We start from the raw sequence: 56,009 nt of genomic DNA on the forward strand, positions 1-56,009 counted from the left end.
ACGCCGCAGCCGATGTAGCAGATCTTGTCGAAGGGGGCGTCCGCATTGACCTTGGCAACGGCGATCTCGGGCAGCACCGTGTAATTGGCAAAGGTCGAGCAGCCCATGTAGTGATGGATCTTGTCCTTGCCGATCGAAAAGCGCCACGTGCCGTCCGGCATCAGGCCCTGGCCCTGGGTGGCGCGGATCGCCGTGCAGAGATTGGTCTTGCGCGACAGGCAGGACGGGCATTGACGGCATTCCGGCGTATAGAGCGGAATGACGTGGTCGCCCTTCTTGACCGAAGTGACGCCCGGGCCAACATCGACGACGATGCCGGCACCCTCATGGCCGAGGATTGCCGGAAACAGCCCTTCCGGATCGGCGCCAGACAGCGTGAAATCGTCGGTGTGGCAAATACCTGTGGCCTTTACTTCGAGCAGTACTTCACCCGCCTTGGGACCATCGAGCTGCACGGTCATGATCTCAAGCGGTTTTCCAGCCTGAACGGCAACGGCGGCGCGGGTTTTCATCTTTTTATCCCCTTCTAACGCTCATGCCCTCATCGAATTGGCCGCCGCGCGCGCCATGTCATCCATCCACAGGAGGGCCTCGTGGTCTTTCGCCGCTTGAGGTTTGTCAGCCTTCTTGGGCGGACGACCGCGTGGCGGGTCGCCGAGGCCCCGTGCCGCTGTTAAAAATCCAGCGGCGGCCAGCGGCAGAAATGCATATTTTCGGAGTTTGCGCATGTGATGTCCTCCCGATGTTGATGTTCACCCGGGGCTCATCACCGACCTCGGGAGACCACAAGGCCGACCCAAGCGCTCAACTTGTTGTCTATGATGGGACGTTCGCTTCCGTCAGCGTGTCACGGTTCGGTGGCAGGAGGCACCATTGTTGCCCGTCCTCGTACCTGCGGGACTTTGCCGCTCCCATTCGGCAAAGCCTTGAAGCCGGAAACCAGCAAATACGATAAGCCTTTCAAATCACGTAAGCAATAATAAATAAATTGCTCGGTACGGAGCAAAGAAAGATGCGGTAGTTTTCCGGATCCACCTCAGCGAAGGCTGCGGTATTTACCGTCCTACGAGCCGCGGAATTCGTCGGCACTCATAGGTGCGATCATAGCTTCGCTTGCTGCCCACCTGCCCTACGGTTCGCGATCGTGAACCACGGCTATGCATGCAAGCGGGGCGCGCGCTGTTTTCGCAGGATGCGCAGACAAATTCTGCACCCACGCAACCAAGGCGCGTTCAGGCGGTTGCAGCTGGCCGCTGGTACTGTGCATGCGTTAGCCGCCCCACCCGTGCCTGCAGTCTGCAGGATGAGAGCTAAACGGGCGGGGAGGCAGAGTCAGCCGGCGTCCGGAAACCTCGTCCGGAAATCCGAAACCAGATCGTCCAGCGCCTGGACGTGGCGGGCCTGGCGCGGGATGTCGACATCGAAGATGCCTCGCACACGGGCCGGCCTCGGTGACAGCACGATGACACGATCTGCCAACAGAAGCGCTTCCCGAAGATTATGCGTCACCATCAGGGCAGTGGTAGGCCTCGCCGACCACACCGTCATCAGCAGACGCCGCAATTTGTCAGCCGTCCGTTCGTCGAGCGAGGCGAAAGGCTCATCCAGCAAAAGGATCGCAGGTTCTGTGGCAAAGGCACGCGCGAGGGCAGCGCGACGCGCAAGGCCGAGCGAAAGTTCTGAAGGATAAAGCGACCGCATTGAGGACAAGCCCAGGATGTCGAACAGCCCGTCCAAGTCCATGTCCCGCGTGCCTTGAGACAGCGCAAGGCGGACATTCTGCTCCACCGTTCGCCAAGGCAAAAGCACGGGCTCCTGGAATACCGCGGCGATGCGATTGGAGCCGCCCGTGGGCAACTGATAGCTGCCGTAAAACGCCTGATCGAGCCCCAGAAGAATGCGCAAGGTCGTGGTTTTGCCGCAGCCGGACGGCCCGAACAAACAGGCAAATTCCCCCTGCCGCACCTCGAATGAAAGTCCGCGCAGGGCATCGATGGTCACGCCCTCAGCCGACCGGAACGTCTTCTCGGCAATGTCGACCTTAAGCGGGGCGGCGGCGCCAGCGTGTTGCATGTCGTTCAAATGGCTGCACCAGGAGGAGTTCGATCAATAGCATAATGGCAACGAAAGCCAGCGAATAGGCAAGGATGGCGGCGACATCGAATATCTGGAAGTGAAGATAGATCTGGAAGCCCACCCCATTTGAACGGCCTAGCAACTCGACAACGAGCACGATCTTCCAGATCAGCGCAATACCGGATCGCGATGCGGCCGCAAAATAAGGCTGCAGCTGCGGCATTAGAATATGGCGGATCCTGTCGAGCAGGCTGAGGCGATAGACTTTTGCCATTTCGGCGTAACGCGGATCGAGCGCCCGCGCGCCCTCGCGCATGGTGACGACGACATTGGGTATCTTGTTGATCGCCACTGCGCTGATCGCCGCCGCCTCCGTCAGGCCGAACCAGATATAGGCGAGAACGATGACGACCAGTGCCGGGAGATTGAGAAAAAGAACAAGCCACGGATTGAAGAAAGAATCCGCTCGCCGGTGCACGCCGAGCAAGACGCCGATGACCGATCCGACGAGCATCGCAACAACATAGGCGGCGGCGACCCGGGACAGCGTCATGGCCAGATGATAGGCGAGATCGCCGCTTGCCGCCTCCTTGACCAACACACGCCAGACGTCGATCGGCGGCGGAAACGCCCGGCTCGGCGAGATTCCCGCCACGAGGTTCCAGAGCAGGCATAGTCCGAGAAGGGATGCCAAAGCGGTCGCCGCCGGCAGAAGACCACGAGAAATGGCAGTCGCTCGCCGGCCTTCAACAGCCGCTTTTTCCCGTCCGCGTCCTGCTGTCATGTCTTTAAGGCCCAGAACGTTCCTGGAGCCATCTGGCGCGCCTCACCGACAAGCTTCTCCCCACCTAGTTCGGCCAGGATACTGTATAGCTTGGCAGCATCCTTCTCCTCCTCTGCGAGCGGCCTGTTCGGAATGCCTTCGCGGTAGCGATCGCGAAGCAGCTCGAGTTCCCTGCCTTCGGCTCGCACGATCGGCGCCAGCCGCTGCCATTCTGCGTCGGACTGTGCCAGGAGCTTCTTGGCCGCACCGCTTGCCCGCAGGAAGTTCATGGCGACGTCGGGGTTTTCGTTTGCCCATTTGTCATGGAAAACATAGCCGAGCGCCGAAACCGGCCCCGATGCCCCGAGCGCCTTGGCGGCATCGTCGGCACCCACGAGGCGGCGGAAACCATTTGCCTCCAGCCGGGCACAGAAATGCCAGAAATTCAGCACAGCATCGAGTTCGCCGGAAACGGCCTTTTCCGACAGCAGGGGCGGTGCGCCGAAAACGATCTCGCTTTCTCTGGTCAGGTCCATCTTGTGATCACGCCGGGCCAGGCCCTGGATCAGGAGCCAGCTCTTGTCGAGCGACCCACCGGTCACGCCGATTTTCTTTCCGGCGAGATCGGGAATGGCACGAATGGGCGCATCCTCCTTGACCATGATGGCGCCAACCGCGGTCGAGTAAGGTGCGAGCGTCAGATCCGCGCCCTGCGAACGCTGGCGCGACACCCACAGCCAATCGGAAACGATGATGTCGAGATCGCCCGCCAACATGGCGACGTTGCTGGCGTCTTCCCCCGCGAAGTAGACGATCTCGACGTCGATCCCGTTGGCCGCGTCAAACTTGTGGTGCTTTATGGTGTCGAGTTCCCAATTCACTGTCCCGAACTTCAAGATGCCGACCCGGATCTTCGGCGCGGGCGACTTGGCCAATGCATGGAAGCTCAGGAGACTTGTCGCAGCCAGAACGGCTGTTCCGCAAAGGGCGCGCCTCGATATGTTCATGATGCCACCTCCCGGCCAGATGTCTGCAGCGGCGTCATATTTCCCGGCTCCTGCTGGGGAAGACGCATGTCCAACGGATGAACTTCTGTGACGGATGGCTTCCCGACCACTTTGCGATCGGTCAGGACGAGATCGACGAGGTTCAATTGAGCACCTTTCACTGCACGAATGCGCACGCAAACACGCCAACCACATGCTTTGCATGACGTCCGGTTGCCGGCTTTCACAAGGTGCCCGATGGAGAGCCAGCCTAAAGGATACGCGTGCCACAATGAAGCGTCAATCATTCCGCGAGGAACCGCGCCTGCCTGTGCGTTGAATGTGCGGCCCATGTTGGCCTGCCTCCGACATGTTCGCCGCGCCGCAGCAGTTCGCGAGGTAGAGGCATGGCCCTGGCTGTTCGATGATGCCGATGTGGCCTATGCACGGGCAAAGATAGCCGATGCCGAGATGCTGGAGGAATCAACCGATCGCCGGCACTTGCTGGCCGAATAACTGGCGAACCCCGCGGTTGATGGTCCAGAGCAAAATCACCGCAAACAGCGCCACATCGCGCTGAAAATTTTGATTTGATGCGCGGCGGCCTCTTTATTCAACGGGGCAAGCCGCGCCGGTTTCCACCCAGGCCTTGATAAGCTCGCCGAACTCGGCCTGCGTACCCGGCACGGGTTCACGGCCCTCGCCTGGCTTCCAGCCCCATCCGACGAGGCCGTCATGGGCCATGTGCTCGGCGATCTCGTTCAGGTCCTTGCCGCCGTTGCGCTCCGGGTCCTTCAACTGCTGACAGATTTCGCCGAGAGATTTGCCGACCCAGGCCATTTCGATCGGCGCCAGATGCCAGGCCGCATTGCCGGGTACGCTCCGCAACGTCGGCGACTGCCCGACGACGGTTGCGTTTTCGGCGCCGTGACAGGTGTTGCACATCATCCCGGGAACACCCATACCGCCTTCGCCGCGCGTGACCGGCGGCTCATGCGGCTGCATGCTCATCCTCTGCAGCGGCCGGTCCGTCGCCGGGTGGCAGTTGAGACAGCGCGGATGCTCGATGACCTTGCCCGCTTCCTCGAACAAGGCCACCGATCGCGCCTTCGCATCGGCAATCGATAAGAAGGAGGCGGCCGGCTTCAAGGATGTCCTGTCCGCGCCCGGGCCCCCTTGCTGGGCGAGTGCCATGAAGGATGCCGGCAGGGCTGCCAGGAGCGAAATGCTGCCTGCAATGCAGGCGAGAGCCAATCTGCTTTTCACCGTGATCTCCCTCAGCTCGTCGCAGCACTGACGATCGGCAGGCTCCGCACCGGGTTGCCGGTCAGGCGCCGCCAGGCATTGGCAACGGCCGGACCGACAGGCGGAACCCCCGGCTCTCCGACGCCCGTCGGAGCTGCAACGGACGTGATCACCGCAACCTCCACATCCGGCATCTCATTGATCCTGATCGAGCGATAGTCGTGGAAGTTCGACTGCACGATGGCCCCGCCCTTTCCAAGCGTCACAGCGTCAAAGAGGACGGCCCCGAGACCATAGCCGATGCCGCCCTCCATCTGTGCCTTGACGACATTGGGATTGATTGCAACACCGCAATCGACCGCACACCAGACCTTGTGCACACGCGGAGCGCCGTCGCTGGCGACCGAGATCTCGACGATCTGGCCGACATAGGTACCGAAGCTCTTGACGACGGCAACGCCACGCTGCCGCCCTTCTGCAGGCTTCGCGCCCCAATTGGCGATCTCGGCCGCCCTCCTCAAGACCCCCGCATAGCGGGGATCTTCCGTCAATAGCGCGAGGCGTCCTTCGACCGGATCCTTGCCGACCTTCTGGAGAAGCTCATCGAGGAACGTCTCGACCGCAAAGCCTGTATGGGTATGGCCGACCGATCGCCACCAGAGCGGCGGCACGGCGAGCTTCACGTTGTGCGACATCACCCGCAGGTTTGCCACGTTGTAGGGGAGATTGGACGCACCCTCGACGGAAGTCTCGTCGAGGTCGGCCTTGCCCATGATCGACTGGCCGACGATCGTCTGATCCCAGGCGACAATCTGGCCGTTCTTGTCGATCGCACCGCGCATCCGGTGGAGATACATCGGCCGGTAATAACCGCCGCGGATATCATCCTCGCGCGTCCACATATGCTTGACTGGGCGAGATTGATCGGTTGCCGCAAAGACGGCGGCCGCCTCCTGCATATAGGGCGAGCCGAACTGGGCCCGGCGCCCGAAACTGCCCCCCGTGATCTGGGTATTGATCCTGACCTTGGAGGGATCGAGACCGACGGCCTTTGCGGCCACCGTCTTGTCCATGCCGGGAAATTGCGCCCCGGTATAGACGTCGAGGCTTCCATCCGGTGCCTTCATGAACACCGCGTCAAGCGGCTCCATCGGCGCGTGGGCAAGGAACGGGAAGACGACCTCCGCTTCCAGCGTCTCAAGGCCTTCGCCCGCAAAGGCCCTGTCGACGTCGCCCTTGCTGGCGGCGCTCAAGCCATTCTCTTTGGCCATATTGGCGTAATCGGCGGCAAGCTCCTCGCTTGAACGCGTCTCGGCCCCGGAAAGGTCCCAGTCGACCTTCAGCAGCGAGCGCCCTTTGAGGGCTGCATAGGTGTGTTCGGCATAAACGGCCACGCCCTGAGCCATCTGTTTCACGTCGATGACGCCCGTCACCTTGCGCGCTTGGCTGTCGTCAAAGGACCTGACGGTCGCACCGAAGTGATCGGGATGGGCAACGACGGCGACCAGAAGGTTGTCAGGAATGACGTCGAGCGTAAAGATCGCCGCGCCGTTGGTCTTGGAAACAGTGTCGAGCTTCGGCAGTTCCTGGCCGATCAGCACGAATTTCTCCGGATCCTTGAGGCTCACCTCCGCCGGCGGCGCTATCGCGGCAGCCTTCGAGGCAAACGCCCCGAAGCCGCTCTCCTTGCCCGTTGCCGAATGGCGGATGCGGCCCTTTTCGACGATGATTTCGCCTGCCGGAACCTTCCATTCATCCGCCGCCGCTGCAACCAGCATGGCGCGCGCGGTGGCGCCTGCCTTGCGGAACTGCTCGTAGGAATTGGCGATCGACGACGAGCCGCCGGTACCCTGCACTCCGAAAGCAAGGTTTGCGTATACCTTGTCATCGGCGGGTGAATGCACCGCGCGCATCTGCCCCCAATCAGCGTCGAGTTCTTCAGCGACCAACGTCGCAAGGCCGGTAAACGGCCCCTGGCCGAATTCGATATGCTTGGAGAGGACCGTCACCGTATCGTCGTTGCCGATCTTCACGAAGGTGTTGAGCATCGCAAGCGCATCATCGCCGCCGGCCTGAACACCCGTTACGGCCGCAAGGGCAGGCATTCTCGGCGTCAGGGCAAAACCGATAACGAGGCCGCTGCCGGCAAGAAACGCCCGGCGGGTCGTGGAAATATGCTGGAGAGTCATGACTCAACCCTCCATCGCTGCGGCGGCATTGTGGATTGCCTGACGGATCCGGTGGTAGGTGGCGCATCGACAGATATTGCCGGCCATGGCACCGTCGATATCCTCGTCGGTCGGCTTGGGAACGTTCTGCAGAAGTGAGACAGCCGACATGATCTGGCCGGATTGACAGTATCCGCATTGCGGGACATCGATGGCAACCCAGGCCGCCCTCACGACCTCAGCCTCCTTGCCCTCCACACCTTCGATGGTGACAATTTCCGAGCCCTCGGCAGCCGAGATCGGCGTAATGCAGGAACGGCGCGTAAAGCCGTCCATGTGAACGGTACAGGCCCCGCATTGGGCCACGCCGCAGCCGTATTTCGTTCCGGTGAGTTTCTCGAAATCGCGGAGGAACCATAGCAGCGGCATATCCGGATCACCGTCGAAAGTCTTCGTCTGTCCGTTGAGCGTGAAAGTAACCATGGCCAAGCCTCCCGGTTTGCTGGATCCCGAAGGGCTCCAGCGAAAATCGCAGCATCTTCACGGTGCCCAAATTACGGCAGAGTCTGCCTGTTGGCCATGGACGCACCGGTAACACCTCCGTTACCCGGAGGCGGCTCCGTTTAAGAAAACCGGGCATCAGGCAGCCAGTGCCCGAGCTTTCAACCAAAGAAACAAGGGAAATTTGCTCCAGCGCCTCATGTGGTCCCGCCCTTCTGTCAGGTCCGCAATCGGCTCTCGAAGAGAGGTAATCGCAAAGCCTGTTGATTCCAGACCACTGACATAAGCCTCTAGCGGCTGCGCCCAACCAGCAAAATGCATCGTCAGCCCGCTGCTCTCGATTTTTGTTTCGAAACGTCGCCGATCAAAGTACGTCGTGCGAGACCCCGAAGGCCCATTAGGCGCGGTCTCGGCGAGGAGCTCCAAGTCCGCCAGCGGGTGAACGATCGAAATGAAAAGCGTCCCCTCCTTTCGCAACACGCGCCTGATTTCCTTAAGCGCCCCAGGAACATCGACGATATCCATCAGCACATTATAAGCCACGACAAGATCGAAGCTCTCGTTCTCGAACGGCAGTTCGCTGGCCGGTGCGATGGCATAATCATGAGCAGATTGGGCCTGCTCTGCAGCCTTTAGCAGTTCCGCAACAGGATCGATTGCTGTCACCTTGTAGCCGCATGTTTTTAGGATCCGGGAGACGCGTCCCTCCCCACATCCGACGTCGAGTGCTTGGCCGGTCCCTGTGCCAAGATAGTCAACGAGCGCGTCGCGATAAGCCCAAAAGGCATCGTGGTTTGGTGCACGCGCCCACGCTATCCATTGCGCTGCGGCTTCCGTCCAATGTTCGCTATCGCTCCTTGCAACCATCAAGCAAACCTCCCAGCAAAAACTGCCTTGTAAACCGGCGAGCTGGCCGGTTTCTATCCCTTGCGTCCTGTTCAGTGCCGGCGCCGGCGGTGCCGCTGCGGGTGCTCCCAAGAACTGCCGATACAGCGGCCTCAAGAAAGGAGCCGACTATACACAGGAGATTCATGGATTGGGCCCACGCGATTTGAACCGAGGCCACCTGCAGAACACCGAGCCCCGCCTTTCCACGCAAAATTGAAATGCTCTCCAACCATTTGACGATAATGCTGAATCACCCGCTCGCCGTCAGTTCTTCTACTCGCTTGAGGTTGAGAACCGCCTTGATCGGCAGGTGGTCGGAGGCGACGCGGGCAAGCGGTGTATCATGCGCCTCGACATTGGTCAGCACACCCTTGCGGTTCGACATGATGCGATCGAGCGCCAAGATCGGCAGGCGCGCCGGAAAGCTTGCGACGGCCGGGGGCTGGGCCTCAAAAGCGGATTGAAGCGTGTTGAGGGAGGAACGGTCGCCGAGCCGCCATTCGTTGAGGTCGCCAAGCAGAATGGTCGTCGCTTCGCTTCGATCGGCCATCAGTTCGACCAGCATCTGCGCCTGGCGTGCCCGCGAGTGGCGCAGAAGCCCGAAATGGGCCGCAATGATGCGGAGCTCTCCGCCATTTTCCAGTTCGAGTTCCGCAACAAGCGCCCCGCGCGGTTCAAGGCCGGGCAATTTAATCTGGTGCACGTCGCGCACCAGCCCTTTCTTGAAGAGCACGACATTGCCGTGCCAGCCGTGTGCCTTCGACATGCCCGAAACCGGAACCGGAACAAGCCCCGTCTCGCGCTCCAGGCGCGTCAGGTCGAGAATCCCGGTTCGCTCCCCGAAGCGCGTATCGGCCTCCTGCAGGGCGATCACGTCAGCGCCGATTTCGTGGATAACCCGGCTCGTCCGCTCGGGATCGCAGCGCCTGTCGCCGCCGACGCATTTATGGACGTTGTATGACGCAATCAGCGTGCCTTCGGCCCGCGGCTTTGCCGCAGCCAGCACGGCCTCCAGCCGTTTTTTCCGGTTGCGGATCGAGGCGAGAATGCTGGCGGGAAGGCTGTCTTTCCTGGCATGCATCGAAGTCAACACGCGCTCCGTTGATCGAAAACGGCTCCGGTTCGGAGTATAGGCCCAGGAGTAAAACTTGCCATGCTTCTATCCGAGAAAATCAAAGATAAGGCGAACCAAGCCACAGGATCTTTTCAACAAGCCGGACCGCGAAAGGCCGCGACCGCAGGCTCTCCAATGTCACCGGCGCTGCAGATTTCAGCATCTCGTCGATATGCTCGTCGATCTCCGCCGCAAACCCCTCGTTCAGCACTTCGAGATCCACCTCGAAATTCAGCCTGAGCGAACGCGGATCAAGATTGGACGAACCGACATAGGCCCAGACGCCATCGACCGTCAGCAGCTTCGAGTGGCTGAAGCTGCCGGTCGAACGCCAGATGCGGCAGTAATTCTTGAGAATTTGGTCGAACTGTGCCGTCATCGCCCGGTCGACGAGGACAAGATTGTTGACGGCCGGGACGATGATATCGACCTCGACGCCACGCCGTGCGGCTGTCGTCAGCGCGCTAATCAGCTCGCGATCGGGCAGGAAATAGGGGGACATGACGCGGATCGATTGCCGCGCAACGGAAAAGGCACCCATCAGCATCTTGTGATTAGTCTCGACGCTGCGGTCCGGTCCGGAGGCGACGACGCGCATGAGGACCGGATCGCCGGGCTGACGTTCAGGCACTTCGATCCGCCACGCCTCTGCGTTCAAAACCTCGCCTGTCGTGAAGCGCCAATCCTCAGCTGCGACATCAAAGAGATCGGCAACGACCGAACCCGTTACGGAGAAATGGGTATCGCGCGCAAAATCATCGCCCGTCATTGCCTGGCTGAAGCCCTGGCGTATATTCATGCCGCCCGTCAGTGCCACACGCCCGTCAACGATGATGATTTTCCGGTGCGTGCGCAGATTTGCATAAGGCAACCGCAGGCCCATGATGACATTGCCGTTGAAGACTGAAACCGTCACCCCGCCGTCGGCGAGATATCCAAGGATACTGGGCACCGAGTATCGAGCACCGACGGCATCGATCAGCACGCGCACCTCGACGCCGCGTTGTGCCGCCGCAATCAGTGCATCGGCAATGCGCAGGCCGATCTTGTCGCGATCGAAAATATAAGTTTCAAGCAGAACGCTCCGCTCAGCCCCGTCGATTGCAGCCTTTATGGCTGCGTAGGCATCATCGCCCGTTTCCAGCATGTCGATCGAATTACCGGTCGTCAACGGATAGCGGGCGACGCGATCGCCGAGCGTTTGCAAAGCTGCAAAGCGCCGCCCATAATTGCTGATGATCGTCTCCGGCTCCGCATCGAAACTTTCAAGCTCATCAAGGTCGGCTGCCGGCAGCAAGGCATCGCGGCGCAGGCTCAGGGATTTGCGGCGGATGCGGTTGATCCCGGCGATCGCGTAAAGTACCGCGCCGATAATCGGAGACAGGATGATGACGCCGACCCAGCCAATTGCGGCGCGTACCTCTTCCTTCGTCATGGCCGCATGGATTGCCGCGGCGGTCCCCATGCCAAGGGATATGACGAAAAGGATATGCGGCCAATAGGTCGATATGAGATAAAACATTGCAGGAAGATATAGCTGGAAAACGGCGACGTTCAATTCGCCACCGCTTCCTCAAAATGCGAAAATTTCCGCGCTGCTATTTTACCAGCCGAGGATCGATCGCAAACACCAAAGAACGGGCTGCAAGCTTGCCATCACCCGGCTGAGCCGGGTTGCGGCCTATGCGATTAAAGATTGCCGCACCGTCGAAAGCCGGCACGGCGAGCGGGGTGTCAGCCAGGTTCGCACGAAGCTCAAGCGTGCTGGTACCGAAGGTCCAGTCGATTGCCAGCGCGCCATCGACGCTTTCCAATGCAGTGCTTGCGACGCGTTCGGGCTTCTTCAACAACGGCACGACATAGCTGTGCCGCAGGCCGATGAGCTCGCGCACATAGGTCTTCCAGCGTATGCCTTCGTCACTGTCGAACCGCTGCCGTTGAAGCTTTGAATGTGCGAAGGTCGAGACTGCGTTCGGATCCGGCAAATCGTCCGGCGTCTTGCCTTCCTTCAGACCACCGAAACCTTCCGCTTCCGCCGCCCGCCCTTTGCGGACAATCTCGCCAAGCTCGCCGGCGTAGTCGCTGAAGAAGTGGAACGGCTGCGTCTCGCCATATTCGTCCCCCATGAAGAGGAACGGCACCTGCGGCGAGAGAATCAAGATCGCGGCGAGCATCTCGACCATGTCGGGATCTGCAAGGCTGACCAAGCGCTCGCCGAAGGCACGGTTGCCAACTTGGTCGTGGTTCTGGAGAAAGTTGATGAAGGCCTGCGGCGGGAGATAAACCCGCTCATCCTTTGGCAATTCAGGCGGATTGCCACGGTCTGGAAACACAAAGCCGTGCTGCATCGCGAGCTTCGTCTTTTCCCAGAGATCGGATGCAAAGGGCCGATAGTGGCCGTCGGTTTCGCCGGTCGCGATGATGTGAGCGACGTGATGGAAGTCATCGTTCCATTCCGCTGTAAAGGTCTTGACCCTTCCGCCGCCGTCCCGCTCGAGCAGGCTCACGAGATTGCGCTGATCCTCGACGACGAGATGCACCGCGCGATCGGCAAAGGCGTCGCCAACTTCCTTCGACAGCTGCTCGAGGATGTGCTGCTTCGACGTATCGCAAATCTGCTCCACCGCATCGAGCCGCAGGCCATCGAGCCGGAATTCACCGATCCAATAGAGCGCATTTTCGATGAAGTAGCGGCGTACCGGCTCCTGTCCGAAATCGATCGCCGCGCCCCACGGCGTATTGCGATCGAAGCGGAAGAACTCGGGTGCATACCCGTGCAGGTAGTTTCCATCCGGGCCGAAATGGTTATAGACAACATCGAGCAGCACCATGAGGCCGTGGCCATGTGCTGCGTCGATGAATGCCTTGAAGTCGTCCGGCGTTCCGTATGCTGAATGCGGCGCATAGTGCAGGACGCCGTCATAGCCCCATCCGCGCGTGCCTGAAAATTGCGCGACGGGCATGACTTCGATTGCCGTAAAGCCCATCTCGGCGAGATGGCCGAGTTTTTCGGCGGCCGCGTTGAAGGTGCCCTCCCCTGTGAAGGCGCCTATATGGATTTCGCTGATCACCGCCTCTTCCCAGGGCCTTCCCTTCCAGGCGTCATTCGCCCATTGATAGGAAGGCTCCACGATCAGCGACGGACCGTGCACATCGCCGGCCTGCGCCCGAGAAGCAGGGTCGGGCACGGCACTGCCATCTCCAAGAACGAAGGCATAGGCGTCGCCCACCTTTGCCTCTGCAACCGTCAGCTCAAACCAGCCGCCGGCGGACCGGTTCATAAGCCTGTCTTTGCCGCAAGAACGGAGTGTCATCACCTTTTGCCCCGGCGCCCAGATGCGAAAGTCGACGCAATTCGCCCCGATCTTCGGACCCCAGCTCTTTTGGCCTTGCGCGGCAGAGCCTGCTTTCGAAACCTGATGCATAAATTGCCCCTGACTGACTTGAGTTTTTAAACTCCTCTTCAAAGTCATGAAGGGCGCCACTTGTTCCCAGGCTGGAACAAACACCGCGTGGATCGGTTGCAGATGAAAACGAAAGAAGGAAGCCTCCATGACCATTGTGCCCAAATTCGGTCCGGCCTTCACACTTGAGAATGCACAGGCCAAGGGCCTAGATCAATTGAAACGGCAGGCCGAACACTGCACGCGTTGCGACCTTTACAAGAACGCCACCCAGCTCGTCTTCGGCGAAGGCCTGCCCACGGCCGAGATCGTGCTGGTTGGCGAGCAGCCCGGAGACAGGGAGGATCTGGCGGGCAAGCCTTTTGTCGGCCCCGCTGGACGCTTGCTCGATCAGTGTCTGAAGGAGGCGGGCCTCGACCGCTCCCGCTGCTACGTCACCAATGCCGTCAAGCACTTCAAATTCGAGTTGCGCGGCAAGCGCCGTATGCATTCCAAGCCAAATGCCGGAGAGATCCAGCGCTGCGCGTGGTGGCTCGGTGGCGAACTCGATCTCCTCCAGCCGAAACTCGTCGTTGCGCTGGGTGCCACAGCACTTTATTCGCTGCTCGGCACTAAAGTGAAGGTCACCGCCGAGCGGGGCCATGTTCTTCAGCCGGCAAACCACCCTCCGGTTCTGGTGACCATTCATCCTTCTTACCTTCTGCGCATCCGCGACGAGGAAGATGCCCGCGCAAACCGCGAGCAATTCGTGCAGGATCTGGCGAAGGCCGTAGCATTTCAGGTCGGTTGACCCGTATCTTATGCTGCAGCGCAAATAATATTTTGCATCGTGTCAAAATTCTTCTTGAATATCCCCGATTCCTCTGGAACCATCCGTCCAGTCTAAGCGTTTGACTGCGGGATGATGTGACTGGAGATCAGCGATGACAGAAACTCGGGAAGAGTGGATCAAAAAACGTGCATACGCCCTCTGGGAAGAAGAGGGACATCCTACCGGACGAGATTCCATACATTGGGAGCAGGCAAAGAAAGAGCGTGAAAAGCTCGAAAGTTCTGCTGCCTCGAAGGACGGCAAGGAAGTCAAGACCCGGGGCAAACGCACCGCACCCCCCGGAACGAAAAGCACCGCACCCCCCGCAACGAAAAGCAACGGCGCTGCAAAGCCGGCTGCTCCCAAGCGTGCCGTCAGCCGCAAGTCTGTCTGAACGCATTCGATATTTAAGTTACAAGATGCGGACGCTGCGCCAGCTGCGCCCGCAGCTGTTGTCATATGATTGAATTACTTGCGCTTTAGGGTGTTTGCAACGCGTGGAACGTTCTGAGTGGGGCCGAATGACCCTAAAGCGGTGTCCGCTTCAAAAAAGGCTGCAGGACGGCCAGCGATGGCGGAACCAATTTTTTCGTCGGCTGTTACTGGCGAAATGGGAGGCTTGCCATGAATAGGGGATACTTCGACACCATTCTCGTTTCGCTTATCGTGGCGGGTTGCTACATTTTGATCGCGCCGTTGTGAGGGCGGAGATGCTGATCTTATCGCTCGCCGCGTTTCTCTACCTCGTCCTTGCGCTCGGTCTCGTCGTCGCAATCGACAACCTGGTCGGCCTTGTCTTCCGCGAAACCCGTTCGCAGTCCGGCCGCCTGTTTAATTTCGGCAAGGCATTGTCCGGTTTCCAACGGCTTTCTCGCAAATAGCACAGGCGAAAGCCCGGATCAGTAGCTTGCTCTTTCAACGTTAACGTTATTTCCAAAATCCTCTTTCCGAACGCCCCAAGGCCCCTATTTTGCGTTTGGCAGATGGCCTGAATTCCCAAGCGAATTCGCCTCGTTGCGGTCCGATCATGAAGGCGGTTTGAATGACCCGGCGCGAATACGGCGTTTGGCCGAAGGGTGGCGGAAATATCGGCGAAATATTGCGCAATGCCGACTTCAGCGTTTCGGGTCTTGGGCCTGTGAAGGGCTGGCCTGTTTGTCTCAGGTATATTGTCGAAGTTGTATTGAATTCGCGCCAGCCGAAATTCGTCGCCTGGGGCCCCGACCTTGCCTTCATCTACAACGACGCCTACGTGCCGATTTTCCCGGATCGTCATCCAGGCGCGCTGGGCAAACCCTTCACTGAAGTCTGGAGCGATATCTGGCCGCAATTCGAACCGATCGTCCATGCCACGCTCAAAGGCGAATCTCATATCTTCGAGGAATTGCTCATTCCGATGCGGCGGGACGGACGTAGGGAGGACACCTGGTTCACCTTTTCCTATACGCCGCTTCGCGACGAAACAGGCGCAATTGGTGGTCTGCTTTGTGCGACCATGGAAGTTTCGGCGCAGGTCATCGCCAAGCGGCGCGAGCGTCACGCGCTTGAAGAGCTGCGCTTGAAATCCGACGCGCTTTCGGTTGTCAACGCAGCCGGTGCTGCAATCACGGCCGAACTCAATATCGACCGTTTGACACAAATTGCCGTTGATGCCGGTGTGGCACTGACGGGAGCGGAATTTGGTGCGTTCTTTTATAACGTCGATGACGGAGAAGGCGGAAGCTACATGCTCTACGCGCTTTCGGGCGTCGAGCGGAAGAACTTCGAAAAATTTCCGATGCCGCGCAATACAAAGGTCTTCGCGCCGACCTTCAGCGGCGAAGGTGTCGTGCGTTCCGACGATATCCTGCTTGACCCCCGTTATGGGCACAACGCTCCTTATGCCGGGATGCCAAAAGGCCATCTGCCGGTGCGAAGTTATCTCGCAGTGCCGGTAAAATCCCGCAGCGGGGCAGTCATCGGCGGCCTCTTTTTCGGCCACGCGCAGCCCGGCCGCTTCACCGGTGCGGCGGAGGCGAGTCTTGTCAGCCTTGCCGGTCAGGCAGCTGTCGCGATTGACAATTCCCGGCTGCTGCACGCTGCCGACATGGAGATCGCCCGGCGCAGCAGCATCGAAAGCCAACTGCGTAGGCTCAACGAGACGCTGGAACTGCGCGTTGCCAATGAGATCGCCGAGCGCCAACAGGCCGAGGCTGCCCTGCAGCAATCACAGAAAATGGAGTCGATTGGCAAGCTCACGGGCGGTGTCGCCCATGATTTCAACAATCTGCTGCAGGTTATCTCAGGCAATCTCCAACTCCTGGGTAAGGACGTCCCGAACGATGGTCGCGCCAAGGAGCGGATTTCAAACGCGCTTGCCGCTGTGGAGCGTGGCTCACGGCTGGCAAACCATTTGCTCGCCTTCGGTCGCCGTCAGGCGCTGGAGCCGAAGGTCATCAATATTGGCCGTCTCGTGACCGGCATGGATGATATGCTTCGCCGCGCGCTGGGCGAGGAGGTCGAAATCGAGACAATGGTTGCCGGTGGCCTCTGGAACACCTTTGCCGATCCGGTCCAGATTGAAAATGCGGTTCTCAACCTCACCATCAATTCGCGGGACGCGATGGAAGGGTCCGGTAAGCTGACAATCGAGGTGGGTAATGCATTTCTCGACGATTCCTATTGCCGGATCCATCCGGAAGTGACCGCTGGTCAGTATGTCGTGCTCGCCGTTACCGATAGCGGGTGCGGGATGCCGCCGGAGGTCATGGTTCAGGCCTTCGAGCCCTTTTTCACCACCAAGCCCGAAGGCAGGGGCACTGGCCTCGGGCTTTCGATGGTCTACGGCTTCGTCAAGCAATCCGGCGGGCATGTGAAGATCTACAGCGAGGTTGGAGAAGGAACGACGATCAAGCTCTATCTGCCTCGCTCGTTCCAGACCGAGGACCGCGTGGCCAGCAACGAGGCACCGCCATCGGTCGGTGGCACGGAAACCATCCTCGTCGCGGAGGACGACGAAGGCGTGCGGGCCACTGTCGTCGAGATGCTGACCGATCTCGGCTATTACGTGTTGAAGGCCCGCGATGCGCAGAGCGCACTCACCGTCATCGAAAGCGGTGCGCATATCGATATGCTATTTACGGACGTCGTCATGCCAGGTCCGTTGAAGAGCCCCGAGCTCGTGCGCATGGCGCGCCAACGCCTGCCGAACATCGCAGTTCTTTATACCTCCGGCTATACGGAAAACTCGATCGTCCATGACGGCCGCCTCGATCCCGGCCTCGAACTTCTCTCCAAGCCCTATACACGGGAGGCGCTTGCGCGGAAGATCCGCCTGGTGCTTGCCCACAATGCCCAACGCCTCCATGCCACGGTCGGAGCGGCCGACATCCCAGGTACCGCACCGCCGCAGATCATGCATGCCAAACTCAAGCTGTTGCTGGTTGAGGACGATGCATTCATCCGCATGGACACGACAGAAGTACTTCACGAGCTGGGTTATGAGGTGATCGATGTCGAAAGCGGGGAACAGGGTGTCGAGATCCTGATGCATACAAAGATCGATATCATCGTCGTCGATGTCGGCTTGCCGGGAATGTCTGGCCCCGCCTTCGCCGCCAAGGCAAGAGAAGTTCTGCCATCCGTTGGGTTGGTGTTTGCCACAGGAAATAGCCAGCTTCCGGACGCCAGCCGTTTGTCCGGCTCGGTCCTGCTGTCGAAACCCTTCAGCAGCAGAGCCCTCGACCTGGCGGTGAAGACCGCGGCTCAGCAAAGGCCGATCGCTTAGCTGCACCAAGCGCGCTCCTCCTGCGTCAAAATCCAGGCACGGATCCGGAACTTTTTGCAAGGCCTCGCGGTTCAATCTCTTTGCAAACAAAAGGAGGCAAAATATGCCAAGAGGTGACAAATCGACGTATACGGACAAGCAGAAACGCAAGGCAGAGCACATCGAGGAAGGCTACGAGGGACGTGGCGTTTCCGAGAAAGAGGCAGAGCGCCGGGCCTGGGCAACCGTCAACAAGGAAAGCGGCGGCGGCAACAAGTCCGGTTCGGGTCGCGGAAAGAAAGACACGCACGAAGCCTCTGAAAAAGGCGGCCGCAAGGGCGGCGCGGCATCGGCATCGCGCTCCGCAGGCGAGCGTTCGGCGTCCGCCAAGAAGGCAGCCGCGACGCGCAAGCGCCACGAACATCAAGCCCATCACTGATCTTTGGAATGGCGCGCCGCCAAAGTGCGCCGTTCCTGATCGAGGAGGTTGCGATGACCAAGGCGAAACGGAAATGGTCGCAAGAGGTGACCGAGCAAAGCGACGCCATGGACCTCAAGGAAAGCGTTTTCAAATCCGACGATCCGAAGAAGATCGCCGCTTCGATCAAACACTCCGCGGTGGCGAGCCGCCGCCGAAAATCGAGCCCCTTTCGCTCGGCCATGTCGATGCTGAGCTTCTATATCAACCGCGCCGGCGACCAGTTGACGAAGGAGAAAAAGAACACACTTGAACAAGCAAAGGAAGAACTGCGGAAAGATTTCGGTCGCAAAACCAAGCGTTGAGGGAATGGATGGCATACGAGCTTTATTACTGGGACGGCATCCAGGGACGGGGGGAATTCGTCCGCCTGTCGCTGGAGGAGGCGGGCGCCGAGTATGTCGACGTCGCGCGCGAATCCGGCAGCGGCCGGGGAACCAGCGCAATGACGAGCATCATGCGAAGCGGCTCAGAACCGCATATCCCGTTTGCGCCTCCCTTTTTGAAAGACGGCGACCTCATCATCCCGCACGTGGCCAATATCCTGCTTTATCTCGGGCCGAAGCTTGGTCTGGCGCCTAAGGAGGACGGCTTGCGCTACGTGTTGAACGGCTTGCAACTCACGATTACCGATTTCGTCGCCGAGGTGCATGACACACATCATCCGATCGCCACCTCGCTCTACTACGAAGATCAAAAGGACGAGGCAAGGGCGCGCTCGGCCGAATTTATCAAGGAGCGCATGCCGAAATTCCTCGGTTATTTCGAACGCGTGCTGCAGCAGAACCCGCAAGGCCCGCAACATATCCTCGGCGATGCGCTTACCTATGTCGACCTCTCGCTCTTTCAGATCATTGAGGGCCTGAACTATGCCTTCCCCAAGGGCATGGCAGGTTATCAGGCGAAATACCCGGCGCTATCGGCCCTGCATGATGCAGTGGCCAGGCGCCCGAACATCGCCGCCTACCTGAAATCGGAGCGGCGCATCGCTTTCAACGAGGATGGCATCTTCCGGCACTATCCGGAACTCGACAACGCGGCTTAAGGAGATGGCCATGGCGCGGCAGACTTTCTGGAAAGGCTATCTCAAGCTGTCGCTCGTCACGGCGCCAGTCTCGCTGACGCCGGCCACGACCGAGAGCAACAAGGTCCGCTTCCATGTTCTCAATCGCAAGACCAGCAACCGGGTCGAAAGCCGCTATGTCGACAGCGTCACCCACAAGGCCGTGTCCGGAAAAGAACAGGTCAAGGGTTATCCGAAGGGCGAGGACGATTACGTCATTCTCGAAGACGACGAGATCGAGGAGGTCGGGCTCGAAAGCACCCGCACCATCGACATCGACACTTTCGTGCCGCGCGGCTCGATCGACTGGATCTGGTACGACAAGCCGCATTTTCTGGCGCCGGAGGACAAGGTCGGTATAGAGGCCTTCTGCGTCATTCGCGAAGCGATGAGGGCAAACAACGTGGTCGGCATCGCAAGGCTGGTGCTTTATCGCCGTGAAAGGGCGGTGCTTCTCGAGCCTCAAGGCAAGGGCATCATCCTCTGGACGTTGCACTACGGCAACGAGGTCCGGGAGCCGGTCGCACACCTCGATATCGACACCAAAGTCGACAACCAGGTGCTCGCCATGATGAAGCGCCTTGTCAAGGAAGAGACAAAAGAGTGGAATGTCTCCATGGTGCAGGATCCGATTCAGAAGCGGTTGAAGACAATGATCCGCAACAAGACGAAGAGCCTCAAGCAGGCTGCGCCCGCAAAGAAACGGCCCGCTATCAAATCGACCGGCAATGTCATCAACATCATGGACGCCCTGAAGAAGAGCTTGGCCGCCGAAGGCGAAAAGCCGAGGTCGCCGAGATCTCACTGAGGGCAGCGGCCATTTCCGGCCCCAAATCGTCGTAAACGGAACGGCGCGCCCGCCATTCTGCACTAATCTGTTCGAAGCAGCCGGGATGGGAGGAGCCATGCTCGGTTGGTCACATTTTCAACGGAGGAGATGAAAATGAGCAAGAACCGAGGCGTCGTCTATATGCGGCCCGGCAAGGTCGAGGTCCGCGACATCGACGATCCGAAACTGGAAGCGCCGGATGGCCGCCGCATCGAGCATGGCGTCATCCTGAAGGTAATCTCCACCAATATCTGCGGCTCCGACCAGCATATGGTCCGCGGCCGCACGACAGCCATGCCCGGTCTCGTTCTCGGCCACGAAATTACCGGTGAGATCATCGAAAAGGGCGTCGACGTCGAAATGCTGAGCGTCGGCGATATCGTTTCCGTGCCCTTCAACGTTGCCTGCGGCCGCTGCCGCTGCTGCAAAGCCCAGGACACCGGCGTCTGCCTGACGGTCAACCCTTCGCGCGCTGGCGGGGCTTATGGCTATGTCGACATGGGCGGGTGGATCGGCGGCCAAGCCCGCTACGTCATGATCCCCTACGCCGATTTCAATCTGCTGAAACTTCCCGATCGCGACAAGGCAATGGCGAAGATCCGCGATCTCACCATGCTTTCCGATATCCTTCCGACGGGCTTCCACGGCGCAGTGCGCGCCGGAGTCGGCGTCGGCTCGACGGTCTATGTCGCAGGCGCCGGTCCGGTCGGCATGGCAGCTGCCGCTTCCGCGCGCATCCTCGGCGCGGCCGTCGTCATGATCGGCGATTTCAACAAGGATCGTTTGGCCCATGCCGCAAAGGTTGGCTTTGAACCGATCGACCTTTCCAAGAGCGACCGCCTCGGCGACATGATCGCTCAGGTCGTCGGCACCAATGAGGTGGACAGCGCCATCGACGCCGTCGGCTTCGAAGCCCGCGGTCATTCGGGCGGCGAACAGCCGGCAATCGTGCTCAACCAGATGATGGAGATCACCCGTGCAGCCGGTTCGATCGGCATTCCGGGCCTCTACGTCACCGAAGATCCAGGCGCCGTCGACAATGCCGCAAAGCACGGCAACCTCTCGCTCCGTTTCGGCCTCGGCTGGGCAAAGGCACAATCCTTCCATACCGGCCAGACGCCTGTCCTGAAATACAATCGTCAGCTGATGCAGGCGATCCTCCACGACCGCCTACCGATTGCCGACATCGTCAATGCCAAGGTGATCTCGCTGGAGGATGCTGCGCAAGGCTATGAGAGCTTCGACCAGGGCGCCGCCACCAAATTCGTGCTCGACCCGCACGGCGAAGTTGCAAAAGCAGCCTAGGTGCTGGAACCAACCCATTGTCAGTCTCTCCTCCGCGGGAGAGGCTGACGGCAGGCCACTGCCAGGGGCTAACGCTTCTTCTTTTTCTCAAGCGGCTTTGCTGCCGCAAAGAACCCGTCCCACGGGTCCTTCGGCAACGCATCGAGCCGCGACGGCGCGTTGTCGATGGTGAAATGGGCCGGGCCGATGTCGGCGGTGAGTTCGGTCCATTCCAGCGGCATCGAGACGGCCGCTCCTGGCCGGGCACGCGTCGAATAGGCGGCGACTGCGGTGTTGCCGCGGCCATTGCGCAGGTAGTCGATGAAGATCTTGCCTGTGCGTTCGGCTTTCGTCGCCTTTGCGATGTAGCGGTCCGGGCTTTCTGCGGCCATGGTGTCCGCCAGCCGTTTCGCAAAGGCCTTCACCTCCGCCCAACCTGCTTTTGGCTTCAGTGGCGTGACCACATGCAGTCCCTTGCCGCCGGAGGTCTTGACGAAGCCGGCAAGTCCTTCGGCCTCCAGGCGCTCTTTGATCTCGCGGGCGGCAGCGATGACATTATCCCACGCAACCTCGTCGCCCGGATCGAGGTCCATGGTGATCATGTCCGGTTTCTCCCAATTGTCCGTCGTCGCGCCCCAGGGATGAATTTCGAGCACAGCCGATTGCACGAGGGCTACCAAACCATCGAAATCGGCAATCCGCAGCAACTTTTCTCCGCCCCTGTCCTTCGGGTCCGTGATCTCATCGATATTCTCGTTCATGCCCTTCCAGGCGTGTTTCTGGAAGAAACGCTGATGTCCTTCAATGCCATCTGGCAGACGCAGCAGAGCCAAAGGACGATTGACCACGTAAGGCTCCATGAAGCGCCAGACCTGCGCGTAATAATTGGCAAGTCCTTCCTTGGTAACGCCTTCATCCGGCCAGTAAATGCGATCCGGATGGGTCAGCGTCACGTGCGATTTCGGCAGGCTTTTTGCGGTCGTCTTTTCCATCTCGCGCACCACGTCCTTCGCCAGTTTGTCCTCGCGCAAACCGCGGAAAGCGGCGTGGCGCAGGTTACCATCGGCGGACCACGCGCGAAATTCCACCTCCGCGACCAGCTCCGGCTTCACATAAATAAGCCCGCGCCGTTCCTCCGACGTCAGCTTACCGTCAAAACGACTCCCCTTCTCTTCGATTTTGGAAAGCCGCTCATAGAGATCCCGGGCCACCATGGCTGTGTAGCCGGTGCCGACACGTCCGACATGATTCAGCTTGCCATTATCATAGTAACCCATCGCCAACGAGCCGATCGCATTCTTCATGGAAGTCGATGGCACATATCCACCAATGACAAGCTCCTGCCGGTGCGAGCACTTGGCCTTGATCCAATCGCCATTGCGGCCGGACGTATAGGGGCTGTCGCACTGCTTGGAGATAATGCCCTCCAGGCTCAGCCTGCAGGCGTGATCGAAAACCAGGCCGCCGTTCTGGTTGAAATGCTCGCTGAAACGCAGCTTGTTTTTTCCGCCAAGCAACATTTTTTCAAGCAGCCTTTTGCGCTCCATCAAACGCGCGGCGCGCAGATCACGGCCGTCAAGATACATCAGATCAAAAGCGTAGAAGATGAAGCGATCATAGCGTCGCTCGCTCAGGTCCTGCTGGAGCGCGGAAAAATCGGAAGCGCCGGTATCTCGCTCTACCGTCACCTCCCCGTCGATAATCGCCGATTGGATTGGCAATGCCATGAAGGCGTCGACGATGTCGCTGCCGAACTTTTCCGTCCAGTCGAGCCCCGTGCGGGTCAGCATCTTCACCTTTCCCTTTTCGATCCGGACCTGCAGCCGGTAACCATCGAATTTGATCTCATGGATCCAGCCGTCGCCGGCCGGCGGCCTGGCCTTCAGCTTGGCAAGTAACGGCTCCACAAAATCGGGCATCGCCGCTTTCTTAGAGCCTTTTGGCCAATCATGGACATGCGGTTCAACCTTCTTTGTCCCTGCCGTGACAGTCTTGTCGCCGCCCTTGGGTTTGGAATTCCAGGTATCGGTCGGATTCTTGGCGACCTCTTCAATCCGCCGCCCGGTCTTTGCCGATTCCGGCCGTTGTTCCAAAATGTCTTTGCCGTCGTGGCGCGCCTCGGCGTCATCTCCCTTGATCAGCAACCAGTTCTCATGCCTTTCACCCGCGCGCCCGTGCATTCGCACCAGATGCCAGCGTCCTTTTAGCTTTTCGCCATCAAGCTCGAATTCGATATGGCCCTTTCGATAGGCCATCTTTGCATCGCCGAGCGGCGTCCAGGTGCCACGATCCCAGATGATCACAGTACCGCCGCCATACTGCCCCTTCGGGATGATGCCTTCGAAATCGCCGTAGGAAAGGGGGTGGTCCTCCACGTGGACTGCGAGACGCTTGTCCTCCGGATCGAGGCTTGGTCCCCGGGTCACGGCCCAGCTTTTCAAGACGCCGTCCATCTCCAGCCGGAAGTCATAGTGCAGCCGCGTGGCATCGTGCTTTTGAATAACGAAACTGTTTTTCCGACTGCGGCCTTTGGCGCCGCGCGGTTCAGGGGTGATCCTGAAATTGCGTTTTGCCTGATAGGTCTCGAGCGGCATAGTCAGCCAGCTTTCTTGCGACGGCTATCGGAGGCAGGGCGCTGCGTGCCTTTCGCAGGCGCTTTCTTTTCACTCAGCTTGGCACTCTGGCGCAGCGCCTCCATCAGATCGACAACCCTGCCCTCCGGCTTCGGCTTCCTCTTCGGCAGCGCCCTTCCCTCGATCTTGGCCTTCACCAGTTCGGTCAGCGCCGCCTCGTAGCGATCCTCGTATTCGCTCGGCTCGAACACGCCCTTCTTCGTACCGATGATATGACCGGCAAGCTCGAGCATCTCCTTGTCGAATTTGATGTCCGGAATGTCCCTGAAGATCGGATCGGCAGAACGAACCTCGTAGTCGAAGTTCAACATCGTCGCGATGACGTAGTCCTCACGCGGGCGGATCAGCAGGGTCCGGTTGCGCCGGAAGAGCACGGCCTCGGCAAGCGCTGCCACTTTGTTTTCACGCATGCTCCTCGCAATCAGGCGCAGCGCCTCTTCGTCATTCTCATCGACAGGTGCAAGATAGTAAGGACGGTCGAAATAGAGCTTGTCGATTTCATCGAGAGCAATGAAGCTCTGGACGTCCATGACCTTGTCGCTCTCGGGCATGACATTGGCAATCTCGTCGCCTTCGATGACGATGTATTCGCCATTGTCCATCCGGTAACCCTTGACCTGATCCTCGCGCTCCACAGGCTTACCGGTCTCGCTGTCCACGAACTGACGCTCGACGCGATGGCCAGTCTTGCGGTTGATGATATTGAAGGAGAGCCGATCCGATGCGGAAATTGCAGTATAAAGCCCGACGGCGCAGACAAGGTCGCCAATCTTCAGATGACCCTTCCAGCTTGCCCGCGCTGCCATCCCCGTCTCCTGTATCGATCAGAGCCTGCTTCCGCTCTTGTCCGTTTCAAGCGGCACAAACCGCCAGCCGCCGTCCGGAGCCGGAAAAGCCAGCGTAGCGTCGCCGTCGCCGATCTTCTGGCGGGACGCTGCGCGTTTGGCGTGATTGATCGCTTCTTCGACGGTCGCATAGGTTTCGGAAATCGTGCCGCCGAGCTTGTATGCCCAGCCTTCGTCATGCGGCACAATCTGATAGGTAATGTCGACCATAATCCTGTCCTCTCTTCAGTCGTCATCGCGTGGCGCAGCTTTGCGGCGCTCGTCCAAGGCGATGATCTTTTCGACGGATGCGATGTCGTCACTGGTAACGGGCCGCACGGGGTCAGCAGCGATCGCTTCGAGCACTTCGTCTGAAAGCGCGCCGTTGCGGATCACCCATTCCAATGTTTCACGCGTTTCCCGCTCTGCCTTCAGCTGCGCATAGAGCGCCACGATCAGCCGGTCGCGGGGATCGAACCCGCTCTTCGGCGCCATGTTCCGGATGTTCGGCATGCAGGTGGCCCTTCAAGATTTCTCCTGATCAAAGCTTTTCAACTGATTACAGCCCGAAAAGTTCCGATATTTCAGCATCAAAGCGCGACTGGGCCACGTTTGGCTGCGGATCACCTGTCCCTGGAAAGGCAGGTGCCATGATTAAAGTCCATGATGAAGCCGGCTTTTCCGGCGAAAGGTTCTATGACGCAGCATGCTCGGAAACGAAGGGCGGCGGGATCCGGTTTGTTACCTAGCCCATCTTCTGACTTGAATCCCTGCCCATCCTTCGGCCTCTGCTGACACACAACCGGTTCCTGAGCGGCACTGAGGCTGAGGAGCTGCAGTTTCGGACCTGGAAGTCGTCGAGGCGTCGAAATCTGGCAGCCAACGGTCTTCGTGAACGCAAAGCCGCTCACGAGATCGGTCCGAGGACTGCACGATCTGTCAGGCCCAAGCCAGAAAAATGGAGACGGCATTCGCGTTTGACAAAGCTGGCCGTCATCGGATGGGCCCGCAGCTCCGATTCACCGAGCCTAAGCATCCTTCTGTTAGGAATTTGTTGACCATAAAGTGGTTCTACTGAGCACGATGGATGCGGACATTCCCGCACGTCGTCGAGTGTTTTTGTGTAAGGCGGGATTGTTCGTGTCGAAATATCCAGTGAAAGGGTTCTGGGGTGGAGTATCGCACGGCGCGGTCGCCGCACTCCTTTCGCGTGCAGGACGGCTCGTCGCGCATGCCACCCTGCGAGCTCTGGTCGCGCTTCCTGCGCTTATCGGTTCTGCATCCTTTGCCTCCGCGGAAGATCGTACGCTGAAGCTGTTCTTTACTCATACGGGCGAAAGGGCCACGATTACCTACAAGCGCGACGGGAGGTTCGATCCAAAGGGCCTGTCCCAGATAAATCGGTTTCTGCGCGACTGGCGAAGGAACGAGCCGACCCGGATGGACCCCCGGCTGCTTGACCTGGTCTGGGAGGTGTACAAGCGCAGCGGCGCAAAGGACTACATCCACATCGTCTCCGCCTACCGTTCTCCGGCCACCAATAACATGCTTCGCAACCGTTCGCGCAGTACGGGTGTCGCCAAGAAGAGCCAGCACATGCTTGGCAAGGCGATGGACTTCTACGTCCCAGGTGTGAAGCTTTCGACGCTGCGTGCCCTTGCAATGCAGATGCAGGCCGGCGGTGTCGGATATTATCCGACATCGGGATCGCCGTTCGTGCATCTCGACGTCGGCAACGTGCGGGCTTGGCCCCGCATGTCTCGGCAAGAACTTGCTCGAATATTCCCGAACGGGCAGACGATGCATCTTCCGGCCGATGGCCGGCCGCTGCCGGGATATAACCAGGCGGTTGCGAACTATAAGAAGCGCGCCGGCGCCGCCTCCATCCAGATCGCCAGCGCCGCTGGAGAAGACGATGACGCAGGAACCTCGGGCCGCGACACGATAGGCAACAGCCTCGTGACGGCGCTCCTGCCCACGCCGAAAAGCCGCGCATTGAATGCGCTGGCCCTGCAGACCGACGCGGCCGAGCGGGACGACGAACGGTCCCCCCTGGATCTTTCATCGTTCCCGATCCCGATACCGGCAATGCGGCCAGCAGACTTGGGGGCCGACGCCAGGCTGGAGCTTGCTTCGATTGGCCCAATCGGCGTGCTTCCGGATAAACGGACATCTGCATTACCGACCTATACCAGCTTCAAACCTTTCGCTGCCGCACATCGCGCCTCACAAGAGGACGCAAACGTGATCGCCTCCCTGCCAATGACTGCCTCCTTTGAGGAGGCAGATCTATTCGGATCGATTTCAGACGCGGCGCTGATGAATTGGGCGCTGCATCCCCCCGGCGCGGTGATTGGAATGAGAGCGCCTCGCGTTTCCCGCCGCACGGTTCAGCATAATCCGGATGCCGCATCCGGTACGAACATCATTCCGGTCGCCGCCACTGACCGGTTCGACGCCGACCGGTTTGCCTCACCCCCCGAGGGCTAAGCGCATTTGTTATCGCGGCGGCTGTGATCCTCCGCAGGTCTTCCCCCGTCGGCCCTTGGCTGCGGAGATCCGGCCCGCCCCCTCGAACTGCAGGAAGGCCGACATCCATATCCTTCGTCCACCTTCCCCGTCGAATTCCGAAACGGACTGGGATAAGAAGTGACTGCCGCTGTCTTTGTCTTCCCGGCAAAGAGCCACCTCGAGGTACCGCGCGATGCCGCCCCGGAAGACAAGACATGAATGATACCAAACCCTGTCCCAGTCCTCTTGACCGCCTGTCACGCCTGCGAGGCGTCGTGCCGGCCGCCGTCATGATCCTGATCGCGACGGCGACCAGCGGCTGCGTGCAGACGGCGCTGGACGATCTCGGCGACGCTACTCCTCAAATCTCGACCAAGACAATGGCGGAGATGCGCAAGAAGAAAATGTCGCCTCAAAGCCCGGTGCTCGTTCGAACCTTCAAGGAGGAGAGCGAGCTGGAGGTGTGGAAGCAGGACGCCACGGGACGTTATCGCCTGCTGAAATCCTTCCCGATATGTCGGTGGTCGGGCAAGCTCGGACCGAAGAAGACCGACGGCGACCGCCAAGCTCCCGAAGGCTTTTATACGGTGAGCAAGAGCATGCTGAACCCTAAGTCCCAGTACTACCTTTCCTTCAACCTGGGTTACCCCAACAGGCTCGAATCCGCCCTTGGATACAGCGGCACGGCGCTGATGGTGCATGGTGCGTGCTCCTCCGCCGGCTGCTACGCGATGACTGACCAGGGCGTCGCCGAGATCTATGCCATCGTCAATGCCTCGCTGGGCGGGGGCCAAACATCATTCCAGGTTCAGGCGCTCCCCTTCCGTATGACGGCGAAAAACATGGCCGAACACAGAAGCGACCCCAATTTCGACTTCTGGAAGACATTGAAGTTAGGATATGACGCCTTCGAGGCGACGAGGACAGAACCCAGGATTTCCGCATGTGGGGGAAAGTACGTCGTTAACGCCGAGTTTCAGGGAGGCGATCCAGACGATCCGTTGGCCGCGTGCCCCGCGCGCATCGACACGCTCGATCCTGCAGTCGCCGCCAGGATAAAAACGGAAGATGCCGAGCTTGCCGCGCTGCTAAAAAAGGACGGCCCTTCTCATCTGACAGCCTATGTCGACGGCGGCATGCACCCAAGCTTTCGTGCGCTTCTCAAGCAGAACGGCCCTGAGAAGCTGGCAGAGAAGATTTCCAACATCGACTATCCCGTAAGCCGGCCGGATGCAGCGCTGGCTGACCCTTACGAAAAGGACTGATTTCAGCCGCAGCTTCGCTTGTCATGCCCGCGAAGTATTGCGCAACGGCGAACGGCCTCTTTCGTCGCTACCTCCGAGGCTTGTCTCGTTTTGGAGAAGATGGATGCACGGCCTTTAGGAAATCGGTAACGCTATCAGGCGTTCTCTAACTCTTGTAGCAATCGGTCATTGAAGGCGCTGTTGACGCCGCAATCACGGCTAGTTATAGCGGCCATATTCTTGAGTCACAAACTCAAGATATAATATGTGATGCAAAAAGCGAGCATGAGGCCGGACCGCATGGAATATTGCCTTCTCTCCCCAGCACGATTGATCCCGACCGAAGAGGTGAATTTCGACAGAGTCGATGCATTACAAGCCCAAATCCTGAAAGTAGGTGCATGGACCGCACCAATAACGGCAGAAAAAGATGCCCTGTTCGTCATGGACGGCCATCACCGACTGACGGTTGCACATCGCCTAAAGCTCGCCAAGATACCCGTGGTCCTTCTCGACTACAATTCAGTGCGGTTGGAAAGTTGGCGCCCGGGTGAGGAGATCACCCCTGCGGAAATCTTCGAAATGGCGCGCAGCGGCCGCAAGTTTCCCTACAAAACAACACGGCACATCTTTGCCCAGGGCGTGCCGACATGCGATGTCCCTCTTGAGCTTTTGTGCAAGCCCGCTTCGTCAGAAATGGCGCCTCTACGCGCTTCCGGGGCGCTGTCATGACGTTGCATTGCCACAAGATCGACTCTGACCTGCCGCCGATTTTACGATCGGCGACTGCGGACCTTCTCACCCGGCACGATCCCCTTCTTCCCGACTGGGTTGCCCGTTTCGGCTCACCGCTCAATTTGGTCTGGCCGGACGCATTGCAGGACAACTTTGCGGCGTTGAAAACCGTGCTGACGGAGGGCGGCGTCGAGCATGCGATCTATTATGGAGTGAAAGTCAACAAATCCCCCGGCCTCATGCAGGCGGCGCTCGGCTCAGGCGCTGGACTCGATGTCTCCAGTCTTTATGAACTTCGCGACGCAAGGCGGCTTGGGGCCAATGGTGCAAGGCTTGTGGCGACCGGGCCGGCCAAGACGGGCGCATTCCATCAAGAGCTCATTGATTGCAACGCGCTGATATCGGTGGACTCTCCCGAGGAGCTGGAAGAACTGGTCGTTCGCTTGCCAGCGCATGCCAGTCCGCACCCGGTCCTCCTGCGGCTTCGGCCGAGGGATCAGAGCAAGAGCCGTTTCGGCATGCCGGCGGAAACCATCATTCCTTGCCTTGCCCGTATTGCACGGGAAAGCAGATTGCGCTTCGACGGGCTGCATTTCCATCTCAGCGGATATGACTGGGGGACCCGCTTGGCAGCACTGAACGAGGCCGCTGAACTCATTGCCGAAGCGCGGGCCATGAGACTTTCTCCGCGCATGATCGACATCGGTGGGGGCTTGCCAGTACAATACGTCGATCAGTTGAAATATGAGGCACATATCGCAGCCCAGACGCCTGAGGACTATCGTACCGGAAAAATCCCGGCCTCGTTCTATCCCTACGGCAGCGCTCTTGCAGCACCGGATTGGCTGCGCCGCCTCTTGCAGGCTGAGATGAGCCAAGGCCGCAGCGTCGCGACCTATTTTAGGCAGGAGCGGCTCGTTCTGGCAATGGAGCCGGGCCGCGCCTTGGCGGACCAGTCGGCCATTACGGTCGTTCGGGTAACGCGCGTGAAATCCCTCGATGCGGGCACGTACGTCATCTTCGTTGAAGCCAGCAGCTTCAGCGCCTGCGAAACCTGGTTTGCCTCCGAGTTTCTGGTCGATCCTATTCTCGTGCCAACCGCCAGACCGCTCTCCGTGTCTTCCCCAATCCGGGCCTATCTTGCCGGACATAGTTGTCTGGACGAGGACGTTCTCAGCAACAGGTGGTTGACTTTCCCCGTCACCCCGCAAGCGGGAGACCTCCTGGTCTTCGCCAATACTGGCGGTTACCAGATGGATCTTCTCGAAAACGAATTCCACCGCCACCCGATGCCCGCCCGCCTATGCGTCGTCGGGGACGCCAAAGGGCATCCCATCCTCATTCCCGACACAGTCGAAGAGGTTTAAATGCTGCACACGACCGTAACGCAATTGATCGGCCAGACTCCGGTAATGTCGATTGACGTGCCGAACCGCCAAGCCATCTTGGTATTGAAGATAGAGAAGAACAATCCCGGCGGCTCGATGAAGGACCGCATGGCGCGCAGCATGGTTGTCGCCGCTCTCGAAGATGGGCGCCTTGCGCCGGGAGGCACCATCGTCGAATCATCCTCCGGCAATACTGGCACCGGCCTTGCGCTCGCTGCACTGGAGTTCGGGCTGCGCTTTATCGCAGTGGTGGACCATCATGCGGCACCCGACAAAGTCCGCATGATGCGGGCGCTCGGCGCCGAGATCCGCTACGTCGAAGGCGATTTTCGCGAGGACGAAGTTGCCGTCGTCGAGCGACAAAGGCTGGCCGCACAGCTAGGAGCCCAGCTTCCAGGCGCGTTGTTCATGAACCAATCCGACAATCCGGCAAATCCGGAAGGCTATGCCGGTCTCGTCGACGAGTTGCTGACCCAACTCCCGGACGGCATTGATGCCTTTGTCGGTTGCGTCGGGACAGGCGGCTCTATGACTGGGATCTCCCAACGCCTCAAGCGCCACAACCCGGCCGTGCGCACGATCGCGGTCGAGCCGGCAGGATCGATTGTCTTCGGCAAGCCTGGGCATCCCTACTATCAATCCGGAACGGGAACGCCGGCAGGTGACGAGGTCGGTAAAGTGCTGGACTATGGCTGCATTGACGAGGGCGTCCAGGTGACGGACACCCAAGCCTTCGAGACGGCGCGCTACATCGCACGGAGCAAAGGACTGCTGGTGGGCGGTTCAACGGGCGGCGCCATCTACAAGGCGCTGGAGCTTATCGCCGCCGGCAAGCTGACAGGCACGGTCGTGACGACGGTCGCGGATGGCGGAGAGAAATATCTGGCTTCGATTTTCGATGACGAATGGATGGCAAAGCGCCGCCTTCTCGACCCGGCAATCTCCATCCAGCTGGATGGCTGGCTCTCCGGACGGGCGCGCGCAGCATGAAGGTAACCATTTGTGGCGCTGGCCGCACGGGCCACTTGAACGCGGTTCTTTTCAAGCAGGTTCCAGGCATTGAGGTTTCTGTCCTGACCACCTCCAACACGGTCGCCGGGCGGTGGGCAAGTGGCGACGATCTCTGGCAAGCACGGACCCGGGACGATCACATCTTGAGCGCCAGGCCCGACCATGTCGGAACCGACCCTGCCAAGGCGCTTGAGAATGCCGATATGGTCGTCATAACGCAGCCAGCCCAGGCGAGACCGGCACTCTTGCATCGAATCGCGCCGCATTTGCCTCGGGAGAAGAGCGTGTATGTCGGAGCTATTCCCGGCTTTTGTGGCTTCGATTGGCTCGCGGCAAAAGCGCTTTCAGGATGTGAGAATGTAGTGATCTGGGGCATGAAGGACGTGCCCCACATCGCCTTCGACCTGGTCGCGGGGCAGAAGGTGCGAATGGGTGGGGCCAAAGCAGAACTCTTTGTCGCTCTTCATCGTCGCGAAAGCGCTGCCAGCGGCGCCGGACTCACGGCAATGTTGAATAGCCTCTACGTGGCGCCCGTCACCCTTTTGCGAGACTACCTTGAGATCACTTTGACCCCGGGCAACGCACTGATGCATCCCGCCATCCTTTACACCCTCATCGGCCCTGGAGCACCCTTCGAGAACAGGCCATTCAACGAACCCCTGTGCTGGTGGAGCGATTGCCCCCAAGCAGGCGCCGAGCTCCTGGAAGCTTGCGACGCGGAGAATCAGGCGATCCGGCGGGCGAGTGAGGCGCGTCTCGGCATTGATTTGAGTTCCGTAAAGCCGCTTCAGCAGGAACTCGTGGAGGCCTATGGGAACCAGATCGCGGACGACCGGACTCTGTACACGCTTCTGCGCACAAATCGCGCCTATGCGGGCATCCGTGCGCCCCTCGTTGCCAACCCATACGGTCCGGGACTCATCGTCGATCGTGAAAGCCGCGCCTTCCATGAGGATATCGCCTTCGGACAGGCCTTGCTCGTCACAATGGCAGAACGGCTCAATGTGGCGGTTCCCGCCATTGCCAAAACCTATCAATGGGCGCGCGACTATCATGGCGGATTGGCCGACGGAGCGCTCGACTATGTACCATCTGACTGGCCGGAGGCAGCTTAATGGACGAGAACACTTCTTCCGCAACGGATCAAATTGCGACAGGTGAGACAGAGCTTGTGGAGAAGGCGGCATGCAACGCGATCAACCGCCTGGTCCGCTGCCTGTTCGCGGAACGTCTGTTGGATCCGAATGCATTGTTGTGGGCTCGTGACGGCAGGCAGGCTTGGATTCCCCTTTGGGTTTCGCGGCGTGTACTGCATTTTACCGACCTTTACCTTGCGCCGGCCGGAACATTTCAAAATCGCGGGCAAATCGAAGTGCTGGACGGAACAGGCATCCGATGCAGGATCGATGGTCCCGCCGCCCTGATGCGGGAGGTTGCGCCGTCTCTCGCGCATACACCTGCGTCCGACGGACTACAGCACCTGCTCCGCGACGTGGACGATAGCATGCGCAACGACGTTCTCGCACGGCGCCATCGGGAACGCTGGAGCGCCGAACTACGCCAGAAAATCGCTGAGGCCGGTGCATCAGGTTTCCTTGCCTATCTCGAAGGAAACCTGCCGCCGCACCTGGCTGCCATGGCCCTCGACCAATGGGGTGCGCTTGAGGGCCACCCCTTCTATCCGACATGGAAAGCAAAGCCCGGCCTGCCGCCCGAAGACGTTATCGCACTATCGCCGGAGTTCGGCGCCCGTGTGCGTCTTCGCATCGCCGCGTTGCGCAGCGACTGGGCCTATGTGGAGAAGATGCCGCATGTCGAAAGCTATACGGAATGGTTTTCGAAGAACTTCCCCGACTTGTGGCAGGACTGGAGCGATGGCCTGAAAGAGCGCGGGAAACGACCTGAAGACTGGCTTCCTTTCCCTGTCCACGCATGGCACCTGAAGAATTTTGTGCATCGCGAATTCGCGCCCGAGATCTCGGCGGGTGTTTTGGACCCGGAAGGCCCGGAGATCGTGACGCTGCCGTCCATGTCGTTTCGCACGATGCTGCCGGAGACAGGGGCACCGAGGCCTTTCATCAAGCTGCCGGTAGCAATCTGGATGACGAGCGAGCAGCGCACGCTGCAGGCCAAATCCATCCATATGGGCCCCCGCCTCAGTACGCTGATTACCGACATTCTGTCGAAGGAGGAAGATCTCAAAAATGAGCTGGAGATTTTCACCGAAGAGGTGGGCGCCATTCTGCATCATCCGGACACGGGCGACGAGCATCCCGGCCGTTTCCTGTCGGTGGTCTATCGCAGCACCGATGCCTTGGCACGCGGCGATGGCATGCTGCCTGTAACCGTCGCGGCGCTGCTGACGGCAAGCCCGCTGGACGGCAACCCTCTCATCTGCGAGCTCATCGCCAGAAATGGCAACGAGAGCGAGGCGGCGGTTGCCGCATTCTTCCGCGCCTATGCGCGCACCGTCGTCCGCCCGGCGCTCGCCATGTATCTTCTCTACGGAATTGCTTTCGAGGCGCATCAACAAAACAGTACGATTCTCTTCGACGATCGCGGCCAGCCGCGGAAACTGCTGATCCGCGACTTCGGCGACGGCCGCAGTTTCGCGCCGCTCTTCAAGGAGCGCGGTTACGCCCTGAAGCCGTTCAGCCGCAAGGGGATTCTGCCGACGACATTTGACGACGACATCAGTCTCGTCCGCTCCTTCGTCATCGATGCCTGCTTTGTCTGCCACCTTCATGAGATCGCCCTTTGCCTAACCGAGCATTATAAGCTTTCCGGCGACCTTCTATGGCACATCATGGGGGAGGAGACAGAAGGGGCGTTCCAGACGCTGCGGCCCCGCATGCTGTCTGATGCGTTCTGGCTTGCGGAGCGCGAAGCTTTTGTTGAACAGTCTTGGCCGACCCGTTCGGTCCTGCGGATGCATCTGGAACGCTATCGCGATTATCGGCTCGAACACCAATTGCCCAACCCGCTGGCGGGGGCGCAATGACCAGTGCAGTCGCCGTCCTGCGCGGCTTCGGACCTGTCTTCGCGCTGCTGTTCGCCCTGCAATTCATTTCCATGGGCGCCATGGAAATGAGCGGCCCCTTCTGGCCGATCCAGATCAAGGCGTTGAGCACTTCCGGAAGCATCTTCGGTCTCGCCGGAATCGGCGTCTATGTATGTCCGATGCTCGGCGTATCGCTGACGAGCGCCTTTTGGGGGCGCATGGGCGACCGCTACGGCAATCGGCTGATGATGGTCCGCGCCTTGGCGGGCCTGGCAGTCACGCAACTACTTGTCGCCTTTGCGAACGATGTGTGGACCATTCTGGCTTTGCGCTTCCTGCAGGGGGCGTGCGCCGGCTATATCGCCCCGGCCCAGGCCTATAGCGTGCAGGTCACCGGCGGGCGCGATCGCGCGCGTCTCTTCGCCTGGCTCCAGGTGGCAACCAATGTCGGCTCTCTTGGTGGCGCCTTCCTGGGTGGCCTTATCCTTGATGCCTTGCCGTTCGCGGCCGTCAATCTCACCGCCGGCGTGATCTGTGCGCTCTGCGCCATTGTTGCCTTGGGTAGCTTGCCGGTACCGCCAGGAGGGGCGGGCTTCAAGGGTCCGGCAAAGCGGAGCACGGCGGGTCTTGCGCCATCGGACGGCTTATCCGTGCCCGGACTCCTGGCACTGATGGGGATACTGCTGACAAGCAGGATGGTCCTGCAGGTCCCGTTTTCGCTCTTCATGTCGGAGGTCTACGGCGCTCATCATTGGATCACCGGCTTAAGCTACGGGCTCATGGCGCTCGGTTTCGTGGTCACCGCACCCCTATGGGCACGGCTCTTCGAGGATCGCGCGCCGTCCTATGTACTCGGATGGAGCGTGTTGATCGCAGCCGGCTGCCTCGCGGTCACCGGTTTTGCCGGCTCGACCCGTGCCATCGGCCTTTTCGCTGCGCTCTATTTCGCTTGGGGCGCGCTCCTTGGAGGAACGACGCCAGTGCTGCTGTCCCTCGTTTCGGCAGCCACGCAAAGCGACCGGCAGGGATCGGTCCTGGGGCTCGCGCAGAGCTGCCAGCAGATTGCTTCGGTCGTCGGGATCATCGCCGGCGTTGTTGCAACGCAACGGTACGGTCTCGAAATCGCATTCCCGCTCGTTGCGAGCCTTTATGGCCTATCTTTTTTAGTGGCGCTCGGCCTATGGCTCAAATCGCGCCCGTCATCCGACAAAGGAGAATTATCGTGAGGAGACACCGTTCGGCCTTGCGTGCCGTGATCGCGGCTTTTGTGTTGATTGCACTAAGCCCGGCGATCATATTCGCCGGCGAACAGGCAACGCAAGCACCGATCACTGTCACCGACATCGCCGGCCGTGAGGTGACAGTGAACGCGCCGGTCAAGCGGATTCTCCTTGGAGAGGGGCGGCAGCTTTATCTCATCGCCTCGCTCGACAAGGAAGACCCGCTGGCCCGCGTCGTCGGATGGCGCAATGATCTGGTCGAGGCCGATCCCGCCACCTACGCCCAGTATCTCGACGCCTTTCCCCAACTGGCGAAGCTTCCTGCCTTCGCAGGAAAGGAGAATGGGCTGATCGACATCGAATCGACCATCGTCCAGAAGCCCGATGTGGTCCTGCTCAATCTCGAAGCGATGAGGGCCAATCAGGACGTCAACTATATCGAGAGGCTGGCGGAGCTGAAGATTCCGGTCCTCTATATCGACTTCCGTCATGCCCCGCTGAAGAACACCGAACCGACCATTCGCCTCCTTGGCAAGATCATGGCGCGCGATACGCGTGCGGAAGAGATTATCGCTTTCCGGCATCAGGCCATGTCCCGCGTGACCGATGTGCTCGCCCGTGCCAAGCCGCAACGCCCGAGCGTGTTCGTCGAACGGATCGGCGGGTATGCCGATGATTGCTGCCTGTCATTTGGTGCGGAAAACTTCGGCAAATATGTCGAACTTGCCGGCGGCCACAATATCGGCAGCGACTTGCTCCCCTCCACCTTCGGACAGATCAACCCCGAGCAGGTAATCGCCGCCGATCCTGAGCAGGTGGTGGTTACCAGCGCCGACTGGGAAGCCTATGTGCCAGGTGGCAAGTGGATCCCGCTTGGCCCGGGCGCCGATCCCGAGGTGACCCGCAAGAAGCTTGAATGGTTCACCACCCGTAGCGCCTATACGGGCATCGCCGCGCAGAGGACGCAAAATTTCCACGGTATCTGGCACCAGTTCTACAACAGCCCCTACGAGTTCTTTGCGGTCCAGCAACTGGCGAAATGGTTCCATCCGGACCTGTTCGCCGATCTTGATCCGGACGTGACATTTGCGGAATACCACCGCCGCTTCCTGCCTATCCCCTATCGGCCGGGCTATGCCGTCAGCCTTTCTGACAGGGCGAACTAGACAGGAACCAGCCGCGCAATTGGCTTTCCGCAGGCGAGGCTCGCGATACTAGGAGAGCCTCTCCTTGTCTCTTCTTTGTCCGCAACGCAAGCTGAAGCGAAGATTGCTTCCCCGTTGCCGCAATTTGGCTGATCGGCAATGATCGCTTTTACGTGTTTCGGTCAGTCGAGCTCCAAACGGCCGAAGCGCCGGCATTTGGCCGGCGCTTCGGTGCGTATATCACTAAGGTGGTTCGCCCGTCGTCGGAGGCACTCGCCGCGCCGTTAAAAATCAGTCGTCATCGAGACCTTCACCGTCAGCGGTGCTCCCTGCGAGATCGTGCCGAAGCTCGCGACGCCGGACCAATAATCGAGGTCGAAGACATTCTCGACTTCGGCGCGGAAGGTAACAGGCTTTTCGTTGATTTCGGTGTGATATCTGGCGCCGAGGTCAAGGCGCGTCCATGAGGGGATTTTCTGTGTATTCGCCGTGTTGACGAACTGCTCGTCCGTGTGGATGACATTGCCGGCAAGCGTCAGGCCCGGCATGAAGGGCGTATCCCACTCCGCTCCCACATTGACCTGCACCGATGGCACGCCAATCGGGGTATTGCCCTGGGTTGTTGCGCTGTTCGTTTTCGTCAATTCGCCATGAATGAAGGTCACGCCGCCAAGCACCCGGACCTCAGGCGTTACTTCGCCGAAGATGCTGAGCTCCACGCCGCGGTTGCGCTGCTCGCCGCCTTCGATGAAGACGAGATCACCGCCGCGCGTCTCAAGCTGACCGAAGGGCTTTTCGATCTGGAACGCGCTGACGGTTACCGCCACCCGTCCGAGGTCGATTTTCGTGCCGATTTCGTATTGTTTGGACCGATAGGGAGCGAGCGTCTCGCCGGCATTGACGGCTGTTGTGGGAGCGGTGTCGCCGACGCTCAGGCCTTCGACATAGTTGGCGTAGAGGGCGACGTTCTCCCAGGGCTTGACGACAATACCAGCGAGTGGGGTCACTGCGGCCTCATCGGAAGAGCTGGTGACGTCGCCTGTCACCGGACTAAAGTTTTCGGTATCGATATGCTGCCAGCGCCCACCCAGCGTCAACTGCACACGCTCGTCCAGCATTGACATCGTGTCGGAGAGAGCAAAACCGTAGAACGTGTTCTCGGACACCTTCGGCACATGGCTCGGTTGCGGCACGTCCTGTTCGGGGCGGGGAAGCGGATCAAACAGGTTGGTAAGTTGCGCGGTACCCGAGATCGAGCCTCGGTTGAGGGTCTGCTGGAGACCGCTGACCTGGAACGTGACGGTATGCTCCACGGCCTCCGTCTCGAACGCAGCCCTTATGCCTGTCTCGGCCGTGAGCCGGTCGACATCGAAAATGAAATTCTGCGGCGTAATGCTGACGTCGCCGGCGGAGTTAAGAATGGTTGGCGTGCCGAAAAGACGCTCGACGCGCGAATTGCCGCCGCCAACGGCACCGAACACTGTCACGGTGTCACTGAGATCATATTCGACGCGCCCCAGCCAGGACAGATCCTGGCTCTTCGACCACTCCCAAGATTCCTGAACATTTGACCGGCCATCTGGCGCGTCTGGAATTTCTATGCCGGCCATCGGAAAGAACGGACGCTGCGGAGCGTCGAAGTTTTCGCGCTGGCCAATGAAGTCGAGCGTCGCCCTTAGATCTTCGCCCTCGTAGTCGAGAGCGAGGGCGCCCACCGCAATGTCGCGCGACTGATTGTCGATCGGCGTGTCGCCACCGTGAAAACTGCCGTTGAAGCGCACACCAAACTGGCGTTCCTCGCCGAAACGGCGGCTCAGATCCAGATGGCTGCCGCCGTAAAGATCCGAAGCATAATCGGTTGTCACCCGCGTCAAGTCGACGTCTGAAGCGCGCTTCGGCACAATGTTGATGGTGCCGCCGACGCTGCTGTTCGGCGATATGCCGTAAAGAAGCGCTGTCGGCCCCTTAAGAATTTCCACGCGCTCTGCATAGTCCGTGAACAGGCGGTAGGTCGGAGCGACACCGAATACGCCGTCGAAGGCGACTTCGCCGAAGTTCCCCTCGTTGAGCGGGAATCCCCGGACATAGAAGGAATCGAGCATACCGCCGGACGCATGGGTGCTTCTCACCGATGGATCATTGGCCACAACATCGGCTACCGTCTGAGCGCCTTGATTTTCGATCGTCTCCGCGGTGTAGCTGGTAATGTTGAACGGCGTATCGATGAAGTCTCGGTTGCCGAGCAATCCAATGCGACCGCCGCGCGCCACCTGTCCGCCCGGATATTCGTCCAAAGCCGTGCCCATCGTCGATGTCGAAGACCCCGCCTTGAACTCGATGCGCTCCAGCGCCGTAGCATCTTGCGCCAGTGCGGCGCGGCTTACCGTCGCCAGCAAAACAGTCAGCAGTCCAACACGCAGTTCCATACACAGCCCCTCTGATGCGCGGACCAATCAAACACTTCGCCTGCCTCGACAGGTGCAAGATGCCTTTGGTTTGAGGGGTGTTAGATAACATGACTATGATTGTCAACATATTCGAAGGATCGAGCAATTTCGCTCCAAGGATTGGCGCTGCACAACCGCTTTTCACTGCCGCTGGTCTTTGACTTCGGTCGACGTCAGAGCTCACGATCTACTGCGTCTTTCACCTCGCGACCTTTTGGTGCCACCATGATCCGGCAAAGAGCCTCGTTCTGACGGCCGTTGCAGCAACATGCTTGACTATCTCCCCTTCTGGAAGAAGGTGGATCGGAGCAGCAACCGCCAGTATGTGACGACCCTTGCGGTCCTTCTCGCTCATCTTTCTCCCGCGCGTTCGATTGACGGCATGGAGGAGCCGCTCTTTCCCATTTATCTGGTGTACCGCGTCGTGCCGGAACTACCTAGGGCTCCGCTGGCAGCGCGCTACCCCTTCCGGCCCTTCATTTGCTGGCGATTGCGGGCGGCTTTATCGTCGAGCATTGATACCAATGACAGGCTGGCGCCGCTTCGCAACCTGCTCGCCACAACTGCAATAGAGCCGGAATTGCTGTCAGCATAGTTTCCGGCTGTCTCAATGATAGGACACACAGCTTTGGAGCGCTATGAGTGCCTGCGCTTGGGCCTGACCGTACGGTTTTCTATCCGGCCTGCCACCGAGAAGATCAGGAAGTCGCTGTCCGTCTCGATCCTTTCTCCGTCCATCAATCTCACGACGTCGTCGATGCCCGAAACCGGATGGCGGTCGATTGACAGGAGATAGTCGCCCTCCTGCAGCCCCGCCTTCTCGGCTGGGCTGCCCGGCTCGACGCGGCGAAGTCGCACAGCCGTCTTTTGCGCGATACCCGCTTCCAAAGCTATCCTTCGATGGAGCTCGACGGTGTCCGCAGCAATGCCGACATAGGCTCTGCGAACGTGACCGAAACGTAGAAGCTCGGAGACCACATGCTTTGCCGTATTGGACGCAACCGCGAACGCGATGCTTTGCGCGCCTTGGATGACCGCGGTGTTAACGCCGATCACCTCACCCGCAGACGACACCAGTGGACCGCCGGAATTGCCTGGGTTGAGCGCCGCATCGGTCTGGATGATGTCCTCCATCAAACGACCACTGGCCGCGCGCATCGACCGACCCAAGGCGGATACTATTCCTGCCGTGACCGTCCATTCAAAGCCCAGAGGATTACCGATTGCTATGGCGATATGGCCGCGCTTAAGGCTTTTTGAGTCTCCCAGTTTCGCCCAAACACCCGTCCAGTCGTTCGCGCGGATCAAAGCGAGGTCGGTGTCAGCATCGCGTCCTAGCACCCTGCCATCGACGACCGCTCCTTCCGGCGTGGTGATCCGGATATTCTTGGCGTCATCCACGACATGATTGTTGGTGACGAAAAGGCCGTCCGGCGAGATTGCAAAGCCCGATCCATGACCGGCACGCCCACCGGCTCTTTCGATCCGACTGACCGCAGGGCCGACAAGATCGACCGACGAAGACACTGCTAAAGAATAGGCATCCAGCAATCCGGTGTCCGAAGACGGCTGGATGTCGCGATCAATGAAGCCCATTGAAAAACTCCTCGGACGCAGGACGCGTCACGTTGATGACCGGCAGCGTCTACAAACGAGCAAGAAGCTGTCAGTTATAGGTTGATCGCAACTCAAATGATGCTCGCGGCCATGTTATTCAAGCCACTGACCGGCCCCCACACATTCCGTCCTCCCTCTGCCTCCAATTCAATCTCGGCGAGCGGCCAACAGTTCCGGTATTTCAGCGCCACAGCGCAATAAGCCCGCCGCTTCCGCCGGTAACGGGATCGGTGATTGGCGCGGCGAGGTCTTCAATCCGTTTCATTTGTTCCGGCGTTGGCTCGTCACGGCATAGGTCATAATCGGCTCCAGCCGGATAGGCACCGACCACCAGGAAATCGCTGCTTGCCGAAATCCGGCAATGGCCGGTTCCAGCAGGCAATACCGCCGCGTCGCCGGCATGGATTTCGATCTTGAGGCCCGTTGGCCCGCCGAGCATCAACGTCGCCGAACCGATTGCAAAGCCCAGCGCCTCATGGGTTTTCGAATGATAATGATGGAACGGATAGACGCCATTGCGCCACATATTGCCCCAGCCGTTTCGTCCAAACAGCGCTTCAAAGCCGGCTGCCCGGTCGCCACCCTTCAGCACGCCACGATAAAGGAGCAGCGGAAATGTCGGATTGTTCGGAATGACATTGCCGGGCTCAAGCCGGATTGCTTGGGGTTTCATATGTGAGCCTCCTCGTCCACTGAACGATAATCGCATTGCCTCCAGGGGTTCCCGAAAATCCGGGGAACCAACCGCGCTTCGGGTAGTTGTGCATATGCATCTCGAATTCAACAGGAGGAGGAAAGGACATGTCCTTGCCTTCCATCAGTTCTGCAAAAATTCTTGTTCTTGCAACTGACGGTTACGAGCGCTCCGAACTGCGGGTGCCGCATGAGGAGCTGAAAAGGCGTGGCGCCACCGTCAAGATTGCCTCTATCAAGGAGGGAAGCATCAAGAGCTGGAGCAAAGGCGACTGGGGCGATAGCATCAGTGTCGACCTTCTGGCTAGGGAGGTAAAGGTTGACGATTTCGATGCCCTCGTCCTGCCTGGAGGCCAGATCAATCCCGACAAGCTGCGCGCCGACGAGAATGCAATGCGCGTCGTCCGCGAATTCGTGAAATCCGGTAAGGTCGTCGACGCCATATGCCATGCGCCGTGGCTGCTTATCGAAGCCGACGCGTTGCGCGGCCGGCAGGCAACCTCCTACTGGTCGATCAAGACCGACGTGAAGAACGCCGGCGCCACCTGGAAAGATGAAAAGGTCGTGACCGACCAAGGCATCATCACCTCCCGTTCGCCGGACGATCTGGACGCATTCGTCGCAAAGATCGTCGAAGAGATCGAGGAAGGCCGTCACGAGAAGCGAGCCGCTTGATAGGACCTCCTGTTCGCTGAGCCCGCGCACCCCTGCGCGGGCTCTTTTTTTATGAGGCTTTGCGGACAGGCGCCTCCGCCGACTGCCGATCGCGAGACAGGAAATCGAGCAGGCGATTCTCTGCCGCCCGTAGCCCCCACAGCGGCTTAGCGGCAGGCAGAATCCCCTCGCCTCCAGAATAGTCCTTGTCGGCAAGCGCAATGATGGAAGGGTGAATGTAGCTTGAGCGCGAGATGGCCGCCGTGTTGTGCAACACGGCGGCTGAAGCCTCCGCCATGTCCTTGACGGTCGGCCGTTTGCCCCTTTCGAGCGCATTGCGCGCAACGGCGAAGGCGGCGAGCGAGCCGGCCCACGTCCGAAAGGTCTTCGCGGTGATCGCAATACCTGAAATTTCCGCCAGGTAGCTATTCAGACGCCCGGATTCGATCGGTTTCAACGTTCCCGTCCCGTCCTTCCAGACGAAAAGCTGGCGACCGGGGAGGTCGGCGATTTCTTCCAGCATCTTTTGCAATCTGGGATGCCTGAGGCTGCGCCGCACACGCTTTCCGCCCTTGGAACGAAATTTCAGTTCGATCCGGCCCTCCACCAGCGTGATGTGCCGCTTCAACAGCGTCGTTGCGCCATAAGTGCCGTTTTCCTTAAGATAGGCTTGGCTGCCGACGCGAAGATGGGCCTCATCGAGCAATGTCGTCAACGCCGCGAGGACACCGCGGACATTTTCCGCACCAACCTCAAGATCGCGCTGCACCTGCCGCCGTATCCTAGGCAAGGCGTGGCCAAAGGCGATCAGCTGATCGAATTTTGCGATGCTGCGGAAGGACTGCCAATCCTTGTGATAGCGATATTGCTTTCGGCCCCGTGCATCAAATCCGGTCGCCTGCAAATGGCCGTTTTCCTTCAGACATATCCAGACGTTTTCATATGCGGGAGGCAACCCGAGTGCGGCGATACGGTGCTTTTGCTGCGGCTCGCAGACCAACGAGCCGTCCGGTAGCCGATAACAGAAGCCGCGGCCCTTTCTCTGCCTGCGAATACCGGGTTCGGTGTCGCTCACATAAACCAGGCCAATGTCACTTAGGGCTTCAGCACTCATCGCTTTGTTCGATTGCTAACTGTTCCGGCGGCCGAAGTGAAACCAGCGCTGACGTTCGGTCTTTGTGGCATTCTTCGGTGGCACCGAGGCACCTTTCGGCGCAAAGACGGCAATGCTTTCGCGGTAGACCATCACCGGGTTTTCCGGATCGAATACCGTGAAGGGATCGTCGGCACCAGTGTCGACCACCCGCTGCCACGTCTTGATGCCGTTCACTCCCGGAAGCGTGACTTCGCAATCACCGCCCGCATTGAATACCATGAAGAGACCATCCATCTTTTCCGCATCGGATGCGAGGACACTCCGTGATACGTAAACGCTCAGCACCCGCAATTCGTTGTCGTTCCAGGCACCATCGTCCATGAAGTCACCATCCGGTTTGTACCAGGCGATTTCGATCCGTCCGTCCTCTGCGGTTTCACCTGTTAGGAAGCGCTCCTGCCGAAGCTCCGGCTGCGCCTTACGGAAAGCAATCATGTTCTGGCAGAAGGTCAGAAATGGATCGTCAAGCCCGCTCCAGTCGATCCAACCGATCTCGTTGTCCTGGCAATAGGCATTGTTGTTGCCGCCCTGGCTGTTGCCGACCTCATCACCTGCAAGGATCATCGGCACGCCCTGGCTGAGCAGCAGCGTTGCCATCATGTTGCGCCGCCGCCTGCGGCGCGCGTCATTGATATCGGCGTCGCCGGTCGCGCCCTCCACACCCATATTGTCCGAATGATTGTCGGAATGGCCGTCGCGGTTGTCCTCGCCGTTGGCCTCATTATGCTTGCCGTTGAAGGAGACCGTATCCATCAAGGTGAAGCCGTCATGAGCCGAAAGCAGATTGATGGACGATGTCGAGCCACGGTCCGAATGGTTGAACTGCAGCGCCGAGCCGGTAACGCGCTCTGCCATCTCCGACACCTGGCCACCGTCGCCTTTCCAGAAACGTCGAACGTCATCGCGGAATTTGTCGTTCCATTCGCGAAAGGGGTGGGGAAATCCGCCGACCTGATAGCCGCCTTCGCCGACATCCCAAGGCTCGGCAATCAGCTTCACGCCAGCAAGCATCGGATCTTGCCGAACCGCGCTGAAAAAGATGCCCTGCCGATCGAATTCCATATCCTGCCGCCCGAGAGTGCTCGCCAGATCGAAGCGGAAACCGTCGATGTGCATGGCGCCAACCCAATAGCGCAAGCTGTCGAGCACCATGCGCATCACCATCGGATTGGCAACGTTCAGCGTATTGCCGGTACCTGTCGTATCGAAGGTGTGGCGGGGATCGTCAGGCGAGAGGATGTAGTAGCTTGCATTGTCGAGGCCGCGAAAGGAAAGCGTCGGACCTTTCTCGCTGCCTTCGGCTGTGTGGTTATAGACCACATCCATGATCACCTCGATGCCGGAGGCATGAAACTTTCTCACCATCGTCTTGAACTCGGTTATCTTGTCGCTCGACATGTAGCGAGACTGCGGCGCAAAGAAACCGAGCGTCTGGTAACCCCAGTAATTGGTGAGGTGCTTCTCTTCCAGATAGCGGTCGTTCGGAAAAAACTGGATCGGCAGCAATTCGACGGCCGAGACACCAAGTTTCCTCAGATGATCGATGATCGGGTCGCTGCACATGCCAAGAAAGGTACCGCGCAATCTGTCCGGTACCTTCGGATGCGTCATCGTCATACCGCGCACATGCGTTTCATAGATGAGCGTTTCCGTCCACGGGCGCCGGATTGCCTCATCGCCGTCCCAGTCGAAATCGGGATCCTGCACCACGCCCTTCACCATGAAGGGCGCGCTGTCGCGTTCGTCGAAGGAGAGGTCGTCCTTGCCGATCGTATAGCCGTAGAGCGCGTCGTCCCATGTCAGATCGCCAACCACCTGCTTGGCGTAGGGATCAAGTAGAAGCTTGTTGGGATTGAAACGGTGGCCGTTTTTTGGATCATAGGGTCCGCTTGCGCGATAGCCGTAGACAGTGCCCGGCTTCAGACCGGCGATATAGCCCGACCAGATATCGCCCTCGCGCTTGGGCAACGGCATGCGTGCCATTTCCATTTTGCCGTCGTCGGAAAAGAGACAAAGGTCGATCTGCTCGGCGTGAGCGGAATAGACGGCAAAATGAGTCCCGGTCCCGGTATATTCGGCGCCCAGTTCCGGCTTCATGAAATCGAGTTCGGAAAAAGAAAAACTCATAATCACTCCGCTTGGTGGATCGCCAAGCGGGAAACGTTACCGCATTGCGAAAGTTCCCTGCGCCGGCGCCAAGGGCGCTACGGCATGAGCTGGCCGCCATTCACCTCGATGATCTGGCCGGTGATGTAACCTGACAGCGTAGGCGAAGCGAGGAACAGATAAGCGCCGACGCAGTCTTCCGATGTACCGACGAAGCCCATCGGAATGGTTTTGCGCTGCATCTCCATCTGGTCGTCGTTGGTATAGCGCTCGTGGAACGGCGTTGCGATGACGCCCGGCGCGACGGCGTTGACGCGGATGCGGTCGCCGACGAACTCCTTGGCATGGCCGCGCGTGATCGTCGAGACGAAGCCTTTGGAGGCCGCATAAAGAATTGCACCGTTGCCGCCGCCATTTCGTGCAGCAATCGAGGTGGTATTGATGATGAAGCCGCCCTGCTTCTTCAGCCAGCGATGCGCGGCGCGCGTTGCGGCAAGAACGGAACGGGCATTCAGATCCATTACCCTGGCATAATGCTCGTCGGTATATTCCGCGGTCGGCTTACGGCCAAGCATGCCGCCAGCATTGTTGATGAGGCCATCGAGATGCCCGAATGTCTTAGCGGTCTCCTCTACAACGCGTTCCGGCTCGCCTTCCTTTGAAACGTCGCCTTGCACCAGGTGCACAACGGTGCCAGTCGCTCTGATCTCCTCGGCAAGCCTTTCGGCCGGCTCGCGGCTTGCATTGTAGTGGATGCCAACCTTCATGCCCTGCGCCGCGAACGCCCGGGCAAGAGCCGCACCGATGCCGGTCGATGCACCGGTGATCAGCACCGCTTTGCCGTTCAGGTCAGGTATTTTTATGGACGCGAGTGATTGAGCAAGATCAGCCATGGCAGCAACAGCCTCCCGAAAAGACATGAAATAGACAGTGAAACGGATTTGACGAGCGTCTTAGCAGGCGAAATTGCGGTTAGACAACGCGCGAAAGCGAGAACCGCTGTGCGCCGTCAAACTCTTTCGAGAGCTATCGCAATGCCTTGGCCGACGCCGATGCACATCGTCGAGAGCGAAAAGCGCCCACCCGATTCGATGAGCTCCAGCGCAGCCGTTCCCGTAATGCGCGCGCCCGACATGCCAAGCGGATGGCCGAGCGCAATGGCGCCCCCATTGCGGTTGACGCGGGGATCGTCATCGACAATCCCAAGTTCGCGCAGCACGGCCAGCCCCTGCGAAGCAAAGGCTTCGTTGAGCTCGATGACATCGAACTGATCCTCAGTCATGCCGAGCCGCGCCATCAGCTTGCGCGATGCCGGAACCGGGCCGATCCCCATGACGCGCGGCGGAACGGCGGCGGCAGCACCGCCCAGGATACGCGCGATCGGCCTCAATCCGTGCTTCCGCGCCGCTGCTTCGGAGGCCAAGACCAATGCCGCGGCGCCGTCGTTGACGCCAGACGCATTACCGGCCGTGACCGTGCCGCCTTCTTTCTTGAACGGCGTGCCAAGCTTTCCCAGGGATTCCATCGTCGTTGCGCGCGGATGCTCATCCTTCTCGATTACCACGGGAGCGCCTTTGCGCTGTGGGATCACGACTGGCGTGATCTCCTTCGCCAGCCGGCCGTTTGCCTGAGCAGCGGCGGCCTTAGCCTGCGAACGCAGTGCGAAGCTATCCTGATCCTCGCGGCTGACCTTGTAATCCTCGGCGACGTTCTCGCCCGTTTCCGGCATGGAATCGACACCATACTGATTCTTCATCAGCGGGTTGATAAAACGCCAGCCGATCGTCGTATCGTAGATTTCGGCATTGCGCGAAAAGGCCGTGTCCGCCTTCGGTATCACGAATGGTGCGCGCGACATGCTCTCCACGCCGCCTGCAATCATCAGTTCCGCCTCGCCGGCCCGAATGGCGCGCGCAGCGGCGATGACCGCATCCATGCCCGAGCCGCAGAGCCGGTTGATCGTCGTCCCCGGGACTGCAATCGGAAGGCCCGCAAGCAGCAGCGACATCCGCGCCACGTTGCGATTGTCCTCGCCGGCCTGGTTGGCGCAGCCGAAAACGACGTCGTCGGCGGCCTCCCAGTCGATCGATGGGTTACGCTGCATCAGTGCTTTGAGAGGTACCGCCCCGAGATCGTCCGCGCGTACCGATGACAAAGAGCCGCCGAATCGACCGATCGGCGTGCGGATGTAGTCGCAGATATAGGCGTCGCTCATGGTTTCTTCCTCAAAGTTCCGGAACGACAAGGTCGGCAATTGGCCCTTCGACGTGGAGCGGCGCGCCGGTCATGGCCTGCAGTTCCTCCATCGAGATCGCCGCCAGCTTCTCACGCAGCACGAAATGTCCCTTCACAATGTCGACGATGGCGTGGCTCGTATAGACGCGCGTGATGCAGCCGACGCCGGTCAGCGGGAAGGTGCATCTGGCGACGAGCTTCGGCTCGCCGTTCTTGGTGACGTGTTCTGTAATGACAAAGACCTGCTTGGCGCCATGGACGAGATCCATTGCGCCGCCGACGGCCGGCACGCCCTTGCTGCCGACGCGCCAGTTGGCCAGATCTCCGCTCTGGGCAACCTGATAGGCACCGAGGATGGCGACGTCGAGATGGCCGCCGCGCACCATGGCAAAACTGTCGGCGTGGTGGAAGAAGGACGCACCAGGCCTCAGCGTCACCGGCCTCTTGCCGGCATTGATCAGATCCCAGTCCTCTTCGCCGACAGCTGGCGCTTCACCGAAGTTCAAGATACCGTTCTCGGTATGGAAGATCGCCTGCCGACCGGGCGGCTGGTAGCGGGCCACCATCTCGGGAAAGCCGATGCCGAGATTCACATAGGCGCCATCGGCAATATCCTGACCGGCACGCCAGGCGATCTGAGCATTGGAAAGCTTGATGTCTTCGCGAGTTGTCGGAGGTTGGGTATCGACGGTCATACGTAGGCCACTCCGGCTCGAACGAGCTCTTCTTCCTGCTGCGGATTGGATATCTCGACGAGACGATCGACGAAGATGCCCGGCGTGACGACATGTTCGGGATCGATCCCGCCCGCAGGCACGACCTTCGAGACCTGTGCGATCGTCTTTGCAGCCGCCATGCACATCAGCGGATTAAAGTTCCGGCCGGCTTTGTTGTAGGTGAGATTGCCGTGCAAGTCACCGATATGCGCCTTCACGATCGCAAAATCGGCCTTCAACCAGCGTTCCTGGACATAGTGCCTGCCATCGAATTCGGCGACTATCTTGCCTTCGGCAAGCTCGGTGCCGTAGGCCGTCGGCGTGTAGAAAGCCGGGATGCCGGCACCGGCGGCGCGGATGCGTTCGGCAAGCGTCCCCTGCGGCACAAGTTCCAGCTCGATCTCCCCGGCGAGGTATCTTTGCGTGAAGGCACGCGGATCCGAGGAACGCGGGAAGGAGCAGATCATTTTCCGCACCATGCCGGCGTCGATCATCGCGGCGATGCCGATGCGGCCGTTGCCGGCATTGTTGTTGATGACAGTCAGGTTCTTCGGTCCCTTGTCGATGAGGGCGTGGATAAGCTCGATCGGAGCCCCAGAACCGCCGAAACCACCGATCATGATGCTGGCGCCGTCACTGATTTCGCAGACGGCTTCCGCCGCGCTCCTGATTGTCTTGTCCATGCGGGATCTCTCCTTGCCGAATAGGCGGGACACGCTCCTCCCATGCCCATGATCACGAATAGTGCGAGACGAAATCAGCGGCAAGACATTTTGTGCGGTATTTGACTTTTGTTCATATATCGCACAGAATTCTGATTGGAGGTCAAAATGCGGGAAACGGATTTCGTCAGCGGCTTTGCCCGCGGCTTGAAAGTCATCGAAGCCTTCGGTGAGACGCACCAGCGTCTGTCGATCACAGAAGCGTCCAAGCTCGCCGGCCTTGACCGCGCCACCGTCCGCCGCTCGCTTCTGACGCTCGCAGAACTCGGCTATGCGGATTACGACGGAAAGTTCTTCACATTGACGCCGAAGATCCTGCGCCTCGGCCATGCCTATCTCTCGGCAACACCCTTGCCCCTGCAGATCCAACCGCATCTCGACCAATTGTCCGAAAAGGCCGGGCAGAGCGCCTCGGCCTCGGTTCTCGATGGCAGCGAGATCGTCTACATCGCCCGCGCCTCGCAACGCCGCGTCATGTCAATCAATCTGACGCCCGGCAGCCGCCTGCCTGCCTATTGCGCCTCGATGGGCCGCGTGCTGCTCGCAGCACTGCCTGAAAGCGAAGCGCGTGCTATTCTTAGCCGGACGGACTTGAAGCAGAACACGCCGAACACCAAGACCGACCCGGAAGACCTGATTGCCGAATTCCGCCGCATCCGGTCGAAAGGCTATGCCATCATCGATCAAGAGCTTGAAATCGGACTTTGCTCCATTGCCGTTCCGGTCGAAAACGATCGAGGTCAGACGGTTGCGGCAATCAACATCGGAGCGCCGGCAGCCCACGCCCCTGCATCGGAAATGGCCGGGCGCTATCTGCCTCTTTTGCAGGAGACGCAAAGGGCCTTGCGGCTGATTTTGCGATAGCGGTGCGAAAGCCCTTCGCCACAGGCCGACGCGAAGTCATACCCCGAGCCTCGTCCGCTCGGCCATACGCCATATGCGCGGCGTCTCGCCCGTCCGTTTCAGAAAGAAGCGTGAGAAGTAGGCCGGATCGGCAAAGCCCAACCGGTAGCCGATCTCCTGGACGCTGCCGAAGGTGAAGACCAGTTCGCGTTTTGCCTCGTCCGTCAGCTTGCGGGCAATAAGCTCGTGCAGACTATGTCCCGTTGAAGCCTTGACGATGCGGTTCAGATGCGTCGGTGAGATGCCGAGCGCGCGAGCGTAAAAGGCGGCCGGCTTATGTCCCCTTAGATGCTGCTGCATCAGACCGCTTAGAACCTCCATGCGTCGGCTATTCTCATCGGCCATCTCACGCTCGGTACCTTCGCAAATCCGCGCCGTCAGTTGCAGTGCGGAAGTCAGATAGGCATCCAGCAGATCGTTCCGGCCGCTCCGCCGTCCCGAAAATTCTTCTCCCAACCGCGTCAGCGTCTGCGCCACGTAAGCAGCATCCTCGTTTTGCATATCGAGCTCCGTCAGGTGCGGTTTCGCCAGCCACTCCCCGAACCAGCTGCGATCGCCCGGTGTGGCCTTCAGATGCGAGGCGAGCACCGTGATAACAAAGCCATCGATGTCCTTCGAAAAGCGGAAGCCGTGCCTCAGGCCGGGCGGTACGGTGATCACCGAGCGCGGATGGATTGCATGCCGCTCCTGGCCGAAGATCGCATCGCCCGATCCGGCATTGATGTACAAGATCTGAAGGAAGTTCTCATGCCGATGCAGCCGGATTTCCCAGTGATGAAGGCTGCTGCGCGATGGAATTGTCTCGCAATGCACCCAGAAATCCGGCTTCTTGCCGGCACTCTCGCCATAGAGCTCATAGGTCGGAACGAATTTCGTCATCGCACGCCCATCCCTTGATGTTCGATTTATGCAATTCCTCGGATGAAAAGTCCATTGCCGGGGCTGTCGCCTGAGAGGAGAATTTGACGAAAGACAAGCGCCGGGAGGAAGCATGCGCACACAGGTTGCGATTATCGGCTCCGGACCATCTGGACTTCTGCTTGGTCAGCTTTTGACGGAGGCCGGGATTGAAAACGTCATTCTGGATCGGGTCGGCAAGGACTACATTCTGGGACGCGTTCGTGCCGGGGTCTTGGAGGAAGGCACGGTTAATCTTATGGATCAGGCAAAGGCCGGCGCCCGAATGCATGCCGAAGGCCTGCCGCATGACGGCTTCTCGCTTGCCTTCGACGGTCGCGATCACCGCATCGATCTCTTTGGGCTTACCGGAGGAAAGCGCGTCATGGTCTATGGCCAGACGGAGCTCACACGCGACCTGATGGACCATCGCGAAAAGAGCGGCGCGTTGACGATCTACGACGCGGCTGACGTCCAGCCGCACGAGTTCAACGGCCGGCTCCCCTGCGTCACCTACAACAAGGACGGCACCACGCATCGTATCGATTGCGATTTCATCGCCGGCTGTGACGGCTTTCATGGCGCAAGCCGCAAAGCCCTTCCGGAAAGTTCGCTGCGCGCCTTCGAGAAGGTCTACCCCTTCGGTTGGCTCGGCATCTTGGCTGACGTGCCGCCGGTCAGCCCCGAGTTGATCTATGCCAACCATCCTCGCGGCTTCGCGCTCTGTTCGATGCGCTCGCAGACCCGCAGCCGCTATTACATCCAGTGCCCGCTCGATGAAAAAATCGAGAACTGGGGCGACGACCGTTTCTGGGCGGAACTCCGCCGCCGCCTTCCAACCCACCACGCAGACGCAGTGATCACCGCACCGTCGTTCGAAAAGTCGATCGCACCGCTTCGATCCTTCGTCTCCGAGCCGATGCGTTTCGGCCGGTTGTTCCTGGTCGGGGATGCCGCCCATATCGTCCCGCCGACAGGCGCCAAGGGCCTCAACCTCGCCGCCAGCGACGTACACTACCTTGTCGGCGGCCTTATCGAGCACTACCAGGATCGCTCGAATGCCGGTATCGATGCTTATTCCGAGCGCGCGCTCTCCCGCGTCTGGAAAGCCGTCCGCTTCTCCTGGTCAATGACGAGGATGATGCACCGGTTCCCCGATACGAGCGACTTCGACCAGAAGATCCAGGAAGCCGAACTCGACTATTTGACCCATTCGCAGGCAGCGGCGACAGCGCTTGCGGAAAACTATGTTGGACTTCCCTACTAGGCGAAGCGTTTCGCTTCAAGCGGTCCCGCTGAAAAGATCTCATCGGCCCGCTTGAGACGCTAGACGGCGGCCTCAGCTTCGGCCGGCAAGCTTGGCCACACGACCTCCGAATGCGGCCGGCGGGGATGCCTGATGGCGCATGCAGCCGAGCCCTACATGCTGGACCAATGGCAGAGCCGGTCCGGCTCTTCGATAAGCCGCGATGAGTTTGCCAGGTCCGTCGAACGTCAAGAAGATCTCGCACTTTCGATTTTGTCGGACGGTGGTTCGAGGATCGGACGACATCTGGCCGACATGGTCAATCTGTTCGATCCGGAGATCATCGTCGTGGGCGGAGAAGCCGTGCAATTCGGTGATGCGCTACTCGATCCGGTCCGCAAAACAATGGAGGTTTCACCAAGCCGGAATTGGTCGCCGACTGGGTTCCGAGTTCCTGGGCACGGGGCTGCCGCGCTCGCGACGCAGATCATTTTCGACTTCGAACGCTCACCGAGTGGTCGATGGGCTGCGGAAGCCCCGGGATTTGGCGGGATCGCTCGTTGAGCAGCTGCGCGCTCGACGCTCCCCCGGGCAACCGTCGAGCGGCATTATGCGCTACGAGTGTCTGTCTTCAGGCTAGATGCCAAACAACAACGATCCGCGGGTGCCAGGTGGCCGAAATCAATTTCCAAGCGGCTAACTCCTATGTCTTTCAGCAGGTGATCATTCAGAGCCGAAAGCGCACAACTGATGGCTGGCGGTTCCCCCCTGCCGCCAAACGTTCCAATGACGGCCCGCAATATCTTGAGCGGCATCCACTCCACCGTTCGGAGCGGCCGTTTTGTGGCTGACGTCATTTGCAATGCTCTCCAATTTGGTGCGGCTGCAATTTGCGAACTCTGCAGAGGTGGACGGCGTGAGGCTAGGCAATCACCGGTCCCTTTTGCCTTGGGCCGGCAAGTGAACTCCGCCGGATGTTTTCACGGACGAGGCACTGCCGTCCTAATGCAGGCCGCCCCTGCTGAGTCTACGATCGCCAGATTTACAGCCGTGCTTCGAGGATCAGGTTGAACGGCGTTTCCATAGCGCGGCGGAAACGGGTGAAGCCCGCCTTGCGGAAGACTCCTGCCAGGCGGGCTTCGCCGGCCTGCGCACCAAGTACCATACGGCCGCCATCTGCAATTGCGTGGGCGCAGCAGATCGTCGTGGAAGCCGCATAATACATTCTGGCAACCGGTGAGATATTGTCTTCCACCCGATCATTGGCGAAGGGTTCCACGAGTACGACCGTACCATCTGGTGCAATTGCCTTAGCGGCATGTGCGGCCGCGGCAACGGGATCTCCCATATCGTGCAGGCAATCGAAGAAGCAGATCAGGTCGTAGCCGGTTCCTGGATAGTTGTCGGCCGGAGCTGCCGCGAAGGTTGCCTGCTGCGAAACGCCTGTCATGGTGGCAACCTTCCGGGCTTCGATCAGGGAGCCCTGATGAGTGTCGAAGCCACAAAATCTCGAAGCCGGAAATGCCTTGGCCATGAGGGCGGTGGAATGTCCGTGTCCGCAGCCGATGTCGGCCACAAATGCCCCGGCCTTGAGTTTTTCGACGACTCCTTCGAGAGCCGGCAGCCATTCGGCAACCAGGCTCGCCTTATACGCATTGCGGTAGAAGGCGGCAACTCCGCAATAGAGACGTCCGTCATGGTCGCCCCACGGTACGCCGTTGCCAGTGCGGAAGGCCTCTACCGCCTTGTCCTCGTCCGCCCACATTGAAGCAGGGACTGCCCAGGCGTTAGGAATGAAGACAGGGCTATCCTCGTCGGCAAGGACAAGCGCTTGCTCCGGCGTGAGCTCATATGTACCGCTGATCGCGTGGTAAGCGACATAGCCGCCAGCGACCTGCGAATTGAGCCATTCGCGAACGTAGCGTTCGGCGCATCCGGCGCGGCGGGCAAGCTCGTGCGATGTAAGCGGGCCTGCTTCGGCCATTGTCTTATAAAGGCCGAGCCGGTTTCCAAGACTCACCATCACGCCGCCATAGCCGGCCGAAAGATCTCCGACCACGCGCGAAAGAAGCGTATCTAGCTTTGCAGAATCGATCGTGCTGATTTGGACATGTCCCATTTCAATTCCCCTGTTCAAGAGCCTTCGGAAGCGGAGGGCGGGGAGAGCATCGCAGTTTTAGGGAGTGCCCGGCAGAGCGGAACTGTCCAGAAACGGGCCGATCGTGCCACATCACCGGGGCGTGGCGCGGTTGCCCCATCCGCGTTATCGTGTCGTCCTTGCGTCAAAGGAAATCTAACATGCTGCAAAACGCCGAGCAGACGGGTCCGGAGCCGCTCCATGTCAGCCTCATCGCTATTCCCGAGGCCGTGGTCTCGACGCTGAGTGGCATCTTCGACGTGATGAACGCCTTTGTTATTATGCCTCCGCTAGGCGACGCACAGCGCAGCACGCCACCGTTCCAGGTCGAGATTGTTGGGCTCGAATCCGGGCCGCTGTCGCTTGCCAGTCGCGTCCCCGTCATGGTCCAACGCAGCATTGCCGCGCTTGATACGACCGACATCATTATCGTCCCTTCCATCCTGCTTGGCCCGGAGGGCTGGCAAAAAGGTCGACACCCGGAACTAGTAGAATGGCTTCGAGCCATGCACCGGCGCGGCGCGCTTCTATGCTCGGCTTGCTCCGGTGTTTTCCTGCTCGCCGAAACAGGGCTCTTCGATGGCGCAGAGGCGACGGTACATTTCGGTTACGCCAACGCCTTCGCGGCAGGTTTTCCGCAGATCCATATCCACCCTGAGCGGGTTCTGGTCGTCTCGGGCGAGCGCGAAGAACTTATAAGTTCAGGAGCCTCCATGACCTGGCATGATTTGGTCCTCTACCTGATTGCTAGACATGCGGGAGCGACCGCCGCACAGGCAGTTGCGCGATGCTTTGCCCTCCAATGGCATCAGGACGGACTTACGCCCTACATGGTATTCGAGGGGCGCAATGATCATGGAGACGTCGCTGTCCAGGCGGCTCAGGAATGGGTGGCCACGCATTTCCCCGTGGCGAGCCCGCTTGAGGAAATGATCCGCCGCTCCGGACTTGCCGAGCGCACCTTCAAACGCCGTTTCACAACCGCGACCGGATTGAGCCCGATTGCCTATGTGCAGCGCCTAAGGATCGAGGACGCGAAACGCCGTTTGGAGCGGACGGAGGCATCGGTCGACGAGATCGGCTGGCAGGTCGGTTACGAGGAACCGGCTTTTTTCCGCCGTCTCTTCAAGCGAGTCACCGGCTTGACGCCAGGGGGCTATCGACGGCGTTTCAGAATTCCTGAGTATGCACAGACCCGTGTAAGGGATTAAGGTGCTCGACTAGGCCGTTGGGCACGTTACCCTTGTCTGCGGCAAATTCCTCGCTCATCGCTGAGGTTGTCGGAGCAGTCTATGAAATCCGGCCGATCTCGCTTTATCTTCCTGGTGGGCCACTGGCATCGGAGGACCGGGTTGGGTGGGCGTCGCGCCGCAGCATTTACCCCGCTGCGACGCCTGGTGCGACACGTTTCTG

General features: G+C 59.7%; 52 protein-coding genes and 1 pseudogene. 24 read left to right on the forward strand and 29 right to left on the reverse strand.

Annotated elements, in window-relative coordinates; genetic code table 11:
* From BLP23_RS07705 to treZ, 13 genes are all read right to left on the reverse strand, one after another.
* A partial coding sequence (locus BLP23_RS07705) for an alcohol dehydrogenase catalytic domain-containing protein (protein ID WP_167363839.1) occupies positions 1–512 on the reverse strand: 512 nt, incomplete at its 3' end.
* Positions 513–533: 21 nt separating this feature from the next.
* Positions 534–728: a hypothetical protein gene (locus tag BLP23_RS07710; RefSeq protein WP_092584325.1), complete on the reverse strand. Its 195-nt coding sequence runs from the start codon at positions 726–728 to the stop codon at positions 534–536.
* A gap of 604 nt (positions 729–1,332) precedes the next feature.
* A complete protein-coding gene (locus BLP23_RS07715; protein ID WP_092584326.1) occupies positions 1,333–2,073 on the reverse strand; it encodes an ABC transporter ATP-binding protein in 741 nt (246 codons plus the stop codon).
* Entirely contained in the window at positions 2,042–2,770 is a 729-nt protein-coding gene (locus tag BLP23_RS07720; RefSeq protein WP_407691771.1) for an ABC transporter permease, read from the reverse strand. The genes BLP23_RS07715 and BLP23_RS07720 overlap by 32 nt, the downstream gene beginning before the upstream one ends.
* 86 nt (positions 2,771–2,856) lie before the next feature.
* The gene (locus BLP23_RS07725) at positions 2,857–3,846 is read right to left on the reverse strand and encodes an ABC transporter substrate-binding protein (RefSeq protein ID WP_092584328.1); all 990 of its coding nucleotides are present in this window, start codon (positions 3,844–3,846) and stop codon (positions 2,857–2,859) included.
* On the reverse strand, positions 3,843–4,178 hold the full coding sequence (locus BLP23_RS33015) for a hypothetical protein (RefSeq protein ID WP_139187037.1): 336 nt from the start codon (positions 4,176–4,178) through the stop codon (positions 3,843–3,845). The genes BLP23_RS07725 and BLP23_RS33015 overlap by 4 nt, the downstream gene beginning before the upstream one ends.
* A 256-nt stretch (positions 4,179–4,434) precedes the next feature.
* Positions 4,435–5,091, reverse strand: coding sequence for an Isoquinoline 1-oxidoreductase subunit (locus BLP23_RS07730; RefSeq protein WP_092584329.1), 657 nt, complete (start codon positions 5,089–5,091; stop codon positions 4,435–4,437).
* Positions 5,092–5,102: 11 nt separating this feature from the next.
* Positions 5,103–7,259, reverse strand: a complete 2,157-nt coding sequence (locus tag BLP23_RS07735) for a xanthine dehydrogenase family protein molybdopterin-binding subunit (RefSeq protein ID WP_092584330.1) — start codon at positions 7,257–7,259, stop codon at positions 5,103–5,105.
* Positions 7,260–7,262: 3 nt separating this feature from the next.
* Entirely contained in the window at positions 7,263–7,721 is a 459-nt protein-coding gene (locus BLP23_RS07740; protein ID WP_092584331.1) for a (2Fe-2S)-binding protein, read from the reverse strand.
* Positions 7,722–7,877: 156 nt separating this feature from the next.
* The gene (locus BLP23_RS07745; protein ID WP_208603141.1) at positions 7,878–8,606 is read right to left on the reverse strand and encodes a class I SAM-dependent methyltransferase; all 729 of its coding nucleotides are present in this window, start codon (positions 8,604–8,606) and stop codon (positions 7,878–7,880) included.
* A 271-nt stretch (positions 8,607–8,877) separates the two neighbouring features.
* Complete coding sequence (locus tag BLP23_RS07750) at positions 8,878–9,708, reverse strand: endonuclease/exonuclease/phosphatase family protein (RefSeq protein ID WP_092584333.1); 831 nt, start codon at positions 9,706–9,708, stop codon at positions 8,878–8,880.
* A gap of 91 nt (positions 9,709–9,799) precedes the next feature.
* The gene (locus BLP23_RS07755; RefSeq protein WP_092584925.1) at positions 9,800–11,263 is read right to left on the reverse strand and encodes a phospholipase D-like domain-containing protein; all 1,464 of its coding nucleotides are present in this window, start codon (positions 11,261–11,263) and stop codon (positions 9,800–9,802) included.
* A gap of 76 nt (positions 11,264–11,339) precedes the next feature.
* On the reverse strand, positions 11,340–13,166 hold the full coding sequence (gene treZ / locus BLP23_RS07760; protein WP_092584334.1) for a malto-oligosyltrehalose trehalohydrolase: 1,827 nt from the start codon (positions 13,164–13,166) through the stop codon (positions 11,340–11,342).
* 127 nt (positions 13,167–13,293) lie between these two features.
* Here treZ and BLP23_RS07765 point away from each other — a divergent pair, with 127 nt between their 5' ends.
* From BLP23_RS07765 to fdhA, 9 genes are all read left to right on the forward strand, one after another.
* Complete coding sequence (locus BLP23_RS07765) at positions 13,294–13,935, forward strand: UdgX family uracil-DNA binding protein (RefSeq protein ID WP_092584335.1); 642 nt, start codon at positions 13,294–13,296, stop codon at positions 13,933–13,935.
* Between the two features lie 133 nt (positions 13,936–14,068).
* Positions 14,069–14,350, forward strand: a complete 282-nt coding sequence (locus tag BLP23_RS07770) for a DUF2934 domain-containing protein (protein ID WP_092584336.1) — start codon at positions 14,069–14,071, stop codon at positions 14,348–14,350.
* A 316-nt stretch (positions 14,351–14,666) separates the two neighbouring features.
* Positions 14,667–14,837, forward strand: coding sequence for a hypothetical protein (locus BLP23_RS33615; RefSeq protein ID WP_167363840.1), 171 nt, complete (start codon positions 14,667–14,669; stop codon positions 14,835–14,837).
* A gap of 161 nt (positions 14,838–14,998) precedes the next feature.
* A complete protein-coding gene (locus tag BLP23_RS07775; RefSeq protein WP_092584337.1) occupies positions 14,999–17,722 on the forward strand; it encodes a hybrid sensor histidine kinase/response regulator in 2,724 nt (907 codons plus the stop codon).
* Positions 17,723–17,825: 103 nt separating this feature from the next.
* Positions 17,826–18,140 carry a plasmid stabilization protein gene (locus tag BLP23_RS07780; protein ID WP_092584338.1) on the forward strand — a complete coding sequence of 105 codons (315 nt, stop codon included), beginning with the start codon at positions 17,826–17,828 and terminating at the stop codon, positions 18,138–18,140.
* A gap of 53 nt (positions 18,141–18,193) precedes the next feature.
* Positions 18,194–18,484: a DUF3175 domain-containing protein gene (locus BLP23_RS07785; protein WP_092584926.1), complete on the forward strand. Its 291-nt coding sequence runs from the start codon at positions 18,194–18,196 to the stop codon at positions 18,482–18,484.
* A gap of 8 nt (positions 18,485–18,492) precedes the next feature.
* Positions 18,493–19,224: a glutathione S-transferase gene (locus tag BLP23_RS07790; RefSeq protein ID WP_092584339.1), complete on the forward strand. Its 732-nt coding sequence runs from the start codon at positions 18,493–18,495 to the stop codon at positions 19,222–19,224.
* Between the two features lie 10 nt (positions 19,225–19,234).
* Entirely contained in the window at positions 19,235–20,050 is an 816-nt protein-coding gene (gene ku / locus BLP23_RS07795) for a non-homologous end joining protein Ku (protein ID WP_092584340.1), read from the forward strand.
* Between the two features lie 135 nt (positions 20,051–20,185).
* Positions 20,186–21,376 carry a formaldehyde dehydrogenase, glutathione-independent gene (gene fdhA / locus BLP23_RS07800; protein WP_092584341.1) on the forward strand — a complete coding sequence of 397 codons (1,191 nt, stop codon included), beginning with the start codon at positions 20,186–20,188 and terminating at the stop codon, positions 21,374–21,376.
* A gap of 68 nt (positions 21,377–21,444) precedes the next feature.
* Here fdhA and ligD read toward each other — a convergent pair whose 3' ends face one another.
* From ligD to BLP23_RS07820, 4 genes are read right to left on the reverse strand one after another with little or no spacing between them, the layout of a single operon-like run.
* Positions 21,445–23,949, reverse strand: coding sequence for a DNA ligase D (ligD, locus tag BLP23_RS07805; protein WP_092584342.1), 2,505 nt, complete (start codon positions 23,947–23,949; stop codon positions 21,445–21,447).
* Between the two features lie 2 nt (positions 23,950–23,951).
* The gene (ku, locus tag BLP23_RS07810) at positions 23,952–24,794 is read right to left on the reverse strand and encodes a non-homologous end joining protein Ku (RefSeq protein ID WP_092584343.1); all 843 of its coding nucleotides are present in this window, start codon (positions 24,792–24,794) and stop codon (positions 23,952–23,954) included.
* An 18-nt stretch (positions 24,795–24,812) separates the two neighbouring features.
* A complete protein-coding gene (locus tag BLP23_RS07815; RefSeq protein WP_022716614.1) occupies positions 24,813–25,043 on the reverse strand; it encodes a DUF2188 domain-containing protein in 231 nt (76 codons plus the stop codon).
* Between the two features lie 15 nt (positions 25,044–25,058).
* The gene (locus BLP23_RS07820) at positions 25,059–25,325 is read right to left on the reverse strand and encodes a hypothetical protein (RefSeq protein WP_092584344.1); all 267 of its coding nucleotides are present in this window, start codon (positions 25,323–25,325) and stop codon (positions 25,059–25,061) included.
* A 621-nt stretch (positions 25,326–25,946) separates the two neighbouring features.
* On the opposite strand from BLP23_RS07820, the gene BLP23_RS07825 reads away from it, so the two are divergent.
* From BLP23_RS07825 to BLP23_RS07865, 9 genes are all read left to right on the forward strand, one after another.
* Complete coding sequence (locus BLP23_RS07825; RefSeq protein WP_233426655.1) at positions 25,947–27,302, forward strand: peptidoglycan L,D-endopeptidase MepK; 1,356 nt, start codon at positions 25,947–25,949, stop codon at positions 27,300–27,302.
* A 236-nt stretch (positions 27,303–27,538) separates the two neighbouring features.
* Positions 27,539–28,588, forward strand: coding sequence for a L,D-transpeptidase family protein (locus tag BLP23_RS07830; RefSeq protein WP_092584346.1), 1,050 nt, complete (start codon positions 27,539–27,541; stop codon positions 28,586–28,588).
* Positions 28,589–28,867: 279 nt separating this feature from the next.
* The gene (locus tag BLP23_RS07835; RefSeq protein WP_092584927.1) at positions 28,868–29,299 is read left to right on the forward strand and encodes a ParB N-terminal domain-containing protein; all 432 of its coding nucleotides are present in this window, start codon (positions 28,868–28,870) and stop codon (positions 29,297–29,299) included.
* A complete protein-coding gene (locus BLP23_RS07840; RefSeq protein ID WP_092584347.1) occupies positions 29,296–30,669 on the forward strand; it encodes a Y4yA family PLP-dependent enzyme in 1,374 nt (457 codons plus the stop codon). Before BLP23_RS07835 ends, BLP23_RS07840 begins: the two co-directional genes overlap by 4 nt.
* Positions 30,670–31,680 (forward strand): PLP-dependent cysteine synthase family protein, encoded by a 1,011-nt coding sequence (locus BLP23_RS07845; RefSeq protein ID WP_092584348.1) that lies wholly within the window; start codon positions 30,670–30,672, stop codon positions 31,678–31,680.
* Positions 31,677–32,816: an NAD/NADP octopine/nopaline dehydrogenase family protein gene (locus tag BLP23_RS07850; protein WP_092584349.1), complete on the forward strand. Its 1,140-nt coding sequence runs from the start codon at positions 31,677–31,679 to the stop codon at positions 32,814–32,816. The genes BLP23_RS07845 and BLP23_RS07850 overlap by 4 nt, the downstream gene beginning before the upstream one ends.
* Positions 32,816–34,702, forward strand: a complete 1,887-nt coding sequence (locus BLP23_RS07855) for an IucA/IucC family protein (protein ID WP_092584350.1) — start codon at positions 32,816–32,818, stop codon at positions 34,700–34,702. The genes BLP23_RS07850 and BLP23_RS07855 overlap by 1 nt, the downstream gene beginning before the upstream one ends.
* Positions 34,699–35,928: an MFS transporter gene (locus BLP23_RS07860; protein ID WP_092584351.1), complete on the forward strand. Its 1,230-nt coding sequence runs from the start codon at positions 34,699–34,701 to the stop codon at positions 35,926–35,928. The genes BLP23_RS07855 and BLP23_RS07860 overlap by 4 nt, the downstream gene beginning before the upstream one ends.
* Positions 35,925–37,088 carry an ABC transporter substrate-binding protein gene (locus BLP23_RS07865; protein ID WP_092584352.1) on the forward strand — a complete coding sequence of 388 codons (1,164 nt, stop codon included), beginning with the start codon at positions 35,925–35,927 and terminating at the stop codon, positions 37,086–37,088. The genes BLP23_RS07860 and BLP23_RS07865 overlap by 4 nt, the downstream gene beginning before the upstream one ends.
* Positions 37,089–37,351: 263 nt before the next feature.
* Here BLP23_RS07865 and BLP23_RS07870 read toward each other — a convergent pair whose 3' ends face one another.
* Positions 37,352–39,493 carry a TonB-dependent receptor gene (locus BLP23_RS07870; protein WP_092584353.1) on the reverse strand — a complete coding sequence of 714 codons (2,142 nt, stop codon included), beginning with the start codon at positions 39,491–39,493 and terminating at the stop codon, positions 37,352–37,354.
* A 289-nt stretch (positions 39,494–39,782) separates the two neighbouring features.
* Between BLP23_RS07870 and BLP23_RS07875 the strand changes: the two genes are divergently transcribed.
* On the forward strand, positions 39,783–40,109 hold the full coding sequence (locus BLP23_RS07875) for a hypothetical protein (RefSeq protein WP_092584354.1): 327 nt from the start codon (positions 39,783–39,785) through the stop codon (positions 40,107–40,109).
* 41 nt (positions 40,110–40,150) lie between these two features.
* Here BLP23_RS07875 and BLP23_RS07880 read toward each other — a convergent pair whose 3' ends face one another.
* Both BLP23_RS07880 and BLP23_RS07885 read right to left on the reverse strand, forming a co-directional pair.
* Positions 40,151–41,110, reverse strand: a complete 960-nt coding sequence (locus BLP23_RS07880; RefSeq protein WP_092584355.1) for a S1C family serine protease — start codon at positions 41,108–41,110, stop codon at positions 40,151–40,153.
* 202 nt (positions 41,111–41,312) lie between these two features.
* Positions 41,313–41,804 (reverse strand): cupin, encoded by a 492-nt coding sequence (locus tag BLP23_RS07885; protein ID WP_092584356.1) that lies wholly within the window; start codon positions 41,802–41,804, stop codon positions 41,313–41,315.
* Positions 41,805–41,932: 128 nt separating this feature from the next.
* Between BLP23_RS07885 and BLP23_RS07890 the strand changes: the two genes are divergently transcribed.
* Complete coding sequence (locus BLP23_RS07890; RefSeq protein WP_407691772.1) at positions 41,933–42,499, forward strand: DJ-1/PfpI/YhbO family deglycase/protease; 567 nt, start codon at positions 41,933–41,935, stop codon at positions 42,497–42,499.
* Between the two features lie 49 nt (positions 42,500–42,548).
* Here the strand turns inward: BLP23_RS07890 and BLP23_RS07895 are convergent, their stop codons facing one another.
* The 6 genes from BLP23_RS07895 to BLP23_RS07920 form a co-directional block, all read right to left on the reverse strand.
* Positions 42,549–43,592 carry a DNA topoisomerase IB gene (locus tag BLP23_RS07895; RefSeq protein ID WP_092584357.1) on the reverse strand — a complete coding sequence of 348 codons (1,044 nt, stop codon included), beginning with the start codon at positions 43,590–43,592 and terminating at the stop codon, positions 42,549–42,551.
* Positions 43,593–43,607: 15 nt separating this feature from the next.
* Complete coding sequence (gene glgX / locus BLP23_RS07900) at positions 43,608–45,761, reverse strand: glycogen debranching protein GlgX (RefSeq protein ID WP_092584358.1); 2,154 nt, start codon at positions 45,759–45,761, stop codon at positions 43,608–43,610.
* A 77-nt stretch (positions 45,762–45,838) separates the two neighbouring features.
* Positions 45,839–46,633, reverse strand: a complete 795-nt coding sequence (locus BLP23_RS07905) for an SDR family NAD(P)-dependent oxidoreductase (RefSeq protein WP_092584359.1) — start codon at positions 46,631–46,633, stop codon at positions 45,839–45,841.
* A 116-nt stretch (positions 46,634–46,749) separates the two neighbouring features.
* Positions 46,750–47,955 carry a 3-oxoadipyl-CoA thiolase gene (pcaF, locus tag BLP23_RS07910; protein WP_092584360.1) on the reverse strand — a complete coding sequence of 402 codons (1,206 nt, stop codon included), beginning with the start codon at positions 47,953–47,955 and terminating at the stop codon, positions 46,750–46,752.
* 10 nt (positions 47,956–47,965) lie between these two features.
* Complete coding sequence (locus tag BLP23_RS07915; protein WP_092584361.1) at positions 47,966–48,670, reverse strand: 3-oxoacid CoA-transferase subunit B; 705 nt, start codon at positions 48,668–48,670, stop codon at positions 47,966–47,968.
* Positions 48,667–49,374, reverse strand: coding sequence for a 3-oxoacid CoA-transferase subunit A (locus BLP23_RS07920; protein WP_092584362.1), 708 nt, complete (start codon positions 49,372–49,374; stop codon positions 48,667–48,669). The genes BLP23_RS07915 and BLP23_RS07920 overlap by 4 nt, the downstream gene beginning before the upstream one ends.
* A 147-nt stretch (positions 49,375–49,521) precedes the next feature.
* Between BLP23_RS07920 and BLP23_RS07925 the strand changes: the two genes are divergently transcribed.
* Positions 49,522–50,277: an IclR family transcriptional regulator gene (locus BLP23_RS07925; protein ID WP_092584363.1), complete on the forward strand. Its 756-nt coding sequence runs from the start codon at positions 49,522–49,524 to the stop codon at positions 50,275–50,277.
* 36 nt (positions 50,278–50,313) lie between these two features.
* On the opposite strand, the gene BLP23_RS07930 is transcribed toward BLP23_RS07925, so the two are convergent.
* Positions 50,314–51,195, reverse strand: coding sequence for a helix-turn-helix domain-containing protein (locus BLP23_RS07930; protein ID WP_092584364.1), 882 nt, complete (start codon positions 51,193–51,195; stop codon positions 50,314–50,316).
* Positions 51,196–51,307: 112 nt separating this feature from the next.
* On the opposite strand from BLP23_RS07930, the gene pobA reads away from it, so the two are divergent.
* Together pobA and BLP23_RS07940 are read left to right on the forward strand one after the other, a co-directional pair.
* Positions 51,308–52,480 (forward strand): 4-hydroxybenzoate 3-monooxygenase, encoded by a 1,173-nt coding sequence (gene pobA, locus BLP23_RS07935; RefSeq protein WP_092584365.1) that lies wholly within the window; start codon positions 51,308–51,310, stop codon positions 52,478–52,480.
* Positions 52,481–52,576: 96 nt separating this feature from the next.
* Positions 52,577–53,023: pseudogene (locus tag BLP23_RS07940) on the forward strand (ROK family protein); the annotation flags it as partial.
* 44 nt (positions 53,024–53,067) lie between these two features.
* On the opposite strand, the gene BLP23_RS35210 reads toward BLP23_RS07940, so the two are convergent.
* Both BLP23_RS35210 and BLP23_RS07950 read right to left on the reverse strand, forming a co-directional pair.
* On the reverse strand, positions 53,068–53,316 hold the full coding sequence (locus BLP23_RS35210) for a YjiS-like domain-containing protein (protein WP_092584366.1): 249 nt from the start codon (positions 53,314–53,316) through the stop codon (positions 53,068–53,070).
* A gap of 185 nt (positions 53,317–53,501) precedes the next feature.
* Positions 53,502–54,578, reverse strand: a complete 1,077-nt coding sequence (locus tag BLP23_RS07950; RefSeq protein ID WP_092584367.1) for a class I SAM-dependent methyltransferase — start codon at positions 54,576–54,578, stop codon at positions 53,502–53,504.
* 179 nt (positions 54,579–54,757) lie between these two features.
* On the opposite strand from BLP23_RS07950, the gene BLP23_RS07955 reads away from it, so the two are divergent.
* Complete coding sequence (locus BLP23_RS07955) at positions 54,758–55,807, forward strand: GlxA family transcriptional regulator (protein WP_092584368.1); 1,050 nt, start codon at positions 54,758–54,760, stop codon at positions 55,805–55,807.
* Positions 55,808–56,009 lie beyond the last annotated feature (202 nt).

Origin of the sequence: Rhizobium mongolense subsp. loessense (genome assembly GCF_900099775.1) — a bacterium.
In the GTDB taxonomy this organism is placed as follows: domain Bacteria; phylum Pseudomonadota; class Alphaproteobacteria; order Rhizobiales; family Rhizobiaceae; genus Rhizobium; species Rhizobium loessense.

Excerpts from the sequence above, each read along its gene's own strand:
- BLP23_RS35210 (WP_092584366.1), bottom strand. The coding sequence starts at position 53,316 with ATGACGTCAGCCACAAAACGGCCGCTCCGAACGGTGGAGTGGATGCCG.
- BLP23_RS07710 (WP_092584325.1), bottom strand. The coding sequence starts at position 728 with ATGCGCAAACTCCGAAAATATGCATTTCTGCCGCTGGCCGCCGCTGGA.
- BLP23_RS07765 (WP_092584335.1), top strand. The coding sequence starts at position 13,294 with ATGACCATTGTGCCCAAATTCGGTCCGGCCTTCACACTTGAGAATGCA.
- BLP23_RS07840 (WP_092584347.1), top strand. The coding sequence starts at position 29,296 with ATGACGTTGCATTGCCACAAGATCGACTCTGACCTGCCGCCGATTTTA.
- BLP23_RS07815 (WP_022716614.1), bottom strand. The coding sequence starts at position 25,043 with ATGGTCGACATTACCTATCAGATTGTGCCGCATGACGAAGGCTGGGCA.
- BLP23_RS07845 (WP_092584348.1), top strand. The coding sequence starts at position 30,670 with ATGCTGCACACGACCGTAACGCAATTGATCGGCCAGACTCCGGTAATG.
- BLP23_RS07880 (WP_092584355.1), bottom strand. The coding sequence starts at position 41,110 with ATGGGCTTCATTGATCGCGACATCCAGCCGTCTTCGGACACCGGATTG.
- fdhA (WP_092584341.1), top strand. The coding sequence starts at position 20,186 with ATGAGCAAGAACCGAGGCGTCGTCTATATGCGGCCCGGCAAGGTCGAG.
- glgX (WP_092584358.1), bottom strand. The coding sequence starts at position 45,761 with ATGAGTTTTTCTTTTTCCGAACTCGATTTCATGAAGCCGGAACTGGGC.
- BLP23_RS07830 (WP_092584346.1), top strand. The coding sequence starts at position 27,539 with ATGAATGATACCAAACCCTGTCCCAGTCCTCTTGACCGCCTGTCACGC.
- BLP23_RS07715 (WP_092584326.1), bottom strand. The coding sequence starts at position 2,073 with ATGCAACACGCTGGCGCCGCCGCCCCGCTTAAGGTCGACATTGCCGAG.
- BLP23_RS33015 (WP_139187037.1), bottom strand. The coding sequence starts at position 4,178 with ATGGGCCGCACATTCAACGCACAGGCAGGCGCGGTTCCTCGCGGAATG.
- ku (WP_092584343.1), bottom strand. The coding sequence starts at position 24,794 with ATGGCAGCGCGGGCAAGCTGGAAGGGTCATCTGAAGATTGGCGACCTT.
- BLP23_RS33615 (WP_167363840.1), top strand. The coding sequence starts at position 14,667 with ATGCTGATCTTATCGCTCGCCGCGTTTCTCTACCTCGTCCTTGCGCTC.
- BLP23_RS07890 (WP_407691772.1), top strand. The coding sequence starts at position 41,933 with ATGTCCTTGCCTTCCATCAGTTCTGCAAAAATTCTTGTTCTTGCAACT.
- BLP23_RS07755 (WP_092584925.1), bottom strand. The coding sequence starts at position 11,263 with ATGTTTTATCTCATATCGACCTATTGGCCGCATATCCTTTTCGTCATA.
- BLP23_RS07785 (WP_092584926.1), top strand. The coding sequence starts at position 18,194 with ATGACCAAGGCGAAACGGAAATGGTCGCAAGAGGTGACCGAGCAAAGC.
- BLP23_RS07740 (WP_092584331.1), bottom strand. The coding sequence starts at position 7,721 with ATGGTTACTTTCACGCTCAACGGACAGACGAAGACTTTCGACGGTGAT.
- BLP23_RS07930 (WP_092584364.1), bottom strand. The coding sequence starts at position 51,195 with ATGACGAAATTCGTTCCGACCTATGAGCTCTATGGCGAGAGTGCCGGC.
- BLP23_RS07735 (WP_092584330.1), bottom strand. The coding sequence starts at position 7,259 with ATGACTCTCCAGCATATTTCCACGACCCGCCGGGCGTTTCTTGCCGGC.
- BLP23_RS07770 (WP_092584336.1), top strand. The coding sequence starts at position 14,069 with ATGACAGAAACTCGGGAAGAGTGGATCAAAAAACGTGCATACGCCCTC.
- BLP23_RS07835 (WP_092584927.1), top strand. The coding sequence starts at position 28,868 with ATGGAATATTGCCTTCTCTCCCCAGCACGATTGATCCCGACCGAAGAG.
- ligD (WP_092584342.1), bottom strand. The coding sequence starts at position 23,949 with ATGCCGCTCGAGACCTATCAGGCAAAACGCAATTTCAGGATCACCCCT.
- BLP23_RS07875 (WP_092584354.1), top strand. The coding sequence starts at position 39,783 with ATGCTTGACTATCTCCCCTTCTGGAAGAAGGTGGATCGGAGCAGCAAC.
- pobA (WP_092584365.1), top strand. The coding sequence starts at position 51,308 with ATGCGCACACAGGTTGCGATTATCGGCTCCGGACCATCTGGACTTCTG.
- BLP23_RS07885 (WP_092584356.1), bottom strand. The coding sequence starts at position 41,804 with ATGAAACCCCAAGCAATCCGGCTTGAGCCCGGCAATGTCATTCCGAAC.
- BLP23_RS07780 (WP_092584338.1), top strand. The coding sequence starts at position 17,826 with ATGCCAAGAGGTGACAAATCGACGTATACGGACAAGCAGAAACGCAAG.
- BLP23_RS07850 (WP_092584349.1), top strand. The coding sequence starts at position 31,677 with ATGAAGGTAACCATTTGTGGCGCTGGCCGCACGGGCCACTTGAACGCG.
- BLP23_RS07915 (WP_092584361.1), bottom strand. The coding sequence starts at position 48,670 with ATGACCGTCGATACCCAACCTCCGACAACTCGCGAAGACATCAAGCTT.
- BLP23_RS07860 (WP_092584351.1), top strand. The coding sequence starts at position 34,699 with ATGACCAGTGCAGTCGCCGTCCTGCGCGGCTTCGGACCTGTCTTCGCG.
- BLP23_RS07920 (WP_092584362.1), bottom strand. The coding sequence starts at position 49,374 with ATGGACAAGACAATCAGGAGCGCGGCGGAAGCCGTCTGCGAAATCAGT.
- BLP23_RS07855 (WP_092584350.1), top strand. The coding sequence starts at position 32,816 with ATGGACGAGAACACTTCTTCCGCAACGGATCAAATTGCGACAGGTGAG.
- BLP23_RS07905 (WP_092584359.1), bottom strand. The coding sequence starts at position 46,633 with ATGGCTGATCTTGCTCAATCACTCGCGTCCATAAAAATACCTGACCTG.
- BLP23_RS07820 (WP_092584344.1), bottom strand. The coding sequence starts at position 25,325 with ATGCCGAACATCCGGAACATGGCGCCGAAGAGCGGGTTCGATCCCCGC.
- BLP23_RS07775 (WP_092584337.1), top strand. The coding sequence starts at position 14,999 with ATGACCCGGCGCGAATACGGCGTTTGGCCGAAGGGTGGCGGAAATATC.
- BLP23_RS07870 (WP_092584353.1), bottom strand. The coding sequence starts at position 39,493 with ATGGAACTGCGTGTTGGACTGCTGACTGTTTTGCTGGCGACGGTAAGC.
- BLP23_RS07745 (WP_208603141.1), bottom strand. The coding sequence starts at position 8,606 with ATGGTTGCAAGGAGCGATAGCGAACATTGGACGGAAGCCGCAGCGCAA.
- pcaF (WP_092584360.1), bottom strand. The coding sequence starts at position 47,955 with ATGAGCGACGCCTATATCTGCGACTACATCCGCACGCCGATCGGTCGA.
- BLP23_RS07925 (WP_092584363.1), top strand. The coding sequence starts at position 49,522 with ATGCGGGAAACGGATTTCGTCAGCGGCTTTGCCCGCGGCTTGAAAGTC.
- BLP23_RS07725 (WP_092584328.1), bottom strand. The coding sequence starts at position 3,846 with ATGAACATATCGAGGCGCGCCCTTTGCGGAACAGCCGTTCTGGCTGCG.
- BLP23_RS07790 (WP_092584339.1), top strand. The coding sequence starts at position 18,493 with ATGGCATACGAGCTTTATTACTGGGACGGCATCCAGGGACGGGGGGAA.
- BLP23_RS07950 (WP_092584367.1), bottom strand. The coding sequence starts at position 54,578 with ATGGGACATGTCCAAATCAGCACGATCGATTCTGCAAAGCTAGATACG.
- ku (WP_092584340.1), top strand. The coding sequence starts at position 19,235 with ATGGCGCGGCAGACTTTCTGGAAAGGCTATCTCAAGCTGTCGCTCGTC.
- BLP23_RS07750 (WP_092584333.1), bottom strand. The coding sequence starts at position 9,708 with ATGCATGCCAGGAAAGACAGCCTTCCCGCCAGCATTCTCGCCTCGATC.
- BLP23_RS07955 (WP_092584368.1), top strand. The coding sequence starts at position 54,758 with ATGCTGCAAAACGCCGAGCAGACGGGTCCGGAGCCGCTCCATGTCAGC.
- treZ (WP_092584334.1), bottom strand. The coding sequence starts at position 13,166 with ATGCATCAGGTTTCGAAAGCAGGCTCTGCCGCGCAAGGCCAAAAGAGC.
- BLP23_RS07895 (WP_092584357.1), bottom strand. The coding sequence starts at position 43,592 with ATGAGTGCTGAAGCCCTAAGTGACATTGGCCTGGTTTATGTGAGCGAC.